This is a genomic window from Leptospiraceae bacterium (assembly GCA_016708435.1).
In the GTDB taxonomy this organism is placed as follows: Bacteria; Spirochaetota; Leptospiria; order Leptospirales; family Leptospiraceae; genus UBA2033.
The window spans coordinates 172454-230124 of record JADJFV010000001.1; the positions used below are offsets into that span (position 1 = coordinate 172454).

47 protein-coding genes and 1 pseudogene (2 of these 48 running past the window's edge) are annotated in these 57671 nt (G+C 36.0%); 19 read left to right on the forward strand and 29 right to left on the reverse strand.

Features of this window, described 5'->3' with window-relative positions; translation table 11 throughout:
* The 3 genes and pseudogenes from IPH52_00880 to IPH52_00890 all read right to left on the reverse strand — a co-directional run.
* A pseudogene (locus IPH52_00880) lies at positions 1-127 on the reverse strand (leucyl/phenylalanyl-tRNA--protein transferase); it reaches 552 nt to the left of the window's first position.
* A 47-nt stretch (positions 128-174) separates the two neighbouring features.
* Complete coding sequence (locus IPH52_00885) at positions 175-1341, reverse strand: CapA family protein (GenBank protein MBK7053595.1); 1167 nt, start codon at positions 1339-1341, stop codon at positions 175-177.
* 30 nt (positions 1342-1371) lie between these two features.
* Positions 1372-1665 (reverse strand): hypothetical protein, encoded by a 294-nt coding sequence (locus IPH52_00890; protein ID MBK7053596.1) that lies wholly within the window; start codon positions 1663-1665, stop codon positions 1372-1374.
* 733 nt (positions 1666-2398) lie between these two features.
* Here IPH52_00890 and IPH52_00895 point away from each other — a divergent pair.
* The 7 genes from IPH52_00895 (at position 2399) to IPH52_00925 (ending at position 10830) form a co-directional block, all read left to right on the forward strand.
* Entirely contained in the window at positions 2399-3034 is a 636-nt protein-coding gene (locus tag IPH52_00895; GenBank protein MBK7053597.1) for a hypothetical protein, read from the forward strand.
* On the forward strand, positions 3031-3516 hold the full coding sequence (locus IPH52_00900) for a hypothetical protein (protein MBK7053598.1): 486 nt from the start codon (positions 3031-3033) through the stop codon (positions 3514-3516). Before IPH52_00895 ends, IPH52_00900 begins: the two co-directional genes overlap by 4 nt.
* Positions 3517-3592: 76 nt before the next feature.
* Positions 3593-7387, forward strand: a complete 3795-nt coding sequence (locus IPH52_00905) for a DEAD/DEAH box helicase family protein (protein ID MBK7053599.1) — start codon at positions 3593-3595, stop codon at positions 7385-7387.
* Positions 7371-9470 (forward strand): hypothetical protein, encoded by a 2100-nt coding sequence (locus IPH52_00910; protein MBK7053600.1) that lies wholly within the window; start codon positions 7371-7373, stop codon positions 9468-9470. The genes IPH52_00905 and IPH52_00910 overlap by 17 nt, the downstream gene beginning before the upstream one ends.
* A gap of 48 nt (positions 9471-9518) precedes the next feature.
* Positions 9519-9908: an Eco57I restriction-modification methylase domain-containing protein gene (locus tag IPH52_00915; protein MBK7053601.1), complete on the forward strand. Its 390-nt coding sequence runs from the start codon at positions 9519-9521 to the stop codon at positions 9906-9908.
* A gap of 50 nt (positions 9909-9958) precedes the next feature.
* Entirely contained in the window at positions 9959-10300 is a 342-nt protein-coding gene (locus IPH52_00920; GenBank protein ID MBK7053602.1) for a hypothetical protein, read from the forward strand.
* Between the two features lie 155 nt (positions 10301-10455).
* Positions 10456-10830 (forward strand): hypothetical protein, encoded by a 375-nt coding sequence (locus IPH52_00925; GenBank protein ID MBK7053603.1) that lies wholly within the window; start codon positions 10456-10458, stop codon positions 10828-10830.
* A 44-nt stretch (positions 10831-10874) separates the two neighbouring features.
* On the opposite strand, the gene IPH52_00930 is transcribed toward IPH52_00925, so the two are convergent.
* Entirely contained in the window at positions 10875-13808 is a 2934-nt protein-coding gene (locus tag IPH52_00930) for a TonB-dependent receptor (protein MBK7053604.1), read from the reverse strand.
* Between the two features lie 228 nt (positions 13809-14036).
* Positions 14037-14762: an OmpA family protein gene (locus tag IPH52_00935; protein ID MBK7053605.1), complete on the reverse strand. Its 726-nt coding sequence runs from the start codon at positions 14760-14762 to the stop codon at positions 14037-14039.
* Positions 14763-14863: 101 nt separating this feature from the next.
* Between IPH52_00935 and IPH52_00940 the strand changes: the two genes are divergently transcribed.
* From IPH52_00940 to IPH52_00950, 3 genes are all read left to right on the forward strand, one after another.
* A complete protein-coding gene (locus IPH52_00940; GenBank protein MBK7053606.1) occupies positions 14864-15316 on the forward strand; it encodes a hypothetical protein in 453 nt (150 codons plus the stop codon).
* A 71-nt stretch (positions 15317-15387) separates the two neighbouring features.
* Positions 15388-15816, forward strand: coding sequence for a hypothetical protein (locus IPH52_00945; GenBank protein MBK7053607.1), 429 nt, complete (start codon positions 15388-15390; stop codon positions 15814-15816).
* Between the two features lie 11 nt (positions 15817-15827).
* On the forward strand, positions 15828-16313 hold the full coding sequence (locus IPH52_00950; protein MBK7053608.1) for a hypothetical protein: 486 nt from the start codon (positions 15828-15830) through the stop codon (positions 16311-16313).
* A 3-nt stretch (positions 16314-16316) separates the two neighbouring features.
* On the opposite strand, the gene IPH52_00955 is transcribed toward IPH52_00950, so the two are convergent.
* The gene (locus tag IPH52_00955; protein ID MBK7053609.1) at positions 16317-17021 is read right to left on the reverse strand and encodes an SH3 domain-containing protein; all 705 of its coding nucleotides are present in this window, start codon (positions 17019-17021) and stop codon (positions 16317-16319) included.
* A gap of 98 nt (positions 17022-17119) precedes the next feature.
* On the opposite strand from IPH52_00955, the gene IPH52_00960 reads away from it, so the two are divergent.
* Genes IPH52_00960 through IPH52_00970 form a run of 3 tightly spaced genes read left to right on the forward strand, consistent with a single transcriptional unit; the run spans position 17120 to position 19008 of the window.
* Positions 17120-18202: a hypothetical protein gene (locus tag IPH52_00960; protein ID MBK7053610.1), complete on the forward strand. Its 1083-nt coding sequence runs from the start codon at positions 17120-17122 to the stop codon at positions 18200-18202.
* A 12-nt stretch (positions 18203-18214) separates the two neighbouring features.
* Positions 18215-18544: a hypothetical protein gene (locus IPH52_00965; GenBank protein ID MBK7053611.1), complete on the forward strand. Its 330-nt coding sequence runs from the start codon at positions 18215-18217 to the stop codon at positions 18542-18544.
* Positions 18541-19008: a hypothetical protein gene (locus tag IPH52_00970; GenBank protein ID MBK7053612.1), complete on the forward strand. Its 468-nt coding sequence runs from the start codon at positions 18541-18543 to the stop codon at positions 19006-19008. Before IPH52_00965 ends, IPH52_00970 begins: the two co-directional genes overlap by 4 nt.
* 16 nt (positions 19009-19024) lie before the next feature.
* Here IPH52_00970 and IPH52_00975 read toward each other — a convergent pair whose 3' ends face one another.
* The 15 genes from IPH52_00975 to IPH52_01045 form a co-directional block, all read right to left on the reverse strand.
* On the reverse strand, positions 19025-20821 hold the full coding sequence (locus IPH52_00975) for an OmpA family protein (GenBank protein ID MBK7053613.1): 1797 nt from the start codon (positions 20819-20821) through the stop codon (positions 19025-19027).
* A gap of 48 nt (positions 20822-20869) precedes the next feature.
* Positions 20870-22441, reverse strand: a complete 1572-nt coding sequence (locus IPH52_00980) for an aldehyde dehydrogenase family protein (protein MBK7053614.1) — start codon at positions 22439-22441, stop codon at positions 20870-20872.
* Positions 22416-24452, reverse strand: a complete 2037-nt coding sequence (locus IPH52_00985; GenBank protein ID MBK7053615.1) for a hypothetical protein — start codon at positions 24450-24452, stop codon at positions 22416-22418. The genes IPH52_00980 and IPH52_00985 overlap by 26 nt, the downstream gene beginning before the upstream one ends.
* A complete protein-coding gene (locus IPH52_00990; protein ID MBK7053616.1) occupies positions 24449-26530 on the reverse strand; it encodes a 6-bladed beta-propeller in 2082 nt (693 codons plus the stop codon). The genes IPH52_00985 and IPH52_00990 overlap by 4 nt, the downstream gene beginning before the upstream one ends.
* Positions 26531-26586: 56 nt before the next feature.
* Positions 26587-27471 carry a hypothetical protein gene (locus IPH52_00995; GenBank protein ID MBK7053617.1) on the reverse strand — a complete coding sequence of 295 codons (885 nt, stop codon included), beginning with the start codon at positions 27469-27471 and terminating at the stop codon, positions 26587-26589.
* A 9-nt stretch (positions 27472-27480) separates the two neighbouring features.
* Entirely contained in the window at positions 27481-28251 is a 771-nt protein-coding gene (locus tag IPH52_01000; protein ID MBK7053618.1) for a ParA family protein, read from the reverse strand.
* Between the two features lie 17 nt (positions 28252-28268).
* Positions 28269-28703: a chemotaxis protein CheW gene (locus IPH52_01005; GenBank protein ID MBK7053619.1), complete on the reverse strand. Its 435-nt coding sequence runs from the start codon at positions 28701-28703 to the stop codon at positions 28269-28271.
* 2 nt (positions 28704-28705) lie between these two features.
* The gene (locus IPH52_01010) at positions 28706-30385 is read right to left on the reverse strand and encodes a chemotaxis protein CheW (protein ID MBK7053620.1); all 1680 of its coding nucleotides are present in this window, start codon (positions 30383-30385) and stop codon (positions 28706-28708) included.
* 253 nt (positions 30386-30638) lie between these two features.
* Entirely contained in the window at positions 30639-30902 is a 264-nt protein-coding gene (locus tag IPH52_01015) for a hypothetical protein (protein MBK7053621.1), read from the reverse strand.
* An 84-nt stretch (positions 30903-30986) separates the two neighbouring features.
* Complete coding sequence (locus IPH52_01020; GenBank protein MBK7053622.1) at positions 30987-31922, reverse strand: FecR domain-containing protein; 936 nt, start codon at positions 31920-31922, stop codon at positions 30987-30989.
* 19 nt (positions 31923-31941) lie between these two features.
* Complete coding sequence (locus IPH52_01025) at positions 31942-32889, reverse strand: NAD(P)-dependent alcohol dehydrogenase (GenBank protein MBK7053623.1); 948 nt, start codon at positions 32887-32889, stop codon at positions 31942-31944.
* 60 nt (positions 32890-32949) lie between these two features.
* A complete protein-coding gene (locus tag IPH52_01030) occupies positions 32950-33135 on the reverse strand; it encodes a hypothetical protein (protein ID MBK7053624.1) in 186 nt (61 codons plus the stop codon).
* Between the two features lie 135 nt (positions 33136-33270).
* Positions 33271-34056 (reverse strand): hypothetical protein, encoded by a 786-nt coding sequence (locus IPH52_01035; GenBank protein ID MBK7053625.1) that lies wholly within the window; start codon positions 34054-34056, stop codon positions 33271-33273.
* A 632-nt stretch (positions 34057-34688) separates the two neighbouring features.
* Positions 34689-35366, reverse strand: coding sequence for a hypothetical protein (locus tag IPH52_01040; GenBank protein ID MBK7053626.1), 678 nt, complete (start codon positions 35364-35366; stop codon positions 34689-34691).
* Positions 35363-36607: a hypothetical protein gene (locus IPH52_01045; protein ID MBK7053627.1), complete on the reverse strand. Its 1245-nt coding sequence runs from the start codon at positions 36605-36607 to the stop codon at positions 35363-35365. The genes IPH52_01040 and IPH52_01045 overlap by 4 nt, the downstream gene beginning before the upstream one ends.
* A 291-nt stretch (positions 36608-36898) precedes the next feature.
* On the opposite strand from IPH52_01045, the gene IPH52_01050 reads away from it, so the two are divergent.
* The 4 genes from IPH52_01050 to IPH52_01065 all read left to right on the forward strand — a co-directional run bounded on the left by IPH52_01050 (position 36899) and on the right by IPH52_01065 (position 47672).
* Positions 36899-40393 carry a hypothetical protein gene (locus tag IPH52_01050; protein ID MBK7053628.1) on the forward strand — a complete coding sequence of 1165 codons (3495 nt, stop codon included), beginning with the start codon at positions 36899-36901 and terminating at the stop codon, positions 40391-40393.
* A 78-nt stretch (positions 40394-40471) separates the two neighbouring features.
* Complete coding sequence (locus IPH52_01055; protein ID MBK7053629.1) at positions 40472-43555, forward strand: Ig-like domain-containing protein; 3084 nt, start codon at positions 40472-40474, stop codon at positions 43553-43555.
* 45 nt (positions 43556-43600) lie between these two features.
* The gene (locus IPH52_01060) at positions 43601-44806 is read left to right on the forward strand and encodes a hypothetical protein (protein MBK7053630.1); all 1206 of its coding nucleotides are present in this window, start codon (positions 43601-43603) and stop codon (positions 44804-44806) included.
* Positions 44807-45020: 214 nt separating this feature from the next.
* Complete coding sequence (locus IPH52_01065) at positions 45021-47672, forward strand: Ig-like domain-containing protein (GenBank protein ID MBK7053631.1); 2652 nt, start codon at positions 45021-45023, stop codon at positions 47670-47672.
* Here the strand turns inward: IPH52_01065 and IPH52_01070 are convergent.
* The 8 genes from IPH52_01070 to IPH52_01105 form a co-directional block, all read right to left on the reverse strand.
* Positions 47669-48070 (reverse strand): helix-turn-helix domain-containing protein, encoded by a 402-nt coding sequence (locus tag IPH52_01070; GenBank protein ID MBK7053632.1) that lies wholly within the window; start codon positions 48068-48070, stop codon positions 47669-47671. The genes IPH52_01065 and IPH52_01070 overlap by 4 nt on opposite strands.
* 3 nt (positions 48071-48073) lie before the next feature.
* Positions 48074-48364 (reverse strand): type II toxin-antitoxin system HigB family toxin, encoded by a 291-nt coding sequence (locus IPH52_01075; protein MBK7053633.1) that lies wholly within the window; start codon positions 48362-48364, stop codon positions 48074-48076.
* A gap of 134 nt (positions 48365-48498) precedes the next feature.
* Positions 48499-49068, reverse strand: coding sequence for an RsmD family RNA methyltransferase (locus IPH52_01080; protein MBK7053634.1), 570 nt, complete (start codon positions 49066-49068; stop codon positions 48499-48501).
* Entirely contained in the window at positions 49061-49693 is a 633-nt protein-coding gene (gmk, locus tag IPH52_01085; GenBank protein ID MBK7053635.1) for a guanylate kinase, read from the reverse strand. Before gmk ends, IPH52_01080 begins: the two co-directional genes overlap by 8 nt.
* Positions 49641-49934, reverse strand: coding sequence for a DUF370 domain-containing protein (locus tag IPH52_01090; GenBank protein MBK7053636.1), 294 nt, complete (start codon positions 49932-49934; stop codon positions 49641-49643). The genes gmk and IPH52_01090 overlap by 53 nt, the downstream gene beginning before the upstream one ends.
* A gap of 1 nt (position 49935) precedes the next feature.
* A complete protein-coding gene (locus tag IPH52_01095) occupies positions 49936-50811 on the reverse strand; it encodes a hypothetical protein (protein ID MBK7053637.1) in 876 nt (291 codons plus the stop codon).
* 18 nt (positions 50812-50829) lie between these two features.
* Positions 50830-52794 carry a FapA family protein gene (locus IPH52_01100; GenBank protein MBK7053638.1) on the reverse strand — a complete coding sequence of 655 codons (1965 nt, stop codon included), beginning with the start codon at positions 52792-52794 and terminating at the stop codon, positions 50830-50832.
* A gap of 174 nt (positions 52795-52968) precedes the next feature.
* Positions 52969-54294 (reverse strand): hypothetical protein, encoded by a 1326-nt coding sequence (locus tag IPH52_01105; protein MBK7053639.1) that lies wholly within the window; start codon positions 54292-54294, stop codon positions 52969-52971.
* Positions 54295-54498: 204 nt separating this feature from the next.
* On the opposite strand from IPH52_01105, the gene IPH52_01110 reads away from it, so the two are divergent.
* Both IPH52_01110 and IPH52_01115 read left to right on the forward strand, forming a co-directional pair.
* Positions 54499-56934, forward strand: coding sequence for a response regulator (locus IPH52_01110; protein MBK7053640.1), 2436 nt, complete (start codon positions 54499-54501; stop codon positions 56932-56934).
* On the forward strand, positions 56934-57671 hold the 5' portion of the coding sequence (locus IPH52_01115) for a PAS domain S-box protein (protein ID MBK7053641.1). It continues 2334 nt past the right edge of the window; only the first 738 of its 3072 coding nucleotides appear in the window; it begins with the start codon at positions 56934-56936; its stop codon lies off the right edge, out of view. Before IPH52_01110 ends, IPH52_01115 begins: the two co-directional genes overlap by 1 nt.

Here is a 57671-nt window from a genome sequence, read left to right on the forward strand (position 1 = left end):
AATATTGCCCGTGGGTGAAGACAATACCATCGAATCGGATTCTGCGACCAGGGAAAATTCCATGTGTGTAGGCGTAATACAATCTATCCGTTGAAAAATCTCCACCGATGGCAACTAAGTCATCCATTTTTCGGAGAGGGTCTCCAAAGAATTTGTGAAAATCTTCCCTTCCACTCATGGCAAAGTATTGGCTCCTACTAAGGAATTTTTTTGGAGATGAGAATTTGTATCCTCATAGAATTCAAGCATAGCACGATGAGCCATTGGAGTCAACTTCATCTCCTGATCATTCTTTAGATATTTTTCTACAGGTAATACATTATACTGATAGCCTGACTTATCATTGGAGACATACACAAATACAGGAACATAACCAACGTCCTGAATCGATATTTGAGTCTTTCCTGATTGCATCTTTTTAGTTAATTTAAAATTAAAAATCATTCCACCGTTAGTATATCGCTTAATCTGTCCTGAGACAAAATTTCCCAGAGAATAGATGACAAGCCTTTGCTTTCGCTCTCCATATTTATCTTGAATCCAATCCAGCTCATAGGGTTGCAATACATGGGGATGACCACCTAAAATAATATCCGCCCCTTCTTGAAATGCAAAGTCAACCATCTCTTTCTGGAATTTATCTGGAAATCTTGCATATTCTGTGCCAAAATGATATGCGACAATTAGGACATCCGGTTTCTTACTACGTGCGAGTTGAATGTCTTCCCTAATACGGTCTTTGTCTATTATATTGACCACCTTATCTTTCGGGATGGCAATTCCATTTGTGCTATAGGAATAACTTAAAAAGGCAAAGTTAATTCCGTTCTTGGTATAAAGTAAAATCCGATTCTTTTCGAATTCTTCGATGGATTTATAAGTCCCCAAATGACTAATTCCTAAACTATCGAGTGTATCAATTGTGTGATCGATTCCCTTTCGGCCTGTATCGACAGAGTGATTGTTAGAAGTAGTCAATATATCAAACCCTGCATCTTTGAGTGCATGTGCCAATTCATCAGGAGCGCCAAATTGCGGGTAACCGGCAAATAACTTGGAATCACCTGGTAAAGTAGTTTCTAAATTTCCAAAGGCAATATCAGCAGAAACTAAATACTCCTTTATGTTCTTAAAAACAGGATGAAAGTTGTGGCATTTGCATTTTGGATCAAAAGCAGAAGTCAATTGAGTGGAATGAACCATAATATCTCCGACTGCGGAGACCTGAACGGTCTTTTCTTCCGGGGTAGTCAAGTCTCGAATAAAATGAGTGGAACAATTCGAAAAGAAGAAAAGTAAAAATGGGAATAAGTAATAGAATGTAAGTTTAATTTTAGGCATATCAGTTTTACCTTGTATTGTTCTTTACAATCAAGTTAGAATGCAATTAACTTTCGTTGCCAAGATTGAGATTTTTCGGATACAGGATTGCCACCGAGGCACTGAGACACAGAGAGATTTCAAGAGAGTCTTTATCACATAATATTCTTTGCTTATATAATTCGGGTTTGTTGCTATAAAACTACAACATAGGATACCCATTGGCTCATTGGTTCCTTCAATGTAATGAATAATGACTTGTTCGGAATCGAGAATAATGTCTGTGAAATGGATATTTTTCAAAAATAAAAAAATCTTTGCTTTGATATTTGATAATAAGTTCATCAGTATAATTTCCTTAAATGCTACTTGCATTTGATTTATTTGTCACCCTTTTTCGCTTTTGTTTCCCCTCACCCCAATTTTTTATAAGTTGCGGTATATGCCTGTAATGCCCCTCTCCCAATGGGAGAGGGGTTTCTCACCATTATGCGCGTTAAGCAAGAATGGATGTAGTTCGGTTAAAATAATCTTCGTATGCGGCTAATCTAAAATCAACAGAAATTATTTTTTATCAAATATTTTTTTCGAATAATTACACAGTTCAGCATTTTTGTGGCTCTAATGCGTAATTAAGGTATATTTGCTTTGAAGCACAATTGTCCTTTCCTTCGACTTCGCTCAGGACAGGCTGGCTCAGGATGACAATGAGGCTAATGCTGTGTATACGCTTTGTATAAGCTGCGTATAAGATAACGTTTTATCAAACATAGGGTAGCGATAGGTTCAAAGCTATACTCAATATAGGTTCCCTATGCCCCCTTAACCCATATTTGAAGTATTAGGGAACCCATTGCTACCCTATGTTATGTGCATCGTCTTCTTATACGATGGTAAAAGGAATCCCCTGACTGGTTACTTGTTGTTTGATTCTTTCGGAGTATTCCCCTTTGCGAAAGGGGATGGCTTTCAGTGTAAAAATAATTTTACTCCATTGATTCACCATACAACAAGGAAATCAAATAATTACTAAAAATAAATATTGCAAAAATAGAAAGGCTATACAAATTAATCCTCTATGCATTTAATCCCTGAAAAATCTGTCAAAAATGAAGAAGCGCATAATAACAAGAAAGACTTACCTTCTTATTTAGGAAAAAGGCTATTCCTTGTTAGCCTGCTAGTTGGATTTATTCTTATCGTTGTTGCGTCGCTACAGAACTCAGATCAGACTGAGGAAGAGCAATTAGCGGTTTTACAAGCTAAGATAGAAAAGCGAGAAGTGTTGCTGGAATATGAAAAAAAAGCTTACTGCGAATTGCTCTGGAAAGTTAAAAAAGTTAGATTATGTGCTTGCAAAAAGAATTTTATAAAGGACATTGGAAGTCTCACGGGATACAAAGTCAAGGACTCTGATCTAGACTGGAGAGATTCAGGAAAGACATTTGAAGAGGCTTTACAGGAAGCATTTAGAAGAACTGGTGTTCCAAGAGATAGATTTATTGCGGAAAAATGGGCTAAAGATTTAAACGGAAAATCTGGCGTTGTAGAATGGAAAGGAATTGGTGGAGCAGAAGTAAGTATTGACCCGCCACATGAAACAGATGGTCCAGATGTTTTTCATATTGGATTCAAATCTGCTGATAAAGGAAAAAAGAGAACTAAGGGGCACATTTTTTTAGATTGTGTGCCTTTTTTTAGGAATGTAAGATGACCAATTTCGTAAAAGAAAGCATAGATGAAGCATTGCAGGCAACAGGATACAGACTAGAAGAAATGTCTACACTTGAATCTGTTTTCTTTCGTAAGAGAGTCTGGGATACTTTTACGGATGGAAAAGAACATTGGTGTCTTTGGGAATCTGCTGCTGCAAATGGTGGGTTTAGTATCCGAGAATCCAATGCATGGGAATGGTTGGATGAATTTTTGTTACTCGATGAATTTTATCTTTTCTTTGATAAAGATGAAGATCCTACAATCTATATCTTTCCACAAAATCAATGCTTTACTAAATTTCAAAATGAATTCCCTGGATATACCTTTTATATCACAAACAAAAACCTAGATTTCTTAATCTACCAAAATGACAGTGACTACCTTCGCTGTATCGGCACCGCCGAGCCTTGGCTTCGTAACAAAGCCAAAGAACTTTCAATCACAGGTTGGGTTGATATGGATGGGAAGAGTTATTTGTAATTTAGTGAAAAAATAGTTTGTCTTTTACACCTATCTTGTCAGAATGCTATGGTATTCTAGGTAAAGGTAGATTGGTTTGGCAAATAAGATTTTAGATAATAGCAAAGGAAGAGAGGTAGTTTCCTATGTTCAAGGTGAATTACCTCATTCTAAAGAAGCAAAGTTTGCTATTGGATATTTTTATCTGAGCGGATTTCAATTAGTAGAATCCCATTTTCCTGTTGGCAGTGATCTTAAACCATTTTTAAAAATCGTAATGGGTCGGGAGACTGATTCAGAAACAAGTAGTGAACTCATTACCGGATACGAAGCCAGAGAAAAGATCAAGCAAGAGTTATTAGAAGAACTACAAAGCACAGAATTATCAGACGAGAAAAAAGATAATATCCGTAGTCTTGCTAATCTAATCGAGAAAGGGATAATCGAGATTAAACTCTTTGAGAGTGCGCGGCTACATGCAAAATTATATTTATTTTTAAATCATAATCCTTCTCCGAATGCTTCTAAAGGTCAAGCATTAGTAGGCTCATCTAATTTTACCTCCTCTGGACTCACTCAAAACAAAGAATTAAATATTAAAATTTCCGATGCAGAAGAAATTGATTATCTCAATGAATGGTATGATAAGCTTTGGGATGAGGCTTCTGAATTTAAAAAAGATTTATTAAAAATAGTAGAAGTAAGTGGAATTAAAAAGCCAAGCGCGGCAACACCTGAATATCCACAGATTGGAAATTTAGTCAGTCCAGAAGAATTATTCAAATACCTAGTTTATAAATGGTTTGATGGAAAGGTTATGAATATGTTAAAGAAAGATATTCTTGCCGAGTTCCAGATGGTTGGTGTTCTCAATACAATTAAGATTATTGATTATTATAACGGTGCTATTGTTGCCGACTCAGTTGGTCTTGGAAAAAGTTTTATCGCAATGGCTATTATTGAAGAGTTCATTCAAAAAAAACATACGGATTGGATAAAGAAAGACAATGGTGGAGTTCCGGGTGTATTGTTAATTGTTCCACCGTCTGTTATCAACCAATGGGAGGAGTTAATCATTGGTAGCCTTGATAATAAAGATGAATCCGAATACAAATATCTGCAAGCAGGGCAATTAATTAAGATTCAAAAAAGTGATTTCTTTAAGAACAAGCATGTTTCTATTTCCGGAGCATATAAAGAGAACGATATTTCTTTTCAAATATTCACAGAAGATGGAAATGAGCTACTGGGTATTATCCGCTTGTATTCTGTTGGACTATTTCAATCGGATCCTGCTTATAATAAGCTCTTAGATACTTTTAAAGAAACTTATGATTTAATCGTTGTCGATGAAGCGCATAAATTTAAAAATCGTGGAAGCAATCGTTGGAAATCACTCAAAGCATTGCACAAGAAAAAAAATCATAAATTAAATAAAATGCTTCTTCTGACTGCGACTCCGATGAGCAATTCTATTTATGAATTGTATAATTTAATTCAGTTATTTAATGATGAAACCTTTCAGCCGTTTACACTAAAAGGAATCATGGTTTCTAAGTTATTCGAAACTTATCAAAAAGCATTTCAAGAATCTAAAACAAATGATTCTGATGAGAAAAGAAAAGAGCTATTAGACGCTGCGAGTGAATTAAAACAGAAAGTAATTGATGAAGTGGTTCTCCTTCGAACTAGAAAATATATCAAAGAAAATTTCCAAGATGTAAAGATTAATGATAAGCCTTTAGTATTCCAAGACCCGGTTGTTTCGTCTCTGGATTATTCCGGTTATTCGTCTAAACAATTCCAAGATTTTATATCTCTTGTTTGTAAAGTATTGCCTGAGCTAGAATTTGAACATACAAAATTGTATGGAGCTATTTCTGTATTCTTTGGAGATACAACTGCTTCTGAAAATACTGGCTCAGGTATGGGAATTAAAATTGCTGATCTGTTCCGGTTACTACTGGGTAAACGCATTGAGAGTTCCGTCTTTGCATTCGAGACTACTCTTCGAAAAATTGCTTTTAAAGAAAGAACTGCTCTCTTCTACTTTACACATAATATTTCAATCGTTAAATCAAAACAGGATTTGCAAAAGTTTATTGAGAAACTATTAGAAGAAACAAAAATTAAAGCAGACTTTGAATTAAATGAAGAAGAAAATTATTTAGAAGAAGACCCTAAATGGTTTCAGTCAGTTTGGAATCTATGGACTCAATATACAAAAATAGAATTAGAAAAGCAAAAGAGTGATTTGCCGCTAACAGATGTAATCATTCTTGATTTTGGATCTAGATCAGTCGTATCAAATCTAAAAAATGATTTAAAAAATATAGAAGCAATAATCGAAAAGTTAAATGATTTAAAAGAAAAAGACGCAGATGGAAATAATCTTATCCTAGGTGACTTGCCTCATACAGGCAAGGATTCATTGCAAGAAAAAATGCCGATTTGGATTTACAAGTATGATCCTAAGATCATTGCTCTGCGGCAAATTCTGGGTAGCCCTTCTGGTCAGTCTGAAATATTAAAAGTTCCAAATCTAAGTGATAAGAAGACAATCATATTTACACAGTATAAGGATACAGCCTATTATCTGTATCGAAATTTAGAAGATTGGGTAAATAAGAATTCATTTGCCAAAGAAATTTACCAAGATATTAAACACAATAACCGTTCTCGAATTGGTCTAGTCACTGGGGAAACAGATTCGAGCAGTCGAAACAATCTAAAGAAAAGATTTGCTCCTCGTGCGAACAAAGGTGAGGATGAAATTAAAAGAGCCGGAGAATTAAATGTATTAGTCGCTACCGATGCTTTTAGTGAGGGTGTGAACTTGCAGGATGGTCATGCGTTGGTTAATTTTGATTTGCCTTGGAATCCAATGCTTATTGTGCAAAGAGTCGGTCGAGTCAATCGAATTGGAAGTGAAAACATTGTAGATGTAATTAACTTCAAACCAACGGATGAAATTCAATTAATCGTTACCGTGCTTGCTAAATTAAAAGAGAAGATCAAAGACATTACAAATATTTTAGGAAAAGAAAGTAAAATTCTAGATGCAGATGAAGAAATTTCTGTTGAAACATTTGGACAAAAGATTCAAAAAATGTCCGAAGTCTCGATTGATGATTTAGAAGAAATGGGAATGTCTGATGAATTAAAAAAAGGATTTTCTTTGAAAGATAAATTGCAGGCTGATGAATTTAAACTTTTAAATGAAATCCAGACTAATCTGCGTTATACTCCGCGTGACTTTGCTAAGTATGAAAAGGAAATTTATTCCAATAAAATTTATTATTCCTTTGTTCCGGGTGCTGATAGAGTTTATTCTGTTTATGAATTCAAACGGGGAAAAGAAGGAGAAAGAAAAGTATTGGAGAAAAAAATACTTTCGTCTTCTCTAGAAAATCCCACTCTAGTAACAGAAGAAAGCCCGCTTGCGCTATTGCATTTAGTGAAAGAGGATAATAAGGCTAAGCCTGTAAAGATTTTAGAAATAGCAGATTTACTCAAATCCTTCAAAGCAAAAGTAGATGAGAGAAAAGAAGAAATCGAAGATGCAACGGTCATCGTGCAAAGAGGATTTTTAAACAAGCTAACCGATTTCCTAGGAAGACATGCTCCTTTTAAACAAAATGATCCGAATTGGAAAGAAAAACTTCCCGTCGTATTTAATAAACTCAATATTCTAAGACCACAAGAGCATGTTCCCAAGATTCGAACTCTCTTAGAAACGGCAGGCGTTTTAAGTGAGAAAAGCGGCAAAGTAGGATTAACCGATCCAGATAAATCACTCGATATACTCTATGAGTATTTGAAATTTATTACGGATATTAATTTTGAACAAGAGATCAATCATTATGGATGGTTCTATGAAAGAAAAAATTAAAAGCATTATTGAAAATTTATCTAACAAATATCCAAAAGTAGAAAAGAAATATAAGGATACTACTTATTATGTGTTCAACTACTACAAGTATGAGCAAATCAATAAAAACTATTGCATTTATTTTTTTCCTGAACTAACAAAAGAGCAAGCGAAAGAAGTTTTTGTTCCTGATTTTTCTCCTAATCAAAATGATATTATCTCCGCTGGTGTTGGTTTTATAGATTCAAATGAACTTTGGATTTGTAACTTTAATCCGAATGAATTTAAAAAAGTAATCAAGAACACTGATAAGATTACAGGCAAATACTTTACACTATTAGAGAAAGCATTTGCGATTCCGTTTGATGCCAAAAACTTAGAGCCGTTATTCGATAGAAAAGATTTAATCGAGGAGTTTTACAAACTCTATCGAAACACAAAAGAATTCTTACTCGAAAAGAATAAAGTCAAAGGAGTTCCCGAAGAGAGAAAGGGAGAGTTTGCCGACCAATTTCTTTTGACCATCTTGACTCTTTGGTTTTTGCAGGAGAGAGGATTTTTTAATAGAGATACGAATTATCTTAAAAATAAATTTAAAGAAGTAAACGAAAAGAAAGGAAACTTCTTTGAGTTTTTACAAAAGCTATTCGAAAATCTAGCGGGTAATACTGATGAGCCGATTCATCATTCCACAGAATTTGGAGATTTAGTAATACTCGGACCTGCGCTCTTTTTATATGAAGAAAAAGACATTCCACTTGCTACGATTAGTATTGATAATAAATGTTTTTACCAAGAAGGGATGACGGAAAGGGCTATATCTATTGAGCCAAAGAGATTGTCTGATTCGCTTCCTATTTTAAATTTGTTTGAGAGTAGAGATTGGGCGGAAGGGAATATTGATGAGTTTGTGCTAGGTGCGGTGTATGAAAAATTAATCAACACAGACGAGAAAAAAGGAACTGGTTCTTTTTATACTCCCGAAGACATCACGACTGGAATGTCCGAAAAGGCAATTCTAGATTATATAAAGAAACAATTCAATAAGAAGTTTTTAAACAAGAGTGAAAATGGGTTATATGCGATTATCCGCGAGGCAATCCAAGAAGAGTTAGTATTTTTGTTTGAGTTAGTTTCCCATCTAAAAATCTGTGATCCTGCTGTGGGGAGTGCGCACTTTCTCGAATCTGCCATTGAGACAATGGTGCATGTTTACGAAGAAATCTGGAAAAGAGCGATTATCCTCAACTTAAAACAAACCTTCTATATCCAGACAGGAAACGAAACCGGAGAGATTGTAAAAATTGATATTACAGACTTACATCCAGACAAAGAATCAGAAAAAGAAAAATTCTATTTGTATATCAAATACTTTATCATTCTATCTCGCAATATCTATGGAGTAGATATTAGCCAACGCGCGTTAAAAGTAGCAAAGGCAAGACTCTTTCTCACAATGGCAAAGCACTTTAACTTAGAGAAAAATACATTTGTGCGATTCCCGAATGTGCATTTTAATTTGCGAGAAGGTAATTCACTTGTCGGATATATCACATTAGCCGAACCACCTGCCAACTCTAAAAAGAGAGATATAGTAAGTCACGACTTATTTTCGTTTGCCGCCAAAGATACAAACCAATTGCAAAAAATCCTAGAAGACCTCCCGAAAGAATTTAAAACAAAGATTCAAAAGCTGTCTCAGGCATTAGGGCAAAAAGGAAAAATTCTACAAGAATTGGAAGAGCTTGGAAGTATATTGGCAAACAAAAAACTAGACAGCGCAGATTTTAAAAGAGCCTTAGAGATTAAGTCTGATTTGTCGCAGATTCATATCGCGAGTCTATCGACTAACTTCGCTCTAAAACTACAAAGCATTCTAGAAAAAACAAACGAACTCTTCCGAGTAAAATTAGATTCCCGCTTTGCAGAAGAATTCCAATTAGGCAAAGACGGAGAAACCGCACTCAAACGAAATAAGACGTTTCACTGGCAAATGGAATTTCCTGAGGTGTTCTACCTCTCCCCACATCGCTCAGCCCCTCTCCTAAATCCCTCCCAAAGGGGAAGAGGAGAGGGACTTGGTTGGGCTTTGATATTATTCTAGGTAATCCGCCTTATATACAACTTCCAGAAGATTCAGGAACAGGCGGATTTGTTTGAACAATTAGAATATGAAACATTTACTAAGAAAGGAGATATTTACCGTTTATTCTATGAACGGCAAATAGAACTTATGTGTAAAGGTGGTTATGGATTCTTTATCACCTCCAATTCCTGGATGAAAAGTCAATATGGTGCTGCATTACGAAATTACTTGCTAGGGCATTCTAATCCACTACTTCTATTAAACTTTGAAGACACTCAAATCTTTGATGCGGCAATTGTAGATCCTAATATGCTACTACTAGAAAAAGAACCTTACGCAAAACAATTAGAAGCCGCAAGTATTACTAGTGAATACAAAGTAGGTTCAAATTTATTTAATTTTTTTGAAAGGAATAAAATGCATTTGGTATCCTTTCTAACGATGAATGGAGCGTAGGAACAAAAGAAGGATCTAAGGTAAGAAAAAAAGTAGAAAAAATAGGAATATTGATTAAAGAACTACTGAACGAAGTTCAAATGGGAATTCAAACTGGACTAAATGATGTATTTATTATTAATCAAAATATTTATGAAAAGCTAATTCAGAAAGAAAAAAAATCAGAAATATTAATAAAACCCATTATCGGTGGCAGAAATGTAAAGAAATATACGACTCAGTGGGAAAATGAATATGTAATAGCCATTGGTCTCGGTATGCACAAAGAAGTAATGAAAAATTATCCCTTCTTGTATAAATATTTATTAGATTTTAAGGAAATACTAGAAGCAAGAGCTCAAGTTACAGGTGGGCAACATGATTGGCTAGAATTAGATAACAAACCTACATGATTATTTTAAGAGAATGAAATCAACGAAAATAATTTGGGCTGAAATATCAGATAAGCCAAAATTTGCGTATGATGAACTGGAATTTATTTACAATAAGATAACTTGATTATGATAGGAAAAAATTTAAAATATTTAGTTAAGTCTTTAATTCTAAAGTGATTGAGTGGTATGCTAAGAATTTTGTGGCAACTACAACTGGAATGGGAACTTTACGATGGCTTAAAAATACTGTAGAAAAAATCCCCATTCCCCGCACACCTATCGACAATCCAGAATTACAAAAACCATTGATTGAATTGGTGGATAAGATACTAAAGAGTAAGGACGCTGGAAAGAGTAAAGACGCGATTAATCGCGTCTCTACGGAGGATGACAACGATACTTCTCACTACGAAGCCGAAATTGACGCACGTGTGTTTCATTTGTATGGACTCACAGAAGAAGAGATGCTGACTGTGCTGAATAGTTTTCCTAAGATGAGACAAGAAGAGAAAGACTTGATTGGGAAGTTTTATAGGGAAATAAAATAATGGGGTTTGGGGCTATTAGCCCCAAGTTGTAAATGCCCCCACATTTAAAAAGTAATTGTAAGATTCATCATAAAAGATCTACCGGGTTGAGGAAGGATAGAGGAATCATAGCCTGTTGATCTTGCATAGTAATAATTTCCAGCATTAGCATTGCCTACCCCCGGATGCACATAGTATTCATTGAACAAATTCATGATCTTGAATGTAAAAAAACCCAACTCTTTAAAGTTATAAGTAAAACCTGTATCAATAACAAAATATGGATCTAGGCGTTTTTGTTCTTGTTGAGCAGAGCGCCTTAAGAGAGTTTCCGCTTCTATGTCTGGCAATGGACCATTGTTGTTTAGGACGTTTCTAGAATAAAATTCTCGTGCACTTACATAATTGCCCCTAAAATTTAAGATAAAGGTTTCTTTTATGGGCAGGTTGATTCCAATATTTATTTTATGAGGAGCAACATCACCTAAGTTTGTAAATTTTCTTTCACGAGGAATATAAGAAGCAGGTCCGTCATAGTATGCACCAAGAGGATTATTCACTTTATTTCCTTGGTATAAATACTCATACTGACCAAGGGGAGTTGTCCCTTCTTTCCATTGTTTCATATTATGGTCATAATATGTATCCGATTGGGCGAGAGTGTAAGTGTAGTATGTATAAAAACTGATAGGCAAAGAATTTGTGATAAAATTGTTAAAGTTCCATTTGAACTTATATTCAAGACCGTAAATTCTTCTTCTTCCTCCATTGGGACCGGACTCTCTAATTACATCCTCATACCTTGAATAGAAAAAGGAAGCTTCATTTGAGATTTGTTTCCCTTGTCTCATTAAAACAAGTTCTGTTGTTTTCACTTTTTCAGGTCTTAGGTTTGCGTCGGATACTCTACCAGAAAAACCTCCATAAAGTAAAAGGGGAGGAGGCTCATTAAATGCTTCTCCGTATAGTAACTTAATGGCTGTTTGCTCTTGCAGTTTATAAATTGCCGTTATTCTTGGATTTAGAGCTTTACCATAGACAGAGTTTTCATCGTAACGAATACCCGGACTAAATCGAAACTTTCCAATGTCAATAATCGATAATAAAAATCCACCTCTGTCATAGGTTCCAATCATGTTCTCTTCCGGCATTCTGCCCCGACCGGAAGGACCTTTTAGCATAATAGGATCTGTGCTCAAATAAACAGAATAACCGCCATTTTGATGAAGTGGGTCTTTATCAACCCCTTTGTTTACATTTGGATTTAACGCATCCACAGAGCTAAAATAAGTAGAGCCCCACCAATACCCTGGAATATCATAAAACTTAGTTAATTTCTTAGCTTCGTATTTTAAACCTGCTAGAATCTTTAAGTTATCGTTCACTTTGTATTCGATGTTTTGGTTTACTAAGATACTAGAATTTACATTTCTCCAATTCGTTATACTTACATACGATGGTTTCGTTAAACTAGAACCATCTGCCTCCGCCCAAGTTCCGTAAGTGGATGTATCACGAGCTAGTGCTAAAGTATAAGAAGTTAACTTAGGAGTTATTTCTACTGTGTTTTCTGCATAGACGTTTACAAGCCTCTTACTCCAATAAGCATTTGTTTGCGCTTTGTCACCCGGATAGTGTCCACCGTAACTTTCATCTTTATTACTAAGATTAGAACCAATCTTTAATGTCTTATAGGTAGCACTTAAAATTGTTCCCCAATTATTGACAGAGTCCCGATAGGTTCCAAAAGGTTTTCCCAAATCTCCATAAAACAAAACCGGTCCCCAGATATTTGGATTTCTCAAGAAAAAGGGAGAACTAAATCCCTTCCCTTTCACATTATTATTTTCATCTTCCCCCTGGGTAGTTCTGGCAGAAACTGCAATTCCTAATTCACCAATTTGAGAAGTCGCATGTCCGTCCATAGTCCAATTGGGTCCGGTTCCATACATTAAACTTGCTCTTCCCGTTAATGCCTTTCCACCATTATCTTTTGCTGTTTTTGTGATAATATTAATGATTCCTTGAAACGCATTTGGACCATACACAGCAGAAGCAGGACCATAAATAATTTCAACACGTTTGATTCCAGAGATTGGGTAAGTTCTATCCACAGTTCCAACTTGAGTCCATAAATCATTCTGTATAATACCATCAATCATTAGAAGGGTTCTTGAGGTGTAGGGAGTTCGATAGCCTCTCTGATATAAATTAATTGGGTCAGATCCACCAAGACCAATGACATCAAAACCAGGTAAATCATTGAATATATCTTGTAGGCTTGTATAGCCTCGATTCTTAAAATCCTGCTCCGTTATGACCATTGTAGTCGCAGGAACGTCTATCAAGCTTTCTTTCGTTCTAGAAGCCGTCACAACTTCTGTTTGCTGTAATAGCTTAAAAACGTCATCAGAGGCTTTGGATTCGACAGCAACTACTGGCAGATTCAGTTCCTTACCTATTGGGAGAGATTTTACATATTCATCTACGTTCTCTGCATTTTCTTTTCTGGCAGTATTGAATTTTACTTTATTGGAAAACTTTTTAGAAAATCTGTCACTTACTACTTTGTCTTCTATCTTTATTTCTTCGGGAGGTAATTCTACTTCACTCAAATCTCCAAGCGAATCGGAAATGTTGATTGCGTCGATAATATTTCCTTTGTCTGGATTGTAGACATGACCATAGATGAGCAGATTTCCATTTGGCTTTCGTGTGTAGTAACCACTCAAATAGAACTTAGCATTATTATCCTTTGCAGTTTTCAGATTCTCAGCATTGCTGCCAGTCAAAGTCTTTACCTCAAAACCTTTTGCAGTTAGCTCTGATTTTAAATTTTCTAGGATTAAATCTCTATTAGCCACATCTTCTTTAGATTTATAAGGAAGAAAAGTTCCAATATAAATTGTGTTAGATGTGGAACCATCTGCAATAAGACTCTGAACCAATACAAATAAAAGAAATATGGCTATAAATCTAATGTTTTTAAAAATATTCATCTAACTTCCCTAGTATAGTTTTCAACAATGATTTGTTTTTTTATCTATAATGAGGAAAGACTGAAAGAAATGTAATAGATTTTGCAATTAAAAAAATAGTCTAAGGACTTTTTTTTTCATAAGTATTGCTTAACTCTTGTATGTTTAATGTATTCGAGAGAGATTTTAGATAAGTGGGAAAAGCCGATCGTAAACGAGCGGCTTTTTTATTTTTTTATTTAGAAGAGGTTAACCAGCAGTAATCGCTAGCTCTACACGTCTATTTGCTGGGTCATTTGGACTTGCACCAGGAGCAGGTTTGTCTGCACCTACACCTTTCGTTTCACCGATTTGATCATCAGTAATTCCTTGTGATTTTAAATAACCTTTAACAGAATCTGCTCTTTGTTGGCTAAGAGTTTTATTGAAAGCTGGATCTCCAGAAGCATCTGTGTGACCAGAAATATTAACTTTAGTGTCTGGATATGCTTTGATAGAATCAGCAACTTTATCAAGTGTAGCTTTTCCTGAATCAGGAACATCCGCTTTACCAGGATTAAATTTAACTGCTTGCTCACCCATTTTTAAGCTAAGTGCTTCAATATCGCCATCAGCACCTTTCACTTCTGCTACACCAATTTTTTTAGATTCAAGATCTTCTTTGATATCATCTTTCATTAGGTCGAAGTATAACCCAACACCAAGACCGATTGCGCAACCAGCAGCAAGACCAACAGCCTTACCTTTATTGCTTGCTTTTTTCTTTTTACCAAAAGCTGATTTTACTACATCTTTGATGTCTCCACCAGATGCTTTTTTCTTAATAGCTTCATCATAGGCAGCCCCAGCTAATAAACCTGTTAAACAACCAGTCAATCCGCCTATCATAGTGCCCTTTCCTACTTTACTGAGTGTCTCACAGGAAGTAACCGAGAAAGCAACTAGCAGAATCATAACTAATGAATTTTTTTTCATCTATTGTCTCCTTTTTCTTCAAAGAAAAATAAAATCTATTTCGGGTCAATCAAAAACAAGTTGCTTTCTGACTCGCAAATTCATATTCTGGATAGTTAATTATGAAGCCATCCATTCAAATGAGTATTGCATGTGGGATAATTGGACTTATAGCAGGTCTCTTTGTTAGCAATAATGCTACAGGAGAGGGTTATGAGATGTTTCCACTATTCTCTACTTTGTCCTCGCTTGTATGCTCTTTCCTACTCTGGCATATATTCATCACGCGAAAAAAATCACGCTCTATTGTATTTGGAATTTTTATAGGGCTAATGATTGTAATCCTCTCTCATTACTTCACTTGGTATTTCATGTCCTTGTCTTATTTTCTTTGCAATCAATTCACTGGTAAATGTCTCAGTTCACTCGGAGGAAAGACAATAAATCCAGTTGAATCTATTTATCTACTACTTCCGTTCACATTGATTAGTTTAATGATCGCATGGCCTACGATTCCTTTGGGAGCCTTCCTTGGTGCGATCGTAATTAAGCTACAGAATAATTCAAAAATTTAGTAAAAAAATTTCTTGCCAAATAAATAGCATATGCGATAATTCTGCTCCCTATCCAAAGGGAGGAGAATATTGTGAAGACAATTTTTATTTTATCAGGGTTTCTTTTTGCCCTAAATCTATTTGCCACTGAAGAAATGGAAGGCATTTACATTGCAAAATCGGAAACTACAAACGAAATCTACGAGTTAAGCCTTAACGTGGAAAAAGATGGCACAGGAGAAGATGCTCATTTCTTTCACTTAACCAAGGCTATGCAAAGAGAAGAAGGTAAGAATGAAACATCGATTGTTGGAAAATACAAAATAGACAAGAAAAAAATCATTCTATACGGAGAATCAGTCACAGCCTCTAAGCAAAATTTAAATGCCGATCACGAAGACAAGCAAGAGAGCAAATACACCGGCTCACCGATTCGAGTATTTGTTCGAAACGAAGACAATAAAACTATTCTAGTATTGAGTGCATTTGGAAAAATACTTAAACTAGCAAAACAATCTTGAGAAGCAATCTTATGAGATTTATATTAATAGCCTGCCTGCTTTATGCAGGTAGTTTATTTTCAGAAGAAAAGGCAATTTTAGAAATCCGTAAATACTATCAAAAGACTGAGCAAAATCTTAAAACATATACGCAGGCTAAGATTGATTATACACACAAAAAATCTCACGTAGATGAAACAGATTTATTAGATGAAGAAATTTACTTTTATTCAAACAAGAAAGAAATTGTTAAAATCGTAGGCGATATTGTATTTGATTGCTCCGGCTCTGTAAATGAATTAACATACAAAAATAAGGAGCTAATCTTTGTATACTCCTACAAATGGTCGGGATGCAATCGAGAAGGAAAGTCAGACGAATCCAGATTCTACTTTCAAAATCATAAGCTCATTCAATGGAAAGTAGGCGAAGAAGAAGTAGCCAAGTTAAAATGGAATCAAAAAGAAAAAGAACTTCTCAAACTTTCTGTCTTCTATTTAAAACAATTCCCTAAGTAAATTTTAAGGTGCGGCGTATATCGTTTTAATTTCTGCTCCTGCATTGCCTAGATCCGTAACAGTGAGAGTAACAGTTCCGCCAGAATGAATATATGTTTCAACGACAGAGACAGATTTTACCTGACCGGACTTATCACGCATAACGTTAAATTCAACTTCGGTGTCAACGAATTTAACCTTATCCGATTTTCGAGGATACTTATACTTATCAAAATTATAAATAAAACAAATTCCAAGTAAATAAGCTTCCTCCATACGAGCGAGCGGCAAAGTAAGAGTAGACGTTGTTACCATAGTATCATCTGTCGCTTCCGTGACTTTTGTTCCCTTCGGCAAATATTTATCAGCGTATTGTTTCAGTGTTGGATTCGATTTACTGGGTAGCTCAGAAACTGGAGGTGGATAAGAGGAAAGATATCCATCAAATAAATATCCTTCTCGGTCATCAGCCATTACCTTGACCCAGTAGCCGGGAATCCCATCTACATCGTATTCTTTATCAGTCATTTGACGAACACGCGCAATCGTTCCAAATGAAACAGTTTGAAGAAATCTTCCATTCTTAGACGGCTTATCTCTTAGATTCAGCCCCGACTTAGCCAATACATAGAGATTGTCCCCCACTTTGTAAGAAACAACAGGCTTCGCACTTACAGAAAGGCACAATAAAAATAAGACTAGAATGATTCGATTTCTTTGCTGGTTCATATTTTTTTCTATCGGAGTCTTTTTTGTTTATCGATGGTAATTTTTTACATTGATAGATTTGATTTGCTGAAAAATAGCCTTCTCGAAAAATAGAATGAATGCATTTTTCAAAACGAAATCTTTTCCTATTTTTAATTTTCTTTTCTGCTCTATCTCATTTGTTATTTCGATTTCTAGTTTTATACTCAGAGAAGACTTCCTTTATCTGGCATACAATTGGAACGAGAGTAATTTCTCCAAAAGAATATGACCTTGCCATTCTCGGAGACAGCCAACTAATGAGTGGTATTCATCCTAATATTCTAAACAAGCTACTAAAGGAAAACGGGAAGCAAACGGATATTTTATATTATCCGCGACCTTCAGAGCAGCCAGAAGGAATTTATAAATTGCTCATAGACTTTAAAAACTCAGGAATAAAAATTAAAACTCTTGTCGTCAATGTCTCCCCTGTCACGAGTTCAAAGAATACAATCGTAGACGCTCACAAAACTCTCTCTCAAAACTTTCAACCTTTTTCACTTCGAATGCTTTTAGACAGTGAACTCAATAAATTCTATTTTAAAAATCTATCGGGTAATATCTATTACCTTTTCTTGCAAGTATTTCCACTTTTAAAACTAAATGGAAATTTCTCGAATGAAATAAAACTAATTCCGGGCTCAGAAGGAATCCAACACAACAAAGAAATGAATGCACTCCTAAATGTAAATTTTTTTGGGAATCTAAACACGAATAAAGAAAAGAATCTATTCCTAGAAAATTCTTTAATCAATGAAAATTTCTATTTTGAATGGGGAAATTTCTCTCCTTTCACCGGAGAGTGCATTGAAAGAAAAGAAACACTTTCTTTACCGGCTGGAATGGAAGCAGCATTCTTAACTCCAAGAAAAGAGTCGCTTAGCTTTTGGTTAAAGATTGGGAAGTATGCAAAGGAAAACCAAATCCGAATTCTTTATCTATACATTCCATTTTCTCCAGAGGCTGAGGCAAAAATTCGGTCAAATGAAAGCACTTCTCCAATCCAAATGAATCTCCATGAAATTTCCTCCCAAATAGGAGAAGATAGTATAATGAAAATTGAACCAAAATTATTTAACTCCAGCGACTTTAAAGATTATACTCACTTAAATGTATGTGGAATGATGAAGTTGACAAAAGAGTTAGCCAATAGATTGTAACGAGATAGTTTTATGTTTTATTCTAAAAAAAATATCTGTCTAGGACTCTCCCTTTTACTGCTTCTATTGCATTGCGCTGATACAAATGACTTATACTATTCAAACGGTCAAGCCAATGGTAGAATCTTCTTAGCATTTAAAATAAAAGATACCGAGTGCAATTACACACACCGACTAACCGCCGTTATACCGTATGAATCTAGAAAAAGAGAAGTAGATGCTTGCGTTCAGGCAATTCTAACAAAGCTTTGCGGAGATTGGAATGTATCTGATCCTACTCCACTTTTATGTAAAACAATTAATTATAGAATTAACTATAAAATAGGCGGAACAAAAAAATGATTCCTAAGTTCGATTTGCAGCTAACGGAAATTATGCTCTATATTTCCTTGTTCGTCGCCTTTGTTGTTTTAGTCATCCTCTATCTTCGTTCAGGAAGTAAGAAAAAAAGAATTCTTCAAAAAACAGAATCCGGGGATAATGCTTCTAAGCCAAAACAAGAACAATCCATACTTGAAATATTCGATTATCTCGGAACAAAGATTGTTCACGAGAATGGAACCTACACAGTAAATCATAAAGGCAAAGTAACCTTCTACAAATCATGGGAGTTAGTCCCAATTCAATTTCAGAAAATGGTAAAGGAACTAGACAATCGTTCTGGACTCGCAAAGAAGAATGATGATTACTTCTTAGAAGTCATCAATGGAATTTATTATCTAACCATGCCCGATGGTTCCATCAAAAAATACAATCGCCTAACCGACGTCCCTGCTTATATACGCAAAGCGGTAGGGAAGTTATAAAGATGAATATCTTTGCTTACTTGTTTAAGTCTGGCAAGGTCAATAGCACATCGAAGCGGTCGTTCATTTCTTGTTTGTATTCGTCTTCATCATAAAACAATGGCTCAACTTCACCATAAGCTTGGTAAGTGTAACGCTCAAAGTCCATATCGCGATTGAACATTTTCTTAAACAAATCTTTTGCGCGTGCTTCCGTTCTCTTCATATTCTGTTTATCATCTCCAGGTTGCTTGGAATGAGTTTGAATTTGAACTTTATAACCCGGATAAACTGAGAGGATTTTTTTAATTTCGTTTAGAATATCTGATTCATCTTTTTTTAAAGTTGATTCGGGAATGGATATTCTTAATTTTTCTTCTTTTTTCGTAACCAAGATTCCAGTTTTAAATTCTTTTACTTTAAAGAATTGCAATTCATTCAATTCATTTCGAAACGAAAAGTGAATTTCTAAATTACTAAGAGAACCAATAAGTATGCCATTATCCGCATATCCATCCCAGACGATTCGTTTTCCAGGTTGACCAATTCCTTTCCATTTTTTTATCACTTGTGTTTTCATTTTATCATTCAATTGATAATTATGCAAAATTGTAATCTTCCACGTTCGAATCGTAAAATTATCTAACTCAGGAAATATTTCTAGAAAATCTGAATCTTCATCGCCATCGGGTGTAAAGGATTTGGAAGAAAGTCGAAAGTATATCTTTTTCTCTTTTGTATTGACGGTTATTTTTCTCTCAGGTGATTTTAAAACCTTTGAGCCAACAGTTAGCTTCAACCTAAGAAGATATGTATCATCAGAAACAATTTTGCCGGTAGAATTCTTTCCATCCCAATCAATGTTTTCAGGGAGAGTCTCTCCCGCAAATGTTCTGAAGACTTCCTCTTTCGTCCCATCTTTCTTAAAAATATTCATTTCCCAATTGGAAATATTTCTTTCTAATGCAATTGGCTTAAAACTAACAATATCTTTGACTTTATCACCGTTAGGTGAAAAAGTAGAAAGGTTTTGTTGAATATCAATATTGTCAGGACTTCGACTCAGGTAAATATTTTCAAAGGTCATCGTAATTTTATTTTGTGAAAAATCTTCTCCGACTAATTGATAAATATAAGTTCCTTCGTCTTGTAAAATTCCTCTATCATCCTTCCCATCCCATATTAGATTCTTGGGGATACTCTTCGTATCCCACTGAAATGTGCGAATTGGTTCATTCTTTTCATTTAAGAAAGTTCCGCTCCATCTATCTGCTGGATCTGCAATCACTTCTTGCTTAATATTCAACTGGTCAAAAATTTTATCACCATTGGGAGTAAAAAAACGATTATCCGCACTAAGCCTTGCATATGGTAGTGTAGAATCCAGATAAATGGAAACAGGTTTTGATTTGATTTCTGATTTATCAGAAAAAAATACCTTCATCTGATGAATGTAGCGACCGTCTGAAAGAATTTTTCCAGTATTATCATTTCCAAGCCATTCTACTTGCTCAGGAATTTCAACCTTCAATGGCTCAAGTTCTTTATCTCCAGAAAAAAGATACGCGTAGAAACCACGCTTTCGTTTATGTCGTAAATCTGCTGAAAAAATTTTAATCACTTTTCCATTCTCATCCGCGATATGAATCTTCCAGTCTACTGGTTTGCGAGAACCAATATATTTTATTTTAAAAATCATTGTATCATTCACATCATCGAAGTTAGGGGAAAAGAAAACTTTCGGTGTCTCAAGGACTAAGGATTCTACTTCTTCCGAAATCAAGGAAGATGTGAAAAATGAAATAACAAAGAGAAAACTAAAAAAACGTTTCAAAAAAATACCCCTTACATCAAGTAGCTACTCATTAGCGATTAACCAATATTAGCCAAATAAAAATTTAACAGCCCTTGAAATATAGCTGTATATTTTTTTCGAATAAGGAAACCACCATAGTTCATCGGAAAATCGCCAAAGCCAGCGATTAGCACTCACTGCTTGAGTTTGGGCAAATGCGCGTAATCCTTCGGGACCATGCACGCGACCAAGTCCACTCTTTTTAAAACCACCAAAAGGTAAATCAGATATCATATAATTCGCAAGAACATCGTTTATGCAAACAGAGCCTGCGAGTATTCTTTTCGCGATTGCTTTTCCCTTGCGAGCATCACTTGTCCAAACAGAAGCACAGAGACCGTATTCAGAATCATTTGCCAATGCAATGGCTTCTTCTTCTGTATTAAATTCCATTACAGAGATTTCAGGACCGAATGTTTCTTCTGACATGATTTGCATTTCATGATTTACTCCAATCACGATCGCAGGCTCATGATATAATCCTTTCTCGGTTACTACGCGTTTGCCGCCAGCCACAAAGAAGGCTCCCTTAGCTTTTGCATCTTTATATTGAGATTCGACAATCTCTACTTGTTTCGGAAGAGTCATAGAGCCAACGCTTGGAAACTCTTCTTTAGAACCCTGTTTTATTTTTCCATATTCTTCTTTTAACAAACTAATAAACTCATTATAAATTGCTTTTTCTACATAGACTCGCTCAACGGAAATGCAAGTTTGACCCGAGTTAGTAAAACCACCCCAGAGTGCTCCACGCACAGCTCTGCGTAGATCGGCATCTTTAAAAACGATCATTGGATCTTTGCCGCCCAATTCTAAAATAACTGGTTTTAGCATTCGACCACAAGCCTCGCCAATTATTTTTCCTACTGTGGTAGAGCCAGTAAAACAAATCATATCTGTATTTGAAGAATTTACTAAAGCGGCTCCTGCAACTTCTTTGCCTGTGACTACTTGTAATACACCGTTCGTCAATCCAGCTCGCTGAAAAAACTCAACTACTTTTAGAGTAGTATAAGGCGTAACCTCTGAAGGTTTAATCACAACTGTATTACCAGCCATCAGCGCATTCATGATTGGCGTAACACTTAAAATTAAAGGATAGTTCCATGGAGAAATTACACCCACTACACCGTGAGGATGATAGTTCACATAGCATTTCTTATTCAAAAGTAAACCAGCAGAGCGTTTTTCTCGTGCTAAAATTTTAACACCTTTCTTCGCGATGTATTCAATTGCCTCGAGCGTAGTAAACACTTCGAGAAGTGCATCCATTTTGGTTTTTCCAGTCTCATTACAAATACAAGAAATCATTTCTTCTTTGTTGTTTGCTAAAAACTTTCTAAATAAAATTAACTCTCTAGACCTTTCTCTAAGCGACTTTGCTCCCCAAATGACTTGTGCTTGCTTTGCCAAAAGGATTTTTTCTTCTACCATCTCAGCGGTATACAATGGTAATTCGCCAATCTTGGTTAAAGTTGCAGGATTTAGAATTTCAAAACTTGCTAAATTTGACTTTTGCTTTACGGCAACTTTCTTAGTCTTAAGTTTTGATACTGATTTTAAAGAGTTGTTTTTATTTTTTGTCAGTTTCTGCGCCATCACGAATTGTTCCTGTTACGATTACTTTGTCTTTCAATCCAAGATTTTTAGTCCAATTGGCAACTTCTGGGACTACTTTCGCAATATATTCATCTACAGTCACGACTTTCATTGGTATATTGTCTAATCCAAGTCGAGCAGCTTCCAATATTTGATTTTTTACTATCCCATCCTTGGAACCTAGATTTACTATTACTGAATCCTGGTTAATCTTGATTATCCTACCGCTTAGTGGAATGACTGAGGTAATTCGTTTTGAGACTCGCATCGAAATTTCGGCAAGCGAATTTCTATTGGAAGCAGTCGTGTTAATTGTATCCATTATCTTTCCGCTAACTCGATCATACAGTTTATACTTTACAGTAATATTGTTTTTATCCTCTGTGAAAGTTCCGTAGGCAATGTAGCGAATAATATTATCACGTTTTCGATCTTTATCTAAAACGTCTAAAGCATCAGGAGTATAATACACTGATTCAGTATATGCCTCAATTCCTTTCTTTTTTTTAATTTCAGATCTAATTTTATTTTCTTCTAATCCAGAAATTAATTTCATACTCGGTTGGAGGCTAAGGGCAAATTTAATCGCATTGCCAATTTGCAGACTAGCATCAGGATAGGTAAACAAACTCTTTTCTGGTTCTGGATCAAAAACAAATACTTCAGGCTCTGATCTAATTCCAAAATTAATTTTGCCATCTTCTGATGTGAAGCCTTCTCGGTGAATGAGCGTTTGCTTAAAACGATGAAATACATTTTCTAATCTATTATGTATTTTCATATCATCAATATTTTCATCTCTTGTTTTTGTTAAAAAAAGCAAAAGGCGATATAGATCACCGTTCGAATAATAGTATTCCATCAACTCTTGTTTTATTTCATTATTAGTTGGAATTAATTTTTCCGCTCGTTTAATATGAAAAAAAGCTTCATTGTATAAAAATTCTTTTTTAGTGAATCGAAATCTCTCTAACCTGTATTTTCCCAGCTTTGTTCTTAAGGCATGGTTTTCATTTAGCTTTGCAATTGCATAATTCTCAGCCGAAAATCTTCCTAGTTCATTTAGCTCTTGTAATTCTAAAAGCTTCATATAATTTTCAGCGGACTCTTCACCTTTATCTAGTTTATAATTTATATATCCTGCAATATATTGAAGATAAGGGTCATTTGGAAATTCAGTAAGCAATTCTTGCACATACAGTTCTGCTTCTTTGTATTTTTCCTTTTCAATTAAATCAAATTTTGCAAGCCACAAAAGGTTTTTTACTAGCAGTCTCTTACTTTCAAAATTATCACCATCAAGCGAAAGCGCTGTGTGAAGAAATGTGTAGGTTTCTTTCATTAGCCGATGTGGATCCGTAGAATCCTTAAGCATCTCAAAATTTAGAATCGCTTTTTGATTAAATGAATTGGGATTTTCCGGGTATTTAGAAATTAATTCATCAATGATTTGATTTGCTCTTTTAAAATCTTTATTCGCAATATAAACCTTTGCCAATAAGAGTTTAAACTCATAATTCTGAACGACTCTTTTTCTAGCTTCTTCTAACTTTATGAGCGCTAACTTATTCTTACCCGCTTTCAATAAAACATAAGCCCTTGCAAGTAATAGTTCAGGATTGTATGGTTCTTCTTTGAGTGCAGATTCAATAAGTTCTAGTGCTTCTTTAGACTTACCAAGATCAGCTTGAATCTCAGCAAGACCAGCAATCGCATCTTTGTTTTTGGAGTCCAATTCAAGTGTTCTTTTGAAACCTGCTTCCGCATCTAACTTTGATCCAAGAAAAAGGGAACTCTTCGCAAAACCAAGATTAGCCTTTATTGAGCCTGAATTTTTAATCAAGGTTTGTTTATAATTTACTAGCGCCTCACGGTAATTTTTCTCTTTTAAAAATTTGTCGCCTAATTGAATGTATTCTCCCGCTTCCTTTTCTTGCGAGATAATGGAAACGAAAGAAGACGAGAATACTAGAAACGCTATAAATACTAAAAATGATTTGAATTTCATCATTGTTTTTCCGGCACAAAGAAACCAGATTGCGCCCTCCCTACAACATCGCGGTAGAAGGAAGAAACCTCAACATCAATGTATCTTCCTGCGAGATCAGGATTTAATTTACTCTTATAAGAAACAATGTATCTCTTATCCTGTTTGGACTTTATAAACTTATAAAGATTTGTCTCTTCCGGGCTTCCTGGAATCTTTAAAAATATTCCACCCGTTCGGTTTGCAATATCTTTATAAACCGACGCCATTTCACCTTCATCACTAAGAGAGAGGATAATGACAGGTATCCCGTGAGCATTTGCATACTGGATATTTCGAAGAACGGTATATTGATTAAACGCACTTGGCATTACTTCGCCGGATACAAGCAATACCACAGCTCTAGGTCCGAGTTCAGGAACTAAATCACCAATCCCTTGATAAAGTGATTTTCCAAAATTGATGTTAGATTCAGTAGGTTCAGATTTTCGAATCTTTGCATAAACATCTAATGGAGAATAGCCAAAAGAATAAATCTTCTCTGCGTCTTTTCCTGCGCGGATAACTTCAATTTTGTCCTTAACTGTAATGGAATTAAAGAAACTTCCTAGAACACTATCAATATTTTTCGAGAACTCGCTCATTTTTTTGCTATTCTCATAGATTAGGGCAACGCTTACGTTTTCATTGAACTGCTTCATTTTAGCAAGTCCAACAAGTGGATATACATTTTCATTTTCCGTCACTCTAAATCCACTGCGGCTAATACCTGTTAAATCTTGCTTGCTTCTGTTTCTCACACGAACGAAAAGAGATACATCAGGAAATCTTCCTAGTTCGACTCGCTCTATATATACATTTAGATTTGAAGTAAGAGTATTCTTAGGAGCAAATACATCCACTCTATGTCTATCATAATCAATAGAATACAGGGAGCCTGTTGTGTCGTAGGAACTTGCAAAAGAGCGAAGTAATTTTACATACTTACCTGATTCATCTCGAAAGCTAGCGATCTTAGTCCATTTCTCGCTATCTAAATTGTAGATCATGAGACCGTTTTGTTCGTCTGCAACATACATTCTTTTTTTGTAAAACTTTACAGAGCGTGGCACTGTCATATTTGGATGAGTAAATTCTTTTATAAAATTTCCTTCATCATCGAAGACAGCAATTCTCTTGTTGCCTTTGTCGGCGACATACACTAGATTATCCTCTATTGTAAGCCCCGAAGGCATTTTTAATTTCCCCCTACCGTCATGTCCGAATTCGGAAATAAATTTTCCATTAAGAGATAATTTCTGAATTCGATTATTTCCAGAATCTGCTACAAATAAAATATCTTTTTCAGAAACAGCGATACCAGTTGGTCCGTAGAATTTTCCACCTTCAGAGCCTTTACCTGCAAATCTCTCTTGAAAATATCCTTTGTCATTTAAAACATAAATTCTATCCGAAGCAAAATCACTTACGTATAGATTGCCTTTATGATAGGTAAAAAACATAGGACCTTCAAAAGTTCTTCCAAAACTTCCTTTGTAATTACCAACTGGAAAACCGTTCGTGTCCATCTTGATAATATTTGCAGTATCAAAGGCTAATACGAATAAGTTCCCTTCTTCATCAAAAAGAATGTCAGTGGGATTTCGAAAACGATATCCTCGATTCTCATCGCCAGATAAATGTTTGTAGAAAGTTAAATTATCATTTTTTCCTACGCCTGCAATATGAAGTCTTAGAATCTCTGCGCGGTTTTTCCAGATTTGATTCATCTTACCAGAAGCTTCGATGATTTCAAGTTCACTTAAACTTTCTTGCCATTCCCCGCTTAGATAATTTGCATCGGAAAGATATTTTCTAGCAAGCTTAAAATCTCCCATAATAGCAAGAGCCGCAATGAAACTTTCTCGTGCCGCGTTGTATTGGTAATTGTGCAGGTAGACTAACCCCTGTTTGAAATAAGTGCGAGCCTGCTCCTTGCCAAGTCGGAACTCTGGGAGCTCTTCTGTAGGGGCTAACGGCTGTAATACCAATATGGAAACAAATACTGATAGCACAATGAGTTTGCGTGCGATGATTCCTGCTTTATGACATAATTTTAACATGAAACCTTGAATTCCCCTATTGGGTTAAGAATTAGGCGAAAAAGTTTCATCCGCCTTTATTTATTATCGAGTAAAGTCTTTAAATCGTTAGTTAAGTTTGCGAGCGTATTAGAATAACGTAGAGACTTTTCGGTTCCTTCCGATGCAACTTTAGCCAACTTGTAAACATTCAAAATATTATCAGTTACACTGTTTGAGGACTTTACTACATTCGATGAATTCTTTGCAATCTCTGTCAAAGAATTGGTTTGCTCTTCCAAGGAAAGATCAATGGAATTCTGATTGTTTTTAATAGACAATAACTGGCTAGAAATTTCATTCATCGACTCGACAGCTTTTTTAGAGTCTTGGTAGAAGTTCTCAATCTTATAGCGAATATCGTCAGCAATTTTGTTAGTTTCTTTTGCAAGCTCTTTGATTTCATTTGCCACAACTGCAAACCCACGACCGGCTTCACCAGCTCTTGCCGCTTCAATACTTGCATTCAAGGCAAATAGGTTAATCTGTTGCGCAAGACCTGCAACTACTTTGTCAATTTTGTCTAAGTCTTTGCTGCTCTCTAATAGGTTTGAAAACACATTGTTCGTTGTGTCTGCTGACTTTAGAGCAGATATGGATGATTTTGTAGAATTTGCTGAGCTAGCAGAGATTTTCTTGATACCTGATTTTAATTTTTCAAGTGAACTTCCCATTGCGAGAACATTATGACTTAATTGCTTAGAAGCATTGGAAGCTTGGTTCGTTTGCTTTTCTAACTTACTAGAATTTTTATTTAATTCTTCAGCCATTTCAGAAAATTCATGAATCGTATCACCAACAGTATATACTACATTCGAAAGTTCCGAATCGCCCGCGTTAGAAGGTGCTCCTTCTTTTAGAGGGGGTTTAATAGATTTAATGGTTGCAAATGGATTATTCCCGATCGTTTTTCTATCATTCATAGTAAATTCCTATTTTTTATTTTCCTGAGCTATAACTTCTGCGGCAAACGACCTGTAGTCATGTGCGCCAATACTCTTGGGGTCATACTGAAATATCGTCTGAGTGAAGCTCGGAGATTCAGCTATTTTTATATCTTCTCGAATATAAGTGTTATAAACTAGAACTCCAAATTTTTCAATCAGGATATCTACAATTTCCATATTGTGTTTAATATTTTGATCTACTCTACAAGGTAAGATTCCGGTAATATTCAAGTTTGGATTTAACTTCGCTTGAACAGATTCAAGTGTTTCTAGAAGAGAGAGAACCCCATATAAAGCGAGAGACTGAGCCACAACTGGAATGATAATTTCATTGGCAGCACCCATCGCATTTAGAGTAGTCAGATTCAAACCAGGAGAGCAATCAAATATAACATAGTCCCATCTCTTGGGATCGATGTTGGCAAATTTATTTTTAAGAATGGATGCCTTATTCGGGTGTTCTTTCATTTCTTTGGAATACTTGCTCTTGAGGGGAATAAACGGAATCATTTCCAAATTCCTAATCTTTGTTCTCTGAGCAAGTTCTAGAATTAAATCCGGTCCTGCATGCAGGTCAAAGAGGTCTTTGTCCTGAATCGAGTTATATAGCCCAAGCCAAATGGATGCAGAGGCTTGTGGATCTAAATCAATCAGAAGCACTCGTTTCCCTTTTTCCGCAAGAGCAGCAGACAAATTTACAGCTGTAGTGGTCTTTCCGCTACCGCCTTTTTGATTGTTAATGACAATTTTTCTCATATTTCATCTACCAAAATTTAAGAGATCCTATCCGACCTAAATTCTACCACCTTTTCAGAGTCCAAAATCAAAAGAAGTGTTTCATCGATACGATAAGCCTGCGATACAAAGTATCTGTCCACTCCGTGAATTACTTTAGGAACTTCTATCCTAATATTTCTAGTAATTTCTTCAATATCTTTTAATTCGTCGACCAGAAAACTTACAAGACCATATTTCGTGCGAACGATCACATGGGCAGAATCTTCGCTTATCTCAATTTCTGGTAAATCAAAAACTTTACGAACACTTATGACAGTAATAATTTGTCCCCTGTATTGAATCAAGCCTTTCACGAAACGATTTGCCAGAGGGACTCGGATCATTGGAACAGACTTTGCCAGTGCGATGACCTTTGAAATCTCCAAACCAAAGAAATTACCATCAATGAGGAATGTGCAGAATTTTTTCATAATTACTCCATCACTTCCTCTGTAACGTTTGTCAGATCCAAATTCTTCAAATGAACTCGCATTATTTCCCCTACATCTAGAATTAAAGCGGGAGACTCATCTTTTAAAATCGTAAGACCTGAAAAAAGATATACATTTTTTATTTCATAATTTAGAGGACGAACGACCACTTCGTTCATATCTTCCACTAAATCAGCAACTAGTCCATATTTAAACTGATTGACTTCAAGAATCAGAATGGAAATTTTCTTTCCTGCATCTTTTTGTCTATCGGCAACTTCTTTGTCGTCCTCATATTTTAGAATTTGCGATAAGAAGATAATCGGTATTAAATCCCCTCGGTGCTTGTAAGTCGGAAAACCATTGATAACTTCGAGAGTATTGATGAATGTATCACTTTCTAATTGCATGATTTCATAAAGATTCGCGCGAGTGATAATGTATTTTTCCACACCGACAGAAACAACAACCGATGGAACAATTTCATCAATCAAAGGCAACGTTATGTGAAACTCCACTCCTTTGTTAGGAGTATTTTTAAAGATATAAAATTTTCCTGAAATTTGTTCAATGTTAGCACGCACTACATCTAGACCAGCAGAAGACTTAGATCCAGAAAAACCATGCTGGAATATAAAGTCAATCGCCTCTTGGTCTGTTAGCCGCTCCGCTTCTTCTGTTAGAAGTAGATTTTTTTCGATGAGTTTGCGCTTAACGCGTGTGGGCTCAATGCCAGCACCATCGTCTTTGATTTTGATGTAAAATAATTCGCCATGATGAAATGCTTTGAGGTGAATTTCGCCCATTGAGGATTTTCCTAATTCGGTTCGAATTTCTGGCATCTCAATTCCATGTTCAACAGAGTTCTTTATGATGTGAATCAAACAATTGCGGAGAATATCGAGCATCCGCGTATCCAATTCTTTTTCACCACCTTCAATAATAAAGGAAACTTGCTTATCTTGCATTTGGGCAATGTCTGAGACTACTTTATCAAAGTTATGAAGAAGTGTTCCTAGAGTCTTAGTCTTTGCTCCATGCACTTTGGTATACAAATCTCTGACCAATAATTCCAATTTGCGGGAGTGAGTGTCTAAAGGAGAGAATTTATCAGTAGAAGCAATTTCTTTAATTTGGATTTGAGTCTGTAGCAATGGAATGATGGTGTTCATTAAACTATCCATCGTTTCATTTTCCGTGAAAATTGGAGTCAATGCGATTGGAATATCTGTTGAAGAAATTCGTTTGGGATCTTCGTCTTCGTCATCGCTTGAAGCGACGATAAATTCTTCGCCTGACTCCTGCTTGTTAATCAATTCTTCAATATCACTTACCATGCTTGAATTAATTAACTGTGGTTCTTTTCCAGTTTCATCTATGGCAAAAATAATATCCCGGATGCTAAAATTTAATTTTAAAATAATCGTGATGATTTCTTGGGTGAGGTCATATTCGGAATTTCTGAGATGATCGACAAGTCTCTCCCCGATATGAGTCATTGAGCCTAGCTTATTAAAACCAAATAGCTTGGCTGAGTCTAGGAAAGTTTTAAAATTGGCATGAATAGTATCTAGGTATTCTCTTTGGTCAGAATTTTTCCCTAACAGGATTAATTGTTTATCCAAAGAATTGAGAGTTTCATAGCTCTCATCTAGAAATAGTTTTAACTGATCTTTTTCCAAACTTTTGTAAAAGTCTCCCTCTATCTATTTCGGCAAACCAATATCGAATATTCTCATAATTACAATTCATTATTTTAAGAAAATAGATTTTTTTGAACTTTAATCTACTTGGAAATTTTGTAAACGAGTTTAAAATTGAAATTCAATAAAAAGATAAATAAACGTTCTAAATATTTTCTATTTATGTCACAAAAATAGAAATTGAGCAAGCGGCTAATCTGAAATTATCAAGGTTTAATCAAACGGGTAATATTTATTTACCCGTTCCTGCTCCTGATGAGCCTGAACCTCCACTTGGATTGCCTTGCCCTGTTCTGGGAGTTCCCACACCTGAACCCGGAGTTCCGAAACTCCCGCTCGGTCTACCCTGACCCGTTCCGGGAGTTCCTACACCAGAGCCTGGAGTCCCAAAACTTCCGCTTGGACTTCCTTGTCCAGTTCCGGGAGTTCCTATCCCAGAACTTTGAGCATACAACGAAAAAAAGGAAATAAACGTAAACAGTAAAATTATCTTCATACTTTATTTGACGTTCGAAATAAGAATATTCCCAATTATTTCAAGCTCGTATTTTTTATAGGAGAGCGTTAAATCTATATTTGCCTAAGGAATTTTAATTTTCTTTGTCCAATCTAGAAGTCTATCAAGCCAGGATTTTTCCCATTTTTGAAACCTTGCTTGAATAATTGCTTTACGTTTGGATTTGTCGTTGATAGTTTCTTTTTCTATCGGAGTTAATTCGTCATATTCTTTAAGCCTTTGTCCCATTGTTCCTTTATCAATTTCTTTAACGGGAACTTTCAACTCTTCGTTTTCAACTTTTTCTATTTTATCATCGAGTGCTTTAATATCCACGTTTTTATCTAAGTCTTCCGGTTTATTCTTTTTAGCCGCTTCTTCCAATCCTGATTCTTTAAAAATCTTCGAGCCAACGCCTTTTGGCATTTCCGAAGAATGTCCTTTTTCTATGACAACTTCTTTTGATTCGAGTGAATCATTTAAGATTGATAAAGCTTTGCTATTTTTAATATCAGCCTTGGAGTATTTATCCATTTCTGGAATATGAACTTTCATGGCAACAGAGCCTTCTATTACATTGATCTTTGTGGTTCCGTTCTGATTCACTGATACATCATATTTTGTGCCACGCACTCCAGCAGTGGCAACAGGGCTAACAGCATTAATCCCATCATTCTTTTCTAATTTAGATACGTTGATCATTGCATTGCCAACTTCTAGTATGAAATTGGTTTCTTTCTTGGAGCCGATTTGTTTTCCACTTAATTTGAATCTAGAATATTCTTTTAAGCGAACTACAACTAGAGAGTCTGATTCTAGAATTTGCAAATCACAAATGGACTTTGCGCCAACGGTTACTACGTCTTTGTCTGATATTTCATCTGATAAAGCAAGAACTCTTCCTCCTGCTTTTACATCTCCCATCCGAACAATCACGATTGCTTTGGGATTAAAATCTACTTCTTTGTCATTACAATTTCCAAGCAAAATTAGAATCAGTGGTAAAATTATTTTTTTCATAACACTCCTTTTTTTCAACCTAGGACATCTTTACAATTATTTTTCCTTTTGCTTTTCCTGATTCTATTGCAGAGATGGCTTCCTTTGTTTGAGAGAGTGAGAAAGTCATTCCTATGACTGGTTTAATTTTCCCAACTGAGAGAAGGGATTCTAATTCGATATAGTCTTCCGGTTTCGCTCTCATATTTCCAGGAACCAATCGTTTGCCACCAAATAGCTTTGAAAGAATTACGCGAAAGAAAGAGAAAGGGGAAAGCAAGGTAGACACATAATATCCGTTATCCGTTAAAATAGAAGATGCATCTTGAAAATTAAGTTTCCCATAAGCATCAAATAGGATATCATATTTCTTACCATTTGTAAGAATATCTGTTTTAGTATAATCAATTACATCATTTGCACCTAGTTGTTTTGCAAAATCAAAATTTTTGGAACTACAAACTGCTGTCACCTCCGCACCTCTTGCCTTTGCTATTTGAACTGCAAAGTGACCTACTCCACCAGTAGCTCCATTGACTAATACTTTCTTTGCTGAAATATCTCCACATTGTCTAAAACCATTCAATGCAGTGAGAGCGGCTACAGGCAAAGATGCTGCCGATTCATGCGACAATTTTTCTGGTAAGGGGCGAATCGCATTAGCCGGAGCGACAACTAATTCGGCTAAGGCACCTTGCTTGCCTATAAAAGTTGTAACTGCACCATATACAGAATCTCCTACTTTAAAATCCGTTACTCCTTCTCCCAATTTTTGAATAACACCGGAAAAATCTGTTCCCAATACTTTCGGAAATTTAGAGCCTGTAACAATTTTTAAAGCACCACTTCTAATTTTAAAATCCAAGGGGTTAACAGAAGCAGCCTTTACGGAAACTAAAACAGTTCCTTTTGAAGGAACAGGATCAGGAATTTCTCCAATTTCTAAAACATCAGGACCACCATAAGAATTAATAAAACTTGCTTTCATAAATACCTCACTCTTAAGAATAACTATTCGTTACCTGCTAAACTAGTCACCTCAATTTTTTTAAAATTCTTTTGTATTTGAATATTGGATTCCATTGTTCTCTTGGAGCAAATTGATATAATCCGCTGCATACTTCGATTCATTTGCTTTTCTAGGACAATCAAACCGCTTGTATTTTGCTAAGAACTTTTTTTCTTCTTCCTTCTTTATAAATCGCTTTTGTCTTCTATTCGTTACATTCATCATAGCTTGTATTTATATCGCCAAATGTATTTTTCTATTTACATTTTCCCCAAAATTTTTGCTATAAGTTATAATGTTTGTTTTATTATAGTGCTAAGCATTCTTTTTCGAAATTCATGAATCATTCGGTATTAACAATTAGTCATTTTCAGTCCATGTTTTTATTTCAATTTGATAATCACGATGAAAGTAATACCCACCAAAATTCGTAAAAGGACCTAAGCCAAGAATACCAGGAATGAACTTACAAAGAATAGTGCTAGCATTGCTCCATTTTCTTTTTCCAATTTTAATAATTAGCTCTGTAGTTTTTCCTTTTTCGATAAGGATGGTAGGACATGAAAAATGATTTTTGCCTAAATACTCCGCATCCAAAACTTCATAGCATAAAGTATTCGGATTGCGCTGAATGTATTTTCCATTATGCCTTTCATCATAATCATATCCAAATAGAAATAAGATTGCCTTTGATTCTATAGGATTAAATAAAAAATTTAACTTATGATTCGTATTTTCCATAGATGCGTAATAGTAATTTTCAGGAATAGTAAACTCATACTCCTTTCCATTTTTAAAATCAAATTTTGTAGAATAGTTTATTCCCGTTTGAATAGAAGGAGGTATTGGTATTGTGTGCTTATAAGGAATTGGAATTCTAAATGTATAATCTATTCCCCATTCATCATAATATATAGGAGTAGGAAATAATCTAGACAAATTAAATTCAATATCCGACAATTCAAAATTATCCTCAGATTCAATTTTAACAATCAAATTTCTTTTACCGGCTTTTTCAAAATTCAAAGTTTCTCGATAGTTTTTATTTTCATTCAAGTCATCTCTTGTAAAAATTCCATCTTCGTAATTACAACTGCAAATCATTACTAGGAAAAATAAATAGAACTGTAAATGCTTTAAATTCATGTGGCTAATTAAATGTAAATGATGTGAGTCTCTTTCTTTCTAGTAAATTGCTTCCAACTTCTCTCATAATGTAATCCTTTATACACGTAGAGACAGGTCTGAGACCTGTCTCTACTACTAAAATATAAATCTTTTTCTATTTCAAAAATTTATAACAAATCGGAAAGCCGATGAGTAAAACAATGAGTAGACTCAAGAGATAGAATTTTCTTTCCTGTATTCTGAATCCAACTTCTTCCATAATTCTATTCCCACAAAATAAATGCAAAATTATAATGAAGATATACCTCTAGTATCCAAGCAAAACCAGCTTTCACAACTTGTCAATCTCAACAATAAAGGTATGCAAATTTACAAAAGCCCCAACGGGGCGCAATACTCTCCGCATGGGTGTCCTCTCAGCCCATGCAAAGATTCATGCAAACATTCATGCATATATAATTTCCAAAAGAATTTCTAAAAGCTAAATTACTAAACGACCAATTCAACATTAACCATAACCCATGTTGCAGTCCTCGTTGCAGTTCATGTATCAGTTCAACTATACTCTAAAAACTTTCAGACTAAAGATGGACTGCAATATGAACCGCAACATGAACTGCAACGAGGGGTTATGTTATGTATACCGAGGCTTACATTCCGGATAATATCATTTTGCCATAAACATTTCCCTTGGCACCGAGGGCGATGTGAATGGACTCAATCCAATCAAAGGTTTCTAGGAGGGGTTGAATATCGTTAGTGACAGTCTTCTCTGTGTATTTACCGGATTTAATACCACCGTAGATCAGAAAGCTGAGAATATCTTCTCTTAGCCTCTGCCAGTTCAAAACTACATGATGAGGAGCGTCCTTCCAGGGAGAAGAAAGTTTAGATGAATTCAGATCGGAAATCGTAGGCTTATTTCCATTCTTCGCTGCGATGCAATCTTTTGTATTTTCAACGCTAGAAGAAAGCCAATGGATTTTATCCTTAGAGTAGAGAGAAGGAGAATAAAAGGCTCCGCTTAGTTTGTAAGTTTTGAAATTTTCATCTAGGTGAGATTCTTTTGTGGCTTTGCCTGATTTGAAGATTGATTTTAGAAAAATATCATCTTCTTTTGGGCTAACGTATCCAATGGTGAAGTCAGGATATAGAACTTTTTCTTCCTCTACAAAAACTGGTTTATGCAAAAGAAACGCACTAGCAGACTGAGTCGGAAAGTATTCTTCATAGGGAAGATTTCCGTTCTTTAAAAATAAGGGAGTCATTAGACTTAATTCCGTCCACGCATTACCGGGATTTAACGCTGAGGAAATATATTCCTTCATTCCAATGGAATTAGAATAGATTGCAAGTAGAACGTCATTCGGTATGGTAGATTGAATTTTATTAATTTCGACAGGGCTTGCATTGGGAGCAGGTTTTCTTTCTGTTGTGAAAATATCCGCTGTGAGTAAATTATTTTCCATCTTAAATAAAAAGAAATTGAATTTGCATTCTCTGCAATTGGTTTTAAGAACGGAGTGAAGTTTGTGTCAGACAAACCGATGTAAGCCACAGCTTGAATACCTTCTTTGTAATATTCTTTGAATACAGAATCCATTTCCTTATTTGCAAGGATTGATTTCTTAGCGGGATTGGTTGCCGCCTCTAGAGTGCGTGAAAGAGTTTCTAAAGAATCAGACAAAAATAAATACTCTCCGACTAATACAAAGTAGACAGAGCCATGATTAGCCTCTACTTGACTAATAATCAAATTTCCATTTTTAATTCCTTCTTCTAAAAATCCAGCTTCATAGTTTTCCTCTGATATTACATTCTCTTTCTCTTCTACAGGAGCAGTTACCGACTCATCAGCATTAGCCGCATCCTGTGGAGGATTAACAGGCTCATTTGGTTTAGCCGCTTCTGGCTCCACTTTCTTTTCTTCTTTTATTTTTTTAAGAGGAATTTTTTCAGCCTTAAAAGATTCAATCATCGTAATCCCAAATCTAGATTTTAAATTGGTCTTCGCTACTACTGAATAAGTTCCATCGGTAAATGATGCGTAACCAATACTTTCTCCGAACAATTCTAAGAAATCTTTCCAATCTAGCAGTGCGTTTGACTTTAGCTCCACAAGGTATAGAAGCTCACCCAATTTCTTTCCTGCAAGCGAAGAAAGAAATCTAGTCCATGCTTCGGAGGTTTCTATTTTTTGAAATGTCTCTGATTTGATTAGGATTTCTTTTATGGACTTTGTATTCTTAATTTCAAAATAGAATTCAGCATCCGGAGGAACAGTATACAATCCCGATTGAACCTTGGAGTGAATCTTATAGTGCTTTCTAAAAACAAAATATCCAGACGTAGCAAGTGCGGCAGTCAACGGAAAAGAGAGAAAAAATGCGATTAGCCGCTTCCGATCTGCAATGATATATTCTTTAAAAGCACGGAGTTTTGCAAATAGGGCTGCTACTATCGAAGCGATAGAGTTTCCGATTTTACTAAATATATTTATAAAGAAAAATTTTATAAAATGAAAGATGGATAAAAGTTTTTGTTTTATACGTTGGAAAAATGGATTCATAGTAAGTGTAAATTCCTTTTGCTATATTGAAGCCTACGAAGCACAAGTATGTAAGCAAGAAGATTTTTTTACAGTCATTTTAAACAAATATGAGAAATCTATCTGGCAATACCACGATAGTATTAAGCTAGATAGACCTTGCGAAGGCGCTGTGTTCGCGACAAAGCGAACGGGTGGACGATAAAGCTGTTCGAGGTGACTGCATAATTTTTTTTCAATTAATGATTTGACAATTTAAAAAAACATTAGGAATTTTAGTAAAAACTGTTTCTACCAAGTGAGAGTCCACCCATGCAGAGAGTCCTTACAATCTTCTTAGTTCTAATTTTATTACAGGCAAGTTGGAGTTGCCAAAAAAATTCTAAGAAGCTATCCGATGTTAATCTTTTTACTGATGGGTTTCAATCTAGCAGTGGACTAGTTCTTTTTAATTTATTGGATTCTTACCCCGCCTTAAAGCAACCATTTAAAAGTGTCAAGGTAGATGACTTCAATACGAGGCTTGATAATTCGCTGCGTCTTTCTGCAAAAGAAGATATACTAGGAGGGTTGAGACTCATTCAGAGCATAATGTTAAATACCCGCACAGAATTACAAGCACTCTTAGGGCAAACGGCAAATATGCTCGGACGAATTCAGCGAAATAATCCTGCAACCTATAACAACCTTCAACCGCTACTAGAAAGAGTTCGAAATTACAATCAACCAGTGATTCGAAATGTATTACCAATTACTACCTCATATCTACTACAAGAATATACAACTAAAAGCTCCGCGACTATAAGTAGACAAGTGACCGATTTTGCAAACACACTTGGCAATGCAGATTCCAAAAAGACAATGGAGGATTACCAGGATGTAGCCGTCAAAGGGATAAGATCAAATTCAATCGTGAGAGCAGCTCTAGAAAGTGCAACTAACGCATTTTTAGATCCAGTTATCAGCGGAGATAGGAAATTAAAAAACGGACTCATTGGAACCATCTATGGATTCGGAGAAATGTTATATAAAAGAACCGGACCCTCCGACAACAAAACATCAGAAACCACCATCAAGGAGCTAATGGTAAACGCTGAAAAATACTATACCGTTGGTGGAAGCGGATTCTCTACAACCTACAGCACAAGTTATACAACTCCCGTTACAATCAATTCAGCGGAATTAAGCAATGTGATTGTAGACTTATATAAAAACATTCGTCAGCTATTAGTTCCACCTGCTTCTCCAACTACAAAAGACTCAACAGCAATTTTAGTCGATAAGCTCGGAGAAAATCTACAGCTACTTGATTTTGCAGGCACGACTACTGGAATTGAAAATTCTCTTTTAGATTTAGTTCTCCAAGATTCTTACGGTAAAGATAGATTCAAAGATTCAACGGCTAATAGCATTTCTGCGCTAGAGAGTTTGCTACTAACGCTGAGTATTGTGGATTCGTTTGGTTATAAATGGAACGTAGCACAAACAGATAGAAGTTGGATCACCGAACCTACCTATGGCCAGTTGAATTTGGGCGATAGTCTTTGGGCTTTGCAATCAGTCATACAAGCAGGAACCGCAATCAATTTTAATTCCATTATGACCTCTAGCAAGAACAGCGCAAAAGTTTTTAAAAATGGAGTAGCACTCACAGGTGCGGCTAATGGCATAGATTTTAATACTGCTGAACTTTCCCTCTTAGAAGCAGAATCCATTGGATCCGCTCTACCGATAGAATCCTCCGGAACCGATTTTATTTATAGGAATACAATTCCCTGGGTTTTGAACTGGGTAAAGCGCGTAACGTATTCTGGCTATGGACCTTATTATAATAAAAATAAAAAAGATAGCAGTGGAAATTTCCTTGCGCCAGATGGGGCTATTGCTCGTTATGCGAATCTTTCCGAAAATCGCTTCAAGCCTACCTGGCAAACGGCAAAGTATAAAATCTGTATTAGCAATACAACAACGACTATAGCGAATTGTAAAGACATTGGAATGGGAGGCACTGAGTATGCAGGACAAAGCACTTCTGGCAATGCTGCCAATCCAGGATCCGGGTTCACCATATTTGAAATCGCAAAAACCGACTCAGAGCGTGCAGTCAGTTCAGATGAAGAAGCATTTTATAAAAACTTTCAGTGGTTACTTTACGAAAAGCGGTTTGTCGTTGTTATCCCCGCCAGAGCCAAATTGGATGCGTCGCTTGCATTTGAGGAAGCACTATTTATTGTAGCGATAGGAAATGGACTCAAAGGTATGATGAGTCTAAAACCATATTGCAGCAGCTCTACAGCATCTACTTGCGGGGGAGCAAGCAATGGAACATGGCAAAAAAATACTTCGGTGAGTTTAAGAGATAATGCAGCTAGCTATAAAGACTTTACTGCTTCTAAATTTTCTAGCGTTGCTGGAGATTCAGCCGTTTATGTAGAAGGTTGGGGCTATGGAGCAGCGGGAAATCTTCCTTTCCAAGAAGCTCTAGTCTTACAATCAAATCTCGTGTGGCCTCTACTCATTCCAAACCCAACACAAGTATATGGACTAATTCCCCCCGTAATCTCTTTTAATTTTCCTGTCTTAGAAAGACTTGGATTTACGGGAACAACGACTGTTACCCCCTCTTTAACAACAGCAAATTGGGAAAAGCGAAATAAGCTGCTCCCTCTTATTGTCGCCCTTGCAAAGACCTTAGACGATCAAGCTGATGCAACAACCGTCGGAAAGAATCCATTTACATTACTTACCGATCTAAGTAAAATTCTTTCTAGACCCTATTTATTGGTTGATGTTGACAATACGAGTATTCCTAGCCCTCCTTATACAACCAAGCCAACGTTAATCAATATAAGGCTAACGGATGATAACCCCATAAGATCTCCTACAGCTACACCAGGCGAATATCTTCCATCTGATATAATCTTTTCGCCTATTTCTTTTCTTGTCGAAAGCCAAAGAAGATTTCAAGATGGTGCAATCATTCTTGTGGCTAAGACAGATTTGCTTACAAACTTAGTGCAGATGTTTGTTTCGCTTGGAGATTCTACCAAAAAATCAGGTAGAGATAAAATCTGGGCAGCAGTGCAAAGAATTATGGGACAGATTAAAGTAAATTCAGATGGTGCTACTGCGGCTAACCAATACAACCTACAACAATTTATTATCGAAAAAGTAGCCGTTCTTGCAGCTTATCCAGATAATAGATCAAAAAATGTAACAGATAGTTCTTGGTCAGGAGTCAATGATTCCGTTGCATTTGCCAGAGATTATTTTTCCAAAACATCTGGATACTCCCTTGTAAAAAACATTGATTTTATTTTAGATTTGGTAATTGATATTAAGCCAACACCAGCGGAAGTTACAGCGCTTTTAGATATGTTAGATTCCCTCCTCACGAAAGAGGCTAATGGCTATTACAACCTAACAAATATTTTAACAGACTACGTTCCACCAGTGCTCAAGCAAACAGCGCCCTATGGACGGAATGTATTCGGATTATCGTATTCACTTGCTAGCCCGGGAGGATTTGTTTATTTCCTCGAAGGCAACATGAGCTTTAGTCCATACAGCATTGCAAGTCTGGTCTCTGATGCAGAGCGATTCTTGAAATCGGATATGGTCGTAACCGCTCAAAATACACCTAACTCTCTGCTTTATTCGAGTGGAGTGTTAGTTTCTCTTTTTGCAGACATTTACCAATACGGAAAAAAATTAGAAAAGCAAGGGCTTTCGTTTGAAGACAGTTTAAATATAAATGAGAACACCTCTGTTTTTCAGAGATTAAATATAATTTTCAGCATAAAATAAATGTTTACAAAAAAGAAAATAATTTGCACATTTGACAAAAGGTGTAAAAAACCTAAACGAATTTACGAGGATTTGAAAATGAAAAATTTAGCGAAAAAGATACTTCAGGTGCTTACTATGTTCACTATCGTAAGCATTTTCGGATGTAACCCAGCAGTGGGCGGCAAAAATAAAAATAACATCTCCAATCTCATTCCGATTGCCTTAACAGGCGGAAATTCATCTAGCTATGCAGAGCCCAATGACAGCGGCGCAACTCTTTCTACTTACAATAATTCTGATACACAAATAGTAGCACCGGGCGGCTCAACGGTTAATGCCAATTGCTCTCCAGAAGAAGGAAAGCCTGCTAAGCTCTGTCTAGTTTCTTCTGATAACGTAGACAGATACAAGAATTTAGAAATCATCTTTAGCGCAGGCATGAATAAAAAATCTGTCAAAGCAGCGTTTTCTCTCGTTAGCCTCGACTCAGGACCTATCCCTTCTCCGGGTGGAAATGATTTAGACGATGCGGATATTTCTGATAAAGGGGGACGTTTTACTTGGCTTAGTGGTAGACGACTTTTATTCGACCCATACAAAGAGCTTAAGCCTAACGAAACGTATGCGCTCACGATTACAACGGAGGCAACAGGAGCGGCAGGCACTCCGATTTCATCTGAATACAAGACTACATTTAAAACAGAGCACGATTTTCAAATTACAAACTTGGTTAATGGATTCACACTCGGAGGGAATAATGATATTACCTTCAATAAATCTGCATCGCTTCAATTATTCAGTGCATTTACAAACCCACAGGGAGCATTCATCAATATTGCTAAGATCACACTATTTCGTCTTGGCAATAGCACTGGTCACGAAATTTGTAGTTCCAGTTGTTCTGGTTTAGTTACAGCATTTAATCTCAACACTTCTCCTATTCCACCAATCGAAGGCGGAAATACTTATTATTATCAAATTCAAACCAAAGACAATAAAACCTATAAACGATTTTTTAGTTTCAATTGGGGCAACGTATTAGTTGCCGTTGATAACCCAGCTACACCGGCAGTTGATGAAAGCATTCTTTCCAATGCGGCTACTGGCGTGTTAGACGAAGGAATCATGATGAAACTTCTTGGTCAAGTCGTAGAGCGATTTGTTAAGACAGACTTCAAAGTGAAAGACGGAGCTACAAACAAAACCTTCAATGAATTTATGGGACAACCAACCAGCAGCACAAAGCGAACAAGCCATTGTATCAATTATGGAACTTTTAGTTTTATTAGAACTTATGGTGACTCAGGAACAGCGAACGGAGATGGATATTGTGGAGGATCGGGCGAAAATCCGGGAGCCTTTGTTGGAACTTATAACGGTATTTTAACACTCTGGAATGATTCTTACTTTGACATGGACGTATATATTTCCGATGCAAGCATACCTGGATTGACCGGAGGAGTGCAAAGCGTTGAAGCAGCTATGAGTGCAACAGCAACGGATAACTTACAGATTGCGCTCAAAGGAAGAAAAGCGTATATTACATTGAACGTCGTTGCTAGAAATAGAACAGGCATTGCACTTTTAATTGGAGCAGGCAGCAGATTTCATTTTCAAACAACTGTGGAGTTAAATAAATCTCCTAATCCTACTTCGCTTAGAACAGCCATTACAAATAATAATATTTCTGTAAACAATGGCTCTCTCGATCTCGCCATCAAACCATTTACACGCGGAAATCAAAACGATCCTAATTTCTCTATGATGGAATGGGATTCAAATCTAGCAGTCGGAAATATGGATCTTATATCTTCAACTAGCTGGGCTGCTGAATTACTTGCCATCATCACAGAAATGATTGCAAACGGACTTGTTCCGCAAGTTCGCCCAAAGATTGTTCACTCAATGCTACAAGATGTAGTAGAGAAAGTAGCGCCTAACGTTCTAAATGCAGTCGTAGGTTCTCTTCAAAATCCTGGAATCAGTTTGAATTTACCTTCTTACCTTCCTGCTCCTTTAGCAAACTTTCCATTGAAAGTAAAAATGAAATTGCAAAACGATACTCAAGTCAGAGTAAACGGGGCAAACAAGGGATTAGTCTCTTCTGTTGATTTAGGCATTGCTTATGGTGGTAGTGATCCTGCGTTAGGTTACAGAGCACAATCTAGAGAGCAAGGTATTGTATATTTCAAACCGATAGGTGCATTAGATAATACTTACCCGTTCTCGCAGATTTCGGCTAATCCCGGTATGCTGCTATCTCTTCATCCAGATTCCGTTACGCAAGCTGCTTATAGTATTTGGCGTGCAAGAGGAATTGACCTTAATATGGATGAGACATTCATTGATACAATCAATCAATATGCAGGAACAAGCGACTTATTCAAATTAACCAAAACCTTACTCGCTGCATCTCCTATCATTTCAATCCTAGCTCCAGGTCGCTCTACACTCATAGGATTGAGTGGAACACAAACTAGACTGCCACCTATTGGAGACAAAGATCCTATTACCTTTGCAATCGAGCCTATCCATGCACCTGTTATGAAACTCATTCCTCCAACTGGAACAGGAATTCCAAAGGTAAGAGCTAATCTAACAGATTTACAATTAACCATTGTAGGAAAAAGAACAACATCTACAGAATTTCCTTGCACTACGGGACCAATTAGCGGTAGAGATACTGGAACAAGTTGCTTCTATACTATCAGCACGGTTCGTGTCAGCATTGACGCAGTTGCTAGCTTTGGATTTAAAACCTTCTCCAACCCAACAGCAAATCCATCTTTCAATAATCTAAATGCGATATTTGTAGAAATTGATCCTAACACAAACTTCTACTACACACTCGATGTTAGAGAGGGTAACAGCGTTAATCCGTATGGACTTGATCCAGAAGCGATTAGAAGTGTTGTAGATCCATTGGTCAAATCGCTTGTAGTTCCTTTAGTCAACAATATTCTAAAAGAAATACCTTTACCTGCTAAACTAGATTTCCCTGCTCTCGTCGATAAAAATGCCGGAACAAGTGGAGGAACTGCTTGTAAAATGAACGTTCAGACTACAGCAATTAATCTGACAACGACTCCTGCACCGTCTACTGAGCAATATATATTAAACCGAGTGCAACCTCTAGGAGCTTTCGCTACTAATCCCGGTAGCTTGTTAGAGTGCCCATAAGATTTTAAACTTGAATTCAGTCGTGAATGGTAAATTTTGACCTTCATGACTGAATTACGTAAATACTTACTCGCTTCTGATTACCCCAAAGTTATTGAAAAAGTCCGATCTACTTTAAAACAAAGTATCCGTAATTTTAAAAAGCACGAAATAAAAGAATGGTGCGCTAAAAGATGGAGAAATATCTTCATCAATGAAGCAATCAAATATCCCGAAGCTGTCGAAGCGGCTACTCACAAGAAACTTTTCGGAGGACCTGATAACCGAGATCCAAGACAGAAAATCGCTTCTCGCTTTCTAAGAGACGAAGGACCAAATGAGTGGAACATTGAAATGCCCGCTCCGGAATTTAAAGAACTAAAAAATACGACTCTTTTATTTTGTCCCGGCTTCATGAGTGGGCTATTTCCAGTAATGGCATTTCAAGACGCGTTTCCTATTTTACAAAAATACTACAAAGTTAGAATTTTACAATCCGATTCTCATCCCATGAGAAGTTGTGAGGCTAATAGTGTTGATCTGCTTAATGCAATCGAGAAAGGAATTGGACTAGATGCAAATGAAGATTTGATTCCTGAAAAAGATGCCATCCCGCCAAAAGATATTTTCGTCATTGCTTATAGCAAAGGAATGCCAGATTTATTAGTCCTACTCGCTAAAAGACCTGACTTAAAAAAAAGAATTCGTTGTATTTTTAATTGGGCAGGCGCTCCGGGCGGATCCTATCTTGCGGATTCTCTTTACGATTCGATCAAAGATATAAATTTTAACATACAAGAAGAATTTGTAACTTTACTAAAATTAGTATCACCAATCATTCAAGTCCCTCATAAAATAAGAAGATTATCCGAATACAATGTGAAAGCGGCTATTCTTGATTTAACCACATACTTCCGAGGAGAATTTTTACGAGAGAATCTAAAAAAGATAGATGCACTGAATATTCCAATTTTCAATATCACAGGCTCAACAACAATCACAGAAGTTCCTTACTTTCAAATACAAGGAGTAAACGAGCTAAATAAATACGATGCGAATAATGATATGCAAGTAACACAAAAGCATTCTAAAATTCATATTCCAATGGCAACCGATTTAGCAATGCTCCACGCACACCATTGGGACGTCTCCTACAATTCCTTTGTCGGCAAATTGAGTTTTGGCTCACCCAACTTAGATCATCCATTTCCAAAAACAGCAGGTGCAGTTGCAATGATAAAATTTGCTTTTGAGCTTGGACTGATTGATTAACAGACATTAGCCGTCGAAAGAACGTCTAATTTCTGTAATCCCAAAGAAGAATCAACAATTCTCAAGCATAAATAAAGCATAAGATAGGTTAATAAATTTATTTACAAAAATAAATTTCAAAATAATATGATACTGCATTTCAATCTTGTTCAATAAAGCATGAATTGTTTGTCTATGTATTAAAAGTTTAGTTATACAAAAAAAGGGTTCAAAAATGAAAAAGATTTTTCTTATAATGTTGGTATTTCCATTTATTTTATTAAACTGCTTAAAAGCAAAACGCTCTCCCTTTGATGTAAGTAAGCCTAGTCCGAGCATGATCGGAACAATTACGGCAATTTTAGGAAGAATCACAATATCATCCACATCAAATTCTCCGACAACAACAGCAACAGCTCCTACATCCACATCCTTACTCCCATCCGTAACTTCAACGTCTCCAGCAGATACAGCAACGGGGATAACGGCAAATACCCCCGTCATAATTACCTTCAGTATGGCAATGGATAAAACCTCAATCACGACGAACTCTGACGACACCACTTGCTCTGGCACAGTGCAAATTTCTTTTGATAATTTCGCTACTTGCGTAAAAATGCGCTCCAGTATTTCCACAACGGATAACAAGACGTTTACCCTATCGGCAAATCCGTCCATGGGAACATTTGCAACTCATAAAATCAAAGTCACTACAAACGCAAAGAGTGATACAAGTGTAAAACTTGCCACCGACTATTCTCATGCAACTGGATTTACTACATCCACTCCTTGCACAGTTTACGATGCGGCTACTTGTCCTATACCGTTTAGCACTGCGATAAGCTTAAATGTTGCTTTAAGCAGCGGTGCACAAATTATTCCTATAGAAAGTGGTGCGGCTAAAGGCAAAATTCTGATTGTCATGGGAGCAAATGCACCAACTTCAATGAACATCTTCAATCCAGATACGGGGGTAATAACAGCCGGACCGACATTAACTGGTTCAGTTAATATTACAGAATCTTCGGCATACTTTTTTATAAATTCAGGTATTCATAGTGGAAAGGTTTTAATAATTCATGGTAACGGCACAACATCTTCTATTTATGATCCGACTGCTAATTCAATGATTTCTGGACCTAATTTAACGGCAGCACCTGCACAGACCGTAAATACATTTCCTATTACATCGGGCGTTCATTTTGGGAAAGTAATGGTTATCTTGGCAGGCAGCACCGCATTGACAAATCTTTATGACCCAAATTCGAATACTTTTTCAGCGGGACCGAACGTCATTCCTGCGACACCGAATCCAGGACAAGGATCACATAATATGACTATTTCATCTGGGACAAATACTGGTAAAACGATCGTTTTTTACGGTGGAACAAACACAAATACGTCAATCTACGACCCATCTTCCAATACATTTTCAGCGGGACCGAACCTGACCCCAAGTATTACAGCTGGTGCACAAAGCTTTCTTCTAAATTCTGGTCCCCAATCCGGAAATATACTCACAGTAAACGGTAACGGTTCAAATACTTCTATCATTAACTCTAGTGCCTTAAATGCTTCAGCAGGTTCAAGTCTAATCGGCAATCCAATAAACTATCAAGGCACTCACGGTTTAATGATTGCTTCAGGAACAAACAGCGGTAAATTATGGATAATCAGCGGAAACAATAATACTTATCCTTATTCAACAAGTTCACTTTACGATCAGACGACAAACACATTTTCTTCGGGTCCTAACATGATTTCAGTTTGCGCGGAAGCATCTAAAACTGTATTTATCGAATCTGGAATCTATGGTGGCAAGTATATCACGTTCTACGGTGCTAGATCATTCACAAGCCTCTATGATCCAATAAAAAATGCAATTGAACCTAGCAGCATATTGCCATCAGCCGCAGGAGGTGGAATTAATAAAGTTTTACTCACATCAGGAAGCAATTCAGGAAAGATGCTTGTTATCAACGGCGGAAATAATACAAGTTCTCTCTTTGACTTTACAAGCGGAACATTCTCACCCGGTCCGAACCTTACGGGGGTAATGGGAAGAAGCCCCGGAATCTTTACTATTTCTGGTGGAAGCCAAGACGGAAAGACTTTCGTCGTTCATGGGGGTGGGATAGCAACAACTTCCATCTATGATCCAGTAGCAAATAGTTTTAGTGCAGGTCCTGCTCTTTCTGCTAATGCCAATCAGATTACTTCTGAATGTATCTTCAAAATTCCAAGCGGTCCGCAGGTAGGAAAGTATTTGATTATACTAAGTGGTGTAAGCCAAAATACGTCTCTCTATGATCCCTCTAATAACACCATCGCTGCCGGTCCTGCCACGGGAGCATTGATCGGTCTTGGGGCAACTTGCTTTCCGATTATTTCCGGAACTCATTCTGGTAAGTTTCTAGTAGTCCAAGGCTTCGCTGGAACAGGAACTCGCATGTATGATCCGGCAACGAATACCTTTGGAGCTGGTCCAGCTTTGACCATGAATACAACAAACGGGACATTCTCCATGCCAATTACAAATGGGGCTAATAACGGTAAAGCTTTGATTATTATAGGAACAGGAACAGCAACGAATCTATATGATTCAACAACACATACATTTTCAGTTGGACCAAATCTAAGTGGAAGCGCAAGTAATATTTCACCCAGCTCTCATCTATTGCTTATGAATGGAACAAACAAAGATAAGTATCTAGTAATGCATGATACAACCAGTTCCATCTATGACCCGAATACAAATACAATCAGTGCTGGGCTTGCTATTCCTAATGGTGGTAGTTTAGCTTTCAATATCACATCCGGACTATTCAACCAAGGCGTTCTTCTAATAACTGGAAGCGGAAACTTGACTAACGTGGTGTATCCTTAAATAAACACCGCAGGAGAAACACCAAATCGTTTGCTGAGTTCTTTTATTTGGCGAACGTTTAATTCCCGTTTGCCGCTTAGAATTTCGGAGACTACTCCTTGGCTTCCTAATTGTGTCATGTCTTTTTGAGAAAGTTTGTGTTCTTGCATTAGGAATTTCAAAACTTCGATAGGCTCTGCGTCTATTGGTTTGAAGTTTTCTTCTTCGTAGGATTCGACTAGACTTCCAAGAACTTCAAGAAGTGGTGCGAGCGGATGATTTTGCTTATTCCCTACTTCATCAATAACCATATCTAATAAAGAAACTGCTTTTTTGTATTCCTTTTGGGAATGAGGAACGGATAAAAAATCTTTTACTTCCTTCCAATTGGACTGAACTCTTTCTAATTCTGCAATCATGATTTATTTCTCCTTCCATTTGTTTTTGTCATATTCTGTATGAGTTAGAATATCTCTAACATAAATTTTCTGCCGATTGTAATGAATCGCAGCTATTAGCCTAAAATGATTTCCATTTGTATTAAAAACAGTAAGATTGCCAACTTGATCGATTGTTCGAAAAGTCATCTTTAGCTCATTAAAGTTAGAAAAATCCGATTCTCGAATAATCTTATGCCAGCTTCGTAAAGAGCTTTCTGAACTTGGATAGTCTTCTATGAAATCAGAAAGTTTCTTCCAGCTAATAATATGCATAAAATATACAACATCTCATATCGAGATATTGTAAATCTTTTTTTATTATTTCTAAAAAAAATAGTGCGGCATATCATCCCAGTTTTTTCTTTAAATATATCAGCGAATCAGGCGAGATTAAAGTATGCTAATAGTTACTTAGCGACTAACAAAGTATTATTCCCTACTTGTCTAAATTCGAAATTCTCCCAGTTAGGATTCTTGGGAGACTGGACAAGTAGAACTATTTTCTTTTCTTGAAAGGCGTTTTGGATATTCATTGTTAGCCGATGAATTTTTTCCGAATCTTTCTCCCAAAATGAATAAGGTGGATCAATGTAGAAGACTAGCGAATCTGTTTCTACTTTGTCAAAAGAATCATAGTATCGAAAGGAATCTCTATGCAGTAAGATAAAATCTTTTCGAATCGTTGGTAGAAATTCTTTTAAGCTTCTAAATCTATTTTTATCCAATTCGAAAAAGACCGTATTCTTAAAACCACGGCTAACAGCTTCTAACCCCATTTGACCAGATCCGGCAAATAAATCAATAAACAACGAATCGGAAAGAGAAATATCTCCCTGTAAATCAAGGGAATCAAGAATTGAGAATACAGATTTTTTTAACAGTGCGGAGGTAAAATTGCTATTACCTTTAATGGCAGAAGGAACTAAAACTTTTCTTCCTTTGTAAATGCCTGACTGAATAGACAGATTACTATTCATTAGAGGGAGATTTCTTTTCTTGCTTAGATTCTCCAAATAAGATACTTTCCAACTGGGCGAGAGAGTCTTCTAGCTTATCATTTACAATTCTATAATCATACTCATCTGCTAGTAATAATTCTTTTCGTCCGTTTCGAATTCGACGCTCAATGACTTCAGGACTATCTGAGCCTCTATTCTTAAGGCGCTGAATCCAAATTTCTTCAGATGGAGGAAGAATAAAAATAGATTTAACAGTTTGAATTTTAGACTTTATGATTTTAAATCCTTGCACATCAATATCTAAAATTATTTTATAACCTTTACGAATTTCCTTTTCAATGTATCGTTTTGAGGTTCCATAATAATTATCATGAACGAGTGCCCATTCTAAAAAGTAATCATGCTCAATGAGTCGCTCGAATTCATCTCTAGTAACAAATTGATAGTTTTTTCCAGGCTCATCTCCGGGTCGAACAGCTCTCGAAGTAACAGAAATTGAAAAATGTATATCAGGATGTTTTTCTAATAGAAGGGAGATTAGTGTTGTTTTTCCGCCACCCGCTACGGATGATATTACGTATAAGATTCCTCTAGGATTCACTTTCAAGCGACTCTTCCTCCAATGCGGGTAAATTATTGTCATCCGCTTCAATTCTTCTAGCTAGAGATTCTACTTTCAAACTGGAAAGGATTAAGTGATTGGTATCAGTTAAAATAACAGATCTAGTTTTTCTACCATTTGTCGCGTCTACTAAATGACCGGATGTTTTTGCTTCAGATCGTAACCGGCGAGCCGATGCTGAGTCTGCGTGGATAATAGTGACTACCCGTGATGTCATTAGAATATTCGAAAATCCAATGTTTAATATTTTAAAAGCAGACATTTTAAACTCTTCTTGACCTTTCTATTTTTATAGTTTCAATCAAGGAAATTTCTGGAATAGCTAGCCCCATTTCTTCCGAAATGTCACTATGAGAATAACCTTTCTTTAATAGATGGACAACTTTTTCTACCTTTGTTACGTCTGCGGGTAATTCTTCTAATGCTGTAGCAATTGATATGCTTACTGAATCTTGCGGCTTAGAATTTTGCAGGTAAGGATTATTAACCGCATTGAACACAGTTTGAAAACTTTCGTCTGTGTTTAGATTATCTTTAACGACTTCATCAGCATCTAGCGGATTACCACCAATAGACACATCTATTACAGAATTTTTCTTTGCTTTAGGACTTGGCTCATTTTCGGTATTTATGAAAATCTCATCATTTACTCCAAACATGGATTTGAGTCCTTTTCCTAAGCCTGCAATCAATCCTCCTAGAAATCCTTCTCCTTCTGAGTTATTACTCTCCGGTGCTTTTGAAACGACGGGTGGTTTATTTTTTGTCTTCGGCTCGCGAGATAAAGTTTCTATCGGTGCCTCATATTTAGCCACGGAAGGTTTGGTCGGAATTGAGGAATCGGTGTCTTTGTAAGACGAGTTTATTATATTAGCTTTTTCTTGACTTGGTAAATTTTGAAAATCAATTCCCATTGTCTCCGCTTTGTGAAGTAAATTTTTTAGAACTGCAATTCTTGAATCCATTAAAGCAAGATAGCTTTCTGATTCTTTAAAAAAAGACAGAGTATGTGCTTGAATTTCTTTTTTGAGTTTTACAATTTGATAATCACGAACACTATTTGTTACTTTAATCGAAACAGAATAATAAAGAATTACCCCAAAAACGATATTTATAAGGACTAGAGCTAAAAGTTCCAATTACGTTCTCCCCATTTTTTATTTTCGTCTTCCACCACGTCTTGTATCCCCCTTTTCGCTGTCTGGGTCTGAATATGCCTTCATCTGAATTTTATTTTCGGAAAGGAAAAGTGTTTTTGATTGTAGGTCATTTTTAATTTTATAAGGCTCAGCATTTTTTATCCGAACGGAGACTCCGCCATACATTTTCTTTTCAAAGTAGACTTTTCCTTGATCTCCAACTTGCTCCATGTAGGAATTTACAGTCTGAATTTCCTTATCATATTCTGCGATTCTTTTTTCCAGCTTTTTAACGCCTACTTCTAATTTCCCAAGGTATGCCAAATTCTCTTCTGTAAAAGAAGAAGGATCCGCTTCCTGTCTGGCTTTGAGTGTCTTATGACTCTTATTTAAGATTTCCAATTTCTCATGAGCGTCTTTGCGTTTAGCAGTATAGTCTTCAATTTGTTTGAGAAGTTTTGGGTTAACACCTACAACCAGTTCAGTCGTTGGATTCGCAGGTGAGCCAATATTCTTTGCAGAAATCAAAACACCCGCTTTAATTCGTCCGCCTAAAATATTTGCCTTCTTTCCATTGCAAAGAACTCTTCCTCCTGCACTTACATCGCAATTCATAATCACTTCTTGGACAATGACATCCTTATCAGTAACAACAATTGCATCCTGAAGAAATTTTGAGACAACGTTTCCACCTGTAGATTCAATCCGTGCCTCTCCTCTACCCGTAACACCTTGACGAATAATAATATCGCCATCGGCTTCGACTTGTGCCCTCTGAACTGTTCCATAAATTTCGATATTACCAGAAGCTTTTACTTGGAAGTTATCTTCTATGTTTCCAGTAATGATAATCGAACCAAGGAATGTAACATTTCCAGTTCGCATACTGACATCCCCACTAATTCGATAAACCGTTTCAACAGACAGACGATCTTCGGCAAATATTACTTGCCCGTTGACTTCAGCGGTTAATTTCATTTTGTCTTCAGAAAGAATTGTTCCTTTGCCTTGGTTCAATGGAATATCTTGTCCATCTTTGGCTTCAAGCATTTGATTAAATAAATCACGACCATACTTTCCTTTTTCTGGTGGAGTTTTTTCTGCAAGCAATTGACCAACAACAACGTTTTCAATTAAATCCAAATCTTTATAGTCAACTTTTCCGGCTGCATCTTCCTTGAGGACAACTTTCTTTTCTGTGCGAACATGATACACAATCTGTGCATTTTTTCCATGCATAGGCGGATCACCAGAAGCCGCAACAAATGGCTCATTGTATTTCTCTTGCTCAAGCCATTCTCTAATTACATCTTCTTTGATTCCGTATACAATATCTTCTTTCTTGAGTTCATATATAACATCTGCCACCTCTAAATCTCGCCCGCTTAACTTTGGCGGCAAAAGGGTAACAAAGGCCTTCATATTATCATCAGATATTTCGACTTTCGCACCAGCTTCTGCAAATGGTTTTAGTTTTGCTTCGCCCATACGAACATACTCAGTAGACTTAGAGGAGAGGAAACTTTGAATAGCCGCTTCACTAGGAGGATTAATACCTCGCATTGCAAGCCGCTTAAGGACGTCGCCTAACGTTGGAAGTTTACCATTTCCAATAGGAGGAATTTCCAACATATACAATCCGTGACGATAATGTTTGATACTAACCCATCCATCTACATCCTTTGGAGCTATGAGATTTTTTAATTCTTTCGAAAGAAGCTTTCCACTTCCCCCGGTTAATTTTTTATCAAGTCCCTCAAGTTCCTGAATATTGTCTTCATGATTGGCAATGAAAACTCGAATTCGAAATGGATGTGAGAAAAAAAGACTCTTTTTTCCTCTTTCTAAGACTTCATAATCTAACTGGTAAATTTCTTTCCCAAAGTGCTTGGCGGCAAGTCGTAGACTTTCATCGATAGTATCACCGATAACTTCCACTTGCTCTTTTTCTAATTTTTCAAGAGCAGACTCTTCTTCGAACATCGCGGTTTTTAGTTTACTCATTGCCCACCTTTCATTTATAAAAAGAGATTTTAGACAACAAGCTTATGTGCATCTAAAAAATCTCTCAAGTATCTTTTTTATTTTCGGTATAATTGGACTCAGTAAAAACGTAATTTTTTACTCAATGGCAATTTGAGGTTAATATACGAGGGTTTAAGGCTCCTTAGGAACCGGCTCTGTATATACATCTGGCTCTGGCTCAGGGATTGGCTGAACTACCTCCGTTGTCTTTGCTTTTTTGCCCTTTTTCGTCTTAGGCTTCTCCTCTTCTAATGGAGCTGGCTTGGTTTCTGATTCAGGCTTATCCTCTTTTCCTGAATTGTTTTGTATTTCTGCCTTTGGCTCAGAAGAAGAATTTGGTGTATCTACAGTTGGATTTAGATAGATTTTTTCAATATCACCTTTAGCAGAAAAATCAATTGATCGCAAACTTCCCTCAATTGGATAAAAACTAAATCGCTTGTATCTAGAAAGCTCTGCCTTAGAGTTTAATTTTTTTATGATGAGTGCCTTACGCTTTGCCTCTTCATTCTTAATCTCAAATAGAATTTGTATTTCCTTTTCGCGACTAACGCATCGATTACCACAATTACGATACTCTTCAATGGCATCTCTTAAACTTTCTTTGTTAGCGGGATCTGTGAGATCGGATTCAACAAATTTATCAACCTTTGCCTTTAGCTCACGCCCTTTTGCATTTTCAGTTGGCATTTCTCTAAAATCAATGTATTCACAGTTTTTAAAGCTAAAATTTTTCCCAATCGATGGATTCAGCGTTTGGTTATTAGCCGCCTCTTCGCTTACAAAATCCTGTTTGAGAGTCTGAAGAACTTTATAATTTTCTTTTTCTTCTGTAGATGCACTCATGAGTGAATTGAGAACTTCTTGACTTTCGGTATATAGAAAGTAACCAACAATGACTTCCCTTTTTTGCACTTTCGTATAACGGTCAAGATCATATGGGTAAGGATAACACTCGATTGCCGATGTTTTATCATCATCCTCTTTATTGGTTGTTGAATAGATACTGCAAGATGCTTCTAGAATCACAGCCTTATACAATTGGTTAAAAATATTCTTATACACACCCTTGTATTTAAGTTTATTCGGTTGCAGATTCTTTTTATCAAACTCGATAATATAGTATTGTCCGCCACAATTTAGATTGATTGCCTTGGTAAGAAAAAAAGTATCATCTGCCCCAGTCTTGTCCTTTACTTTGCGATCAAAAAACCAAGTGCAAGACTCTATTGGAAAATTATTCACCTTTCCAACGATAGTTTGTGTTTCATTCTCTATGAACTTTAGCACTTCTACCTTTCCGGGTTGCTCTTCGCTAACCACCGAATAATCTCGAATTAACTCTTTGTAAAGTTTAGGATTTTGCTTTTTAATATCTACAGGTTTAGCTGCGCAATTAGAAATTAGAATGGTGCATATAGTGGTAAGGATTAGGATTTGAATGTTTTTAAATCTCATGAGAGGTTCTCTTCTTTTTTATTTACTTAACTCATCGAAGTCTTATAGTTTGAATCTGAATACCCCAAGATTTATTTTTTCCTAAAAAAGTCCAGTAAAAGAGATTTCTTTTTTCAACGGTTACGATAAACCTTGCATATGTTTCTAGTAAAAAGGTTTTTTTTCCTTCTTATTCTTTTTTTCTTCGGCTGCAATATAGGCTTGGTGTTCAAAGATTCCCCTAAAGTAGAAAAGGGAATCTTAAACTTAACCTTTTGGGATTTCGAAAAACGAGGCGCTATCAATTTAGAAGGAAAATGGGAATTCTACTGGAAAAAGATTATCAGACCAAATCAAACAAACCTATTCTCTGAAGAGAAAATTTCAGACTATTTCGAATTCCCTAGTTCTTGGAGTGGTCGATTCCTTGACAATGAGACTGTCAATGGAAATGGATATGCAACATTCCGTATGAAAGTTTTACTCCCAAACAAAATCGGAAAAAAAAACAAAATGAAACTTGCTCTTCGTATGAAAGAACAAGCAACCGCATATGAACTCTATCTGGATAACGAGCTATTAGCCCAAAAAGGAAAAGTAGGAATGTCGAAGAAAGAATCCAATCCCGGCTATGGCACGAGCACGATCTTTTTTGAAACAGAAAATGAAACCTTAGAAATAGTATTAATCGTATCCAATTATCATCATAGGAATGGTGGAATTTGGAGTGTTCCAGTAATTGGCACTCACGATCAAATCCAACAATTAAAATATGAAAGAAACTCTATAGAATTTTTATTGGGCGGAAGTATTTTAATCATGACTCTGTATCACTTCATGCTTTTTCTTTTTAGGAAAAATGATTTTACCAGTTTCTATTTTGCAATATTTTGCCTAATCACTCTTATGCGCGTTGTTTCGACAGGCGAAATAATGCTTGTGCAGTTAATACCAAATATCCACTACGAAATAGTTACAAAGTTTGAATACTTTTCCTTCTTCATGTTAATGCCTTTGTTCTTTAAGTTTTTTCAAGAACTTTATCCTAATGAAGTGTCAGCAGTATTAGTCAAAGTAAGTTTAACAATTGGCGGAATACTAGGAATGATTGTTTGCCTATTTAATTTAAGCATATACAATTATCTTGTTAATTTTAATTACATAATTATTGTTCTGACAATGATCATAATTTATTTTTATCAAATTAAGAACATTGTAAAACGAGTTGATGATTCGGTCATTGTTTTTGCTTGTTCTACCGTGTTAATTTTTTTCATTGTAAATGATATCCTTTATAATTTAAAGATTATCATCACAGGAGAATTTATGCAAATAGGAGTTTTCATTTTTCTATTTGCACAGTCAGCCATTTTATCAAGGCGATTTTCCCTTGCTTTTAGAGACATTGAAAAACTTTCGAGCCATTTAAGTGTAATAAATAATGCTTATAGCAATTTTGTTCCTAAAGAGTTTCTAAGAATTCTAAACAAAGAAAGTATAACAGATGTTACCCTTGGCAATTTAGTAAAGAAAGATGTCACAATTCTTTTTAGTGGCATACGAGGATTCACCTCCATCACCGAAAAAGCGAGTTCAGAAGAGATATTTGGTCTACTCAATAAATACTACACAGGTGTAACAGCGATTATCCGCAAAAACAATGGTTTTATAGATAAATTCATCGGCGATGAGATCGTAGTTTTATTTCCTGATTCTGCTGAGAATGCAGTTAGGGCTGCAGGTGAAATTAATCAGTATTTACAAACCTTTAATCAATCTCAAGCAGAGCATTCCATGCTAAATTTTAAAATAGGAATCGGAATTCATTCTGGCACAGTTACTCTCGGAACACTCGGCGGCAAAGAACGAATGGATACGACCGTCATAGGCAATGCAGTCGGTATTGCAAAAAAAATTGAATCTATGACAAAGTCTTTTTCTGTCCCAATTATTATTTCTTCTGATACTTATAGTGTATTAACAAGGGAATTAAAAGACGATAGCCGCGAGATCGAACATTTAAGAGTCGGGGGCAATAATGGATTTATCACTGTTTATGAATACTTTGGCTCAGATAATCCGACCATCTATGAAAAGAAAAAAGCAATTTCTTCTGAATATTTTCGCGCCCTTACTCTTTATCGTGCAGGATTTATGCAAAAAGCGCAGGATTTATTCGTGCATTGCCAATCTCTATTGCCTGATGATTCAATTTTTTCTCTTTACATAAATCGCTGCAAAGACAGTTTACTAGGCAACGCTGATCCAGACCCAGCGCCTAATATTAATAAACCATTAGCACTGATAACGGATTCAAATATTGGTTTCGCTGAAGAATTGGAATCCATTTTGAAAAAAGAAAAGCTAGATACTATCATCGCAACAAAGGAAGATGATATAGCATCTATCCTTGAAAATATGAAACCATCACTCCTATTTATAAACTTCGATAAACCAGAAATGGAAGGATTAAAACTAATAGATACAGTAAAAAAAAATCTAAACCTTTCAAAAGAAGATTGCTACATTATAGCTATAACATCCGAAGACAGTGCAGAGAAAAAAACTTTTATATATGATTCAGGCGCTGACGACTTTATTATCAAGCCGATTCATATTGAATCCCTTAAACAAATTATTCGCAGAGTATTGCAAAGTTAATGGCTTCAACAAAATATTATATTACAACAGTTAGTTGGTATAACCAGTTAAAAATTAAAAGTAAAGCACTAGTGGGAATATCCATCATTTGCCTCCTCATTGTTATTGGTGTTTCCCTTTCAATCCATCTCGTAAATAAGATCCATGAAGAAACGCGGGAGATTCATAATAAATGGATAAGAAGCATTCTAAAAGTATCAGAGATGATGGACCAATTAGATGACATTGTAAAATTAGAATCCAAGTATACGTCAGCGATTACGCAAAATGAAAAATCACTGATTGAGGATAAGTTAAATTATCTACAAAAAGAATTTACCAAGAACAAAACCATTTACGAAACTCTGAGCATTGACAAAGAAGAAAAAAACGTTTACAGTCGATTTTCCGCTGATATGGATGAATACTTTAAGGCACTCAAAGAGTATATTGAAAAATCGAAATCCTTTAATAAACAAGGTATCAATGTTTTGTTAGAAAACTCAAAAATCAAAATGGAAAAGCTGAGTTCCGACCTACACGAAATGCATGCACTAAATCAAAGAGGTGAATCGGAGTCGAATCAAATAGTGGATAATTCCTATTATTCTCTGTTGCTTCAAATGATTCTGACTGCCACTTTTACTGTAGTTTTTATTTACCTTGTAATTTATTACACTTTTAAACAATTTGTCTTCCCTCTTCAACTAGCTGAATCAGCTGCAAATCGAATCGCTAAAGGGGATTGGAAAGTAAGA

What these genes read in the sequence shown, in the direction of transcription:
- IPH52_00885 (MBK7053595.1), bottom strand. Translation starts at nt 1,341, where the DNA reads ATGCCTAAAATTAAACTTACATTCTATTACTTATTCCCATTTTTACTT.
- IPH52_00890 (MBK7053596.1), bottom strand. Translation starts at nt 1,665, where the DNA reads ATGAACTTATTATCAAATATCAAAGCAAAGATTTTTTTATTTTTGAAA.
- IPH52_00895 (MBK7053597.1), top strand. Translation starts at nt 2,399, where the DNA reads ATGCATTTAATCCCTGAAAAATCTGTCAAAAATGAAGAAGCGCATAAT.
- IPH52_00900 (MBK7053598.1), top strand. Translation starts at nt 3,031, where the DNA reads ATGACCAATTTCGTAAAAGAAAGCATAGATGAAGCATTGCAGGCAACA.
- IPH52_00910 (MBK7053600.1), top strand. Translation starts at nt 7,371, where the DNA reads ATGAAAGAAAAAATTAAAAGCATTATTGAAAATTTATCTAACAAATAT.
- IPH52_00930 (MBK7053604.1), bottom strand. Translation starts at nt 13,808, where the DNA reads ATGAATATTTTTAAAAACATTAGATTTATAGCCATATTTCTTTTATTT.
- IPH52_00935 (MBK7053605.1), bottom strand. Translation starts at nt 14,762, where the DNA reads ATGAAAAAAAATTCATTAGTTATGATTCTGCTAGTTGCTTTCTCGGTT.
- IPH52_00940 (MBK7053606.1), top strand. Translation starts at nt 14,864, where the DNA reads ATGAAGCCATCCATTCAAATGAGTATTGCATGTGGGATAATTGGACTT.
- IPH52_00950 (MBK7053608.1), top strand. Translation starts at nt 15,828, where the DNA reads ATGAGATTTATATTAATAGCCTGCCTGCTTTATGCAGGTAGTTTATTT.
- IPH52_00955 (MBK7053609.1), bottom strand. Translation starts at nt 17,021, where the DNA reads ATGAACCAGCAAAGAAATCGAATCATTCTAGTCTTATTTTTATTGTGC.
- IPH52_00960 (MBK7053610.1), top strand. Translation starts at nt 17,120, where the DNA reads ATGCATTTTTCAAAACGAAATCTTTTCCTATTTTTAATTTTCTTTTCT.
- IPH52_00965 (MBK7053611.1), top strand. Translation starts at nt 18,215, where the DNA reads ATGTTTTATTCTAAAAAAAATATCTGTCTAGGACTCTCCCTTTTACTG.
- IPH52_00970 (MBK7053612.1), top strand. Translation starts at nt 18,541, where the DNA reads ATGATTCCTAAGTTCGATTTGCAGCTAACGGAAATTATGCTCTATATT.
- IPH52_00980 (MBK7053614.1), bottom strand. Translation starts at nt 22,441, where the DNA reads ATGGCGCAGAAACTGACAAAAAATAAAAACAACTCTTTAAAATCAGTA.
- IPH52_00985 (MBK7053615.1), bottom strand. Translation starts at nt 24,452, where the DNA reads ATGATGAAATTCAAATCATTTTTAGTATTTATAGCGTTTCTAGTATTC.
- IPH52_00990 (MBK7053616.1), bottom strand. Translation starts at nt 26,530, where the DNA reads ATGTTAAAATTATGTCATAAAGCAGGAATCATCGCACGCAAACTCATT.
- IPH52_00995 (MBK7053617.1), bottom strand. Translation starts at nt 27,471, where the DNA reads ATGAATGATAGAAAAACGATCGGGAATAATCCATTTGCAACCATTAAA.
- IPH52_01000 (MBK7053618.1), bottom strand. Translation starts at nt 28,251, where the DNA reads ATGAGAAAAATTGTCATTAACAATCAAAAAGGCGGTAGCGGAAAGACC.
- IPH52_01005 (MBK7053619.1), bottom strand. Translation starts at nt 28,703, where the DNA reads ATGAAAAAATTCTGCACATTCCTCATTGATGGTAATTTCTTTGGTTTG.
- IPH52_01015 (MBK7053621.1), bottom strand. Translation starts at nt 30,902, where the DNA reads ATGAAGATAATTTTACTGTTTACGTTTATTTCCTTTTTTTCGTTGTAT.
- IPH52_01020 (MBK7053622.1), bottom strand. Translation starts at nt 31,922, where the DNA reads ATGAAAAAAATAATTTTACCACTGATTCTAATTTTGCTTGGAAATTGT.
- IPH52_01025 (MBK7053623.1), bottom strand. Translation starts at nt 32,889, where the DNA reads ATGAAAGCAAGTTTTATTAATTCTTATGGTGGTCCTGATGTTTTAGAA.
- IPH52_01030 (MBK7053624.1), bottom strand. Translation starts at nt 33,135, where the DNA reads ATGATGAATGTAACGAATAGAAGACAAAAGCGATTTATAAAGAAGGAA.
- IPH52_01035 (MBK7053625.1), bottom strand. Translation starts at nt 34,056, where the DNA reads ATGAATTTAAAGCATTTACAGTTCTATTTATTTTTCCTAGTAATGATT.
- IPH52_01040 (MBK7053626.1), bottom strand. Translation starts at nt 35,366, where the DNA reads ATGAAGGAATATATTTCCTCAGCGTTAAATCCCGGTAATGCGTGGACG.
- IPH52_01045 (MBK7053627.1), bottom strand. Translation starts at nt 36,607, where the DNA reads ATGAATCCATTTTTCCAACGTATAAAACAAAAACTTTTATCCATCTTT.
- IPH52_01050 (MBK7053628.1), top strand. Translation starts at nt 36,899, where the DNA reads ATGCAGAGAGTCCTTACAATCTTCTTAGTTCTAATTTTATTACAGGCA.
- IPH52_01055 (MBK7053629.1), top strand. Translation starts at nt 40,472, where the DNA reads ATGAAAAATTTAGCGAAAAAGATACTTCAGGTGCTTACTATGTTCACT.
- IPH52_01060 (MBK7053630.1), top strand. Translation starts at nt 43,601, where the DNA reads ATGACTGAATTACGTAAATACTTACTCGCTTCTGATTACCCCAAAGTT.
- IPH52_01065 (MBK7053631.1), top strand. Translation starts at nt 45,021, where the DNA reads ATGAAAAAGATTTTTCTTATAATGTTGGTATTTCCATTTATTTTATTA.
- IPH52_01070 (MBK7053632.1), bottom strand. Translation starts at nt 48,070, where the DNA reads ATGATTGCAGAATTAGAAAGAGTTCAGTCCAATTGGAAGGAAGTAAAA.
- IPH52_01075 (MBK7053633.1), bottom strand. Translation starts at nt 48,364, where the DNA reads ATGCATATTATTAGCTGGAAGAAACTTTCTGATTTCATAGAAGACTAT.
- IPH52_01080 (MBK7053634.1), bottom strand. Translation starts at nt 49,068, where the DNA reads ATGAATAGTAATCTGTCTATTCAGTCAGGCATTTACAAAGGAAGAAAA.
- gmk (MBK7053635.1), bottom strand. Translation starts at nt 49,693, where the DNA reads ATGACAATAATTTACCCGCATTGGAGGAAGAGTCGCTTGAAAGTGAAT.
- IPH52_01090 (MBK7053636.1), bottom strand. Translation starts at nt 49,934, where the DNA reads ATGTCTGCTTTTAAAATATTAAACATTGGATTTTCGAATATTCTAATG.
- IPH52_01100 (MBK7053638.1), bottom strand. Translation starts at nt 52,794, where the DNA reads ATGTTCGAAGAAGAGTCTGCTCTTGAAAAATTAGAAAAAGAGCAAGTG.
- IPH52_01105 (MBK7053639.1), bottom strand. Translation starts at nt 54,294, where the DNA reads ATGAGATTTAAAAACATTCAAATCCTAATCCTTACCACTATATGCACC.